The 57671-nt window shown below is 54.6% G+C and carries 54 protein-coding genes and 1 pseudogene (1 of these 55 running past the window's edge); 18 read left to right on the top strand and 37 right to left on the bottom strand.

The features are described from left to right. The 7 genes from hscA to trmJ all read right to left on the bottom strand — a co-directional run. Positions 1-836, bottom strand: partial view of a Fe-S protein assembly chaperone HscA gene (hscA, locus tag FDW97_RS09345; RefSeq protein ID WP_137347047.1) — the start only. The gene continues 1015 nt to the left of window position 1, outside the view; only the first 836 of its 1851 coding nucleotides appear in the window; the start codon lies at positions 834-836; the stop codon falls past the left edge of the window. A 15-nt stretch (positions 837-851) separates the two neighbouring features. Further along, positions 852-1367, bottom strand: coding sequence for a co-chaperone HscB (hscB, locus tag FDW97_RS09350; protein WP_137347046.1), 516 nt, complete (start codon positions 1365-1367; stop codon positions 852-854). A 74-nt stretch (positions 1368-1441) separates the two neighbouring features. Next, positions 1442-1765, bottom strand: coding sequence for an iron-sulfur cluster assembly protein IscA (iscA, locus tag FDW97_RS09355; protein WP_003037681.1), 324 nt, complete (start codon positions 1763-1765; stop codon positions 1442-1444). A gap of 20 nt (positions 1766-1785) precedes the next feature. Further along, positions 1786-2172, bottom strand: coding sequence for a Fe-S cluster assembly scaffold IscU (gene iscU, locus FDW97_RS09360; protein WP_002913991.1), 387 nt, complete (start codon positions 2170-2172; stop codon positions 1786-1788). Positions 2173-2198: 26 nt separating this feature from the next. Beyond that, positions 2199-3413, bottom strand: coding sequence for a cysteine desulfurase (iscS, locus tag FDW97_RS09365; RefSeq protein WP_038642631.1), 1215 nt, complete (start codon positions 3411-3413; stop codon positions 2199-2201). 112 nt (positions 3414-3525) lie between these two features. Beyond that, positions 3526-4017: a Fe-S cluster assembly transcriptional regulator IscR gene (iscR, locus tag FDW97_RS09370; RefSeq protein ID WP_003037674.1), complete on the bottom strand. Its 492-nt coding sequence runs from the start codon at positions 4015-4017 to the stop codon at positions 3526-3528. A gap of 173 nt (positions 4018-4190) precedes the next feature. Further along, the gene (gene trmJ / locus FDW97_RS09375; RefSeq protein WP_069324453.1) at positions 4191-4922 is read right to left on the bottom strand and encodes a tRNA (cytosine(32)/uridine(32)-2'-O)-methyltransferase TrmJ; all 732 of its coding nucleotides are present in this window, start codon (positions 4920-4922) and stop codon (positions 4191-4193) included. A gap of 118 nt (positions 4923-5040) precedes the next feature. On the opposite strand from trmJ, the gene suhB reads away from it, so the two are divergent. Continuing rightward, on the top strand, positions 5041-5844 hold the full coding sequence (gene suhB / locus FDW97_RS09380; protein WP_003835237.1) for an inositol-1-monophosphatase: 804 nt from the start codon (positions 5041-5043) through the stop codon (positions 5842-5844). Between the two features lie 104 nt (positions 5845-5948). On the opposite strand, the gene FDW97_RS09385 is transcribed toward suhB, so the two are convergent. Together FDW97_RS09385 and FDW97_RS09390 are read right to left on the bottom strand one after the other, a co-directional pair. Then, positions 5949-6929 carry a nickel/cobalt transporter gene (locus FDW97_RS09385; protein WP_137350949.1) on the bottom strand — a complete coding sequence of 327 codons (981 nt, stop codon included), beginning with the start codon at positions 6927-6929 and terminating at the stop codon, positions 5949-5951. Next, entirely contained in the window at positions 6920-7558 is a 639-nt protein-coding gene (locus tag FDW97_RS09390) for a DUF1007 family protein (protein ID WP_069324451.1), read from the bottom strand. Before FDW97_RS09390 ends, FDW97_RS09385 begins: the two co-directional genes overlap by 10 nt. 417 nt (positions 7559-7975) lie before the next feature. Between FDW97_RS09390 and FDW97_RS09395 the strand changes: the two genes are divergently transcribed. The 6 genes from FDW97_RS09395 to FDW97_RS09420 all read left to right on the top strand — a co-directional run bounded on the left by FDW97_RS09395 (position 7976) and on the right by FDW97_RS09420 (position 14759). Beyond that, positions 7976-8959, top strand: coding sequence for an autoinducer 2 ABC transporter substrate-binding protein (locus FDW97_RS09395; protein ID WP_038642638.1), 984 nt, complete (start codon positions 7976-7978; stop codon positions 8957-8959). Positions 8960-9062: 103 nt separating this feature from the next. Beyond that, entirely contained in the window at positions 9063-10571 is a 1509-nt protein-coding gene (locus FDW97_RS09400) for a sugar ABC transporter ATP-binding protein (RefSeq protein WP_069324450.1), read from the top strand. Then, positions 10564-11553 (top strand): ABC transporter permease, encoded by a 990-nt coding sequence (locus FDW97_RS09405; RefSeq protein WP_038642642.1) that lies wholly within the window; start codon positions 10564-10566, stop codon positions 11551-11553. The genes FDW97_RS09400 and FDW97_RS09405 overlap by 8 nt, the downstream gene beginning before the upstream one ends. 1 nt (position 11554) lies before the next feature. Then, positions 11555-12508, top strand: coding sequence for an ABC transporter permease (locus FDW97_RS09410; RefSeq protein ID WP_038642644.1), 954 nt, complete (start codon positions 11555-11557; stop codon positions 12506-12508). Positions 12509-12525: 17 nt separating this feature from the next. After that, complete coding sequence (locus FDW97_RS09415) at positions 12526-14163, top strand: FGGY-family carbohydrate kinase (protein WP_038642646.1); 1638 nt, start codon at positions 12526-12528, stop codon at positions 14161-14163. Continuing rightward, positions 14160-14759 (top strand): SIS domain-containing protein, encoded by a 600-nt coding sequence (locus FDW97_RS09420; protein WP_085049316.1) that lies wholly within the window; start codon positions 14160-14162, stop codon positions 14757-14759. The genes FDW97_RS09415 and FDW97_RS09420 overlap by 4 nt, the downstream gene beginning before the upstream one ends. 233 nt (positions 14760-14992) lie before the next feature. Here the strand turns inward: FDW97_RS09420 and FDW97_RS23415 are convergent, their stop codons facing one another. Then, positions 14993-15307 carry a hypothetical protein gene (locus FDW97_RS23415; protein WP_170973667.1) on the bottom strand — a complete coding sequence of 105 codons (315 nt, stop codon included), beginning with the start codon at positions 15305-15307 and terminating at the stop codon, positions 14993-14995. A 63-nt stretch (positions 15308-15370) separates the two neighbouring features. Here FDW97_RS23415 and csiE point away from each other — a divergent pair, with 63 nt between their 5' ends. Next, the gene (gene csiE / locus FDW97_RS09430; RefSeq protein WP_038642650.1) at positions 15371-16648 is read left to right on the top strand and encodes a stationary phase inducible protein CsiE; all 1278 of its coding nucleotides are present in this window, start codon (positions 15371-15373) and stop codon (positions 16646-16648) included. Here the strand turns inward: csiE and FDW97_RS09435 are convergent. From FDW97_RS09435 to FDW97_RS09450, 4 genes are all read right to left on the bottom strand, one after another. Next, positions 16643-17791 (bottom strand): 3-phenylpropionate MFS transporter, encoded by a 1149-nt coding sequence (locus FDW97_RS09435; protein ID WP_038642652.1) that lies wholly within the window; start codon positions 17789-17791, stop codon positions 16643-16645. The two genes, csiE and FDW97_RS09435, sit on opposite strands and share 6 nt — an antisense overlap. An 88-nt stretch (positions 17792-17879) precedes the next feature. After that, entirely contained in the window at positions 17880-18722 is an 843-nt protein-coding gene (locus FDW97_RS09440) for an aldose 1-epimerase (RefSeq protein WP_137350950.1), read from the bottom strand. Then, a complete protein-coding gene (locus FDW97_RS09445; protein WP_087856406.1) occupies positions 18722-20161 on the bottom strand; it encodes a sugar porter family MFS transporter in 1440 nt (479 codons plus the stop codon). Before FDW97_RS09445 ends, FDW97_RS09440 begins: the two co-directional genes overlap by 1 nt. A 72-nt stretch (positions 20162-20233) precedes the next feature. Continuing rightward, complete coding sequence (locus FDW97_RS09450) at positions 20234-23500, bottom strand: DUF5107 domain-containing protein (protein ID WP_137350951.1); 3267 nt, start codon at positions 23498-23500, stop codon at positions 20234-20236. A 114-nt stretch (positions 23501-23614) separates the two neighbouring features. Here FDW97_RS09450 and FDW97_RS09455 point away from each other — a divergent pair, with 114 nt between their 5' ends. Continuing rightward, positions 23615-24808 (top strand): ROK family transcriptional regulator, encoded by a 1194-nt coding sequence (locus tag FDW97_RS09455; protein WP_137350952.1) that lies wholly within the window; start codon positions 23615-23617, stop codon positions 24806-24808. A 3-nt stretch (positions 24809-24811) separates the two neighbouring features. On the opposite strand, the gene hcaR is transcribed toward FDW97_RS09455, so the two are convergent. After that, the gene (gene hcaR, locus FDW97_RS09460; RefSeq protein WP_137350953.1) at positions 24812-25705 is read right to left on the bottom strand and encodes a DNA-binding transcriptional regulator HcaR; all 894 of its coding nucleotides are present in this window, start codon (positions 25703-25705) and stop codon (positions 24812-24814) included. Positions 25706-25840: 135 nt separating this feature from the next. Here hcaR and hcaE point away from each other — a divergent pair, with 135 nt between their 5' ends. The 5 genes from hcaE to hcaD are packed head-to-tail and all read left to right on the top strand — an operon-like array spanning position 25841 to position 30034. Beyond that, positions 25841-27202 (top strand): 3-phenylpropionate/cinnamic acid dioxygenase subunit alpha, encoded by a 1362-nt coding sequence (gene hcaE, locus FDW97_RS09465; RefSeq protein ID WP_137350954.1) that lies wholly within the window; start codon positions 25841-25843, stop codon positions 27200-27202. Then, positions 27199-27717 (top strand): 3-phenylpropionate/cinnamic acid dioxygenase subunit beta, encoded by a 519-nt coding sequence (hcaF, locus tag FDW97_RS09470; RefSeq protein WP_087856403.1) that lies wholly within the window; start codon positions 27199-27201, stop codon positions 27715-27717. The genes hcaE and hcaF overlap by 4 nt, the downstream gene beginning before the upstream one ends. Beyond that, positions 27717-28037 carry a 3-phenylpropionate/cinnamic acid dioxygenase ferredoxin subunit gene (gene hcaC / locus FDW97_RS09475; protein WP_038642667.1) on the top strand — a complete coding sequence of 107 codons (321 nt, stop codon included), beginning with the start codon at positions 27717-27719 and terminating at the stop codon, positions 28035-28037. Before hcaF ends, hcaC begins: the two co-directional genes overlap by 1 nt. After that, positions 28034-28846, top strand: a complete 813-nt coding sequence (hcaB, locus tag FDW97_RS09480; protein ID WP_137350955.1) for a 3-phenylpropionate-dihydrodiol/cinnamic acid-dihydrodiol dehydrogenase — start codon at positions 28034-28036, stop codon at positions 28844-28846. Before hcaC ends, hcaB begins: the two co-directional genes overlap by 4 nt. Before the next feature lie 9 nt (positions 28847-28855). Continuing rightward, positions 28856-30034 carry a phenylpropionate dioxygenase ferredoxin reductase subunit gene (gene hcaD, locus FDW97_RS09485; RefSeq protein ID WP_137350956.1) on the top strand — a complete coding sequence of 393 codons (1179 nt, stop codon included), beginning with the start codon at positions 28856-28858 and terminating at the stop codon, positions 30032-30034. 78 nt (positions 30035-30112) lie between these two features. Here the strand turns inward: hcaD and glyA are convergent, their stop codons facing one another. After that, a complete protein-coding gene (gene glyA, locus FDW97_RS09490; RefSeq protein WP_032939458.1) occupies positions 30113-31366 on the bottom strand; it encodes a serine hydroxymethyltransferase in 1254 nt (417 codons plus the stop codon). Between the two features lie 326 nt (positions 31367-31692). Here glyA and hmpA point away from each other — a divergent pair, with 326 nt between their 5' ends. Next, positions 31693-32883, top strand: coding sequence for an NO-inducible flavohemoprotein (hmpA, locus tag FDW97_RS09495; RefSeq protein WP_069324438.1), 1191 nt, complete (start codon positions 31693-31695; stop codon positions 32881-32883). 101 nt (positions 32884-32984) lie between these two features. Here hmpA and glnB read toward each other — a convergent pair whose 3' ends face one another. The 5 genes from glnB to purL all read right to left on the bottom strand — a co-directional run bounded on the left by glnB (position 32985) and on the right by purL (position 41401). Continuing rightward, on the bottom strand, positions 32985-33323 hold the full coding sequence (gene glnB, locus FDW97_RS09500) for a nitrogen regulatory protein P-II (RefSeq protein ID WP_000717694.1): 339 nt from the start codon (positions 33321-33323) through the stop codon (positions 32985-32987). A gap of 60 nt (positions 33324-33383) precedes the next feature. Beyond that, the gene (gene glrR / locus FDW97_RS09505; RefSeq protein WP_304441077.1) at positions 33384-34718 is read right to left on the bottom strand and encodes a two-component system response regulator GlrR; all 1335 of its coding nucleotides are present in this window, start codon (positions 34716-34718) and stop codon (positions 33384-33386) included. Then, positions 34718-35461: a two-component system QseEF-associated lipoprotein QseG gene (gene qseG, locus FDW97_RS09510; RefSeq protein ID WP_085049306.1), complete on the bottom strand. Its 744-nt coding sequence runs from the start codon at positions 35459-35461 to the stop codon at positions 34718-34720. The genes glrR and qseG overlap by 1 nt, the downstream gene beginning before the upstream one ends. 22 nt (positions 35462-35483) lie before the next feature. Then, complete coding sequence (gene qseE / locus FDW97_RS09515; protein WP_137350969.1) at positions 35484-36914, bottom strand: two component system sensor histidine kinase QseE/GlrK; 1431 nt, start codon at positions 36912-36914, stop codon at positions 35484-35486. A gap of 599 nt (positions 36915-37513) precedes the next feature. Further along, the gene (gene purL / locus FDW97_RS09520) at positions 37514-41401 is read right to left on the bottom strand and encodes a phosphoribosylformylglycinamidine synthase (protein WP_137350957.1); all 3888 of its coding nucleotides are present in this window, start codon (positions 41399-41401) and stop codon (positions 37514-37516) included. 257 nt (positions 41402-41658) lie between these two features. Between purL and mltF the strand changes: the two genes are divergently transcribed. Further along, entirely contained in the window at positions 41659-43209 is a 1551-nt protein-coding gene (gene mltF, locus FDW97_RS09530) for a membrane-bound lytic murein transglycosylase MltF (RefSeq protein WP_137347036.1), read from the top strand. A 40-nt stretch (positions 43210-43249) separates the two neighbouring features. Here mltF and tadA read toward each other — a convergent pair whose 3' ends face one another. Genes tadA through murQ form a run of 4 tightly spaced genes read right to left on the bottom strand, consistent with a single transcriptional unit; the run spans position 43250 to position 46711 of the window. Beyond that, complete coding sequence (gene tadA, locus FDW97_RS09535) at positions 43250-43747, bottom strand: tRNA adenosine(34) deaminase TadA (protein WP_038642688.1); 498 nt, start codon at positions 43745-43747, stop codon at positions 43250-43252. 57 nt (positions 43748-43804) lie between these two features. Beyond that, a complete protein-coding gene (yfhb, locus tag FDW97_RS09540) occupies positions 43805-44440 on the bottom strand; it encodes a phosphatidylglycerophosphatase C (RefSeq protein WP_137350958.1) in 636 nt (211 codons plus the stop codon). A 3-nt stretch (positions 44441-44443) separates the two neighbouring features. Beyond that, a complete protein-coding gene (locus FDW97_RS09545; RefSeq protein WP_085049301.1) occupies positions 44444-45808 on the bottom strand; it encodes a PTS transporter subunit EIIC in 1365 nt (454 codons plus the stop codon). A gap of 9 nt (positions 45809-45817) precedes the next feature. Continuing rightward, positions 45818-46711 carry an N-acetylmuramic acid 6-phosphate etherase gene (gene murQ / locus FDW97_RS09550; RefSeq protein ID WP_085049329.1) on the bottom strand — a complete coding sequence of 298 codons (894 nt, stop codon included), beginning with the start codon at positions 46709-46711 and terminating at the stop codon, positions 45818-45820. 117 nt (positions 46712-46828) lie between these two features. Here murQ and FDW97_RS09555 point away from each other — a divergent pair, with 117 nt between their 5' ends. Together FDW97_RS09555 and FDW97_RS09560 are read left to right on the top strand one after the other, a co-directional pair. Next, a complete protein-coding gene (locus tag FDW97_RS09555; protein ID WP_085049300.1) occupies positions 46829-47677 on the top strand; it encodes a MurR/RpiR family transcriptional regulator in 849 nt (282 codons plus the stop codon). 55 nt (positions 47678-47732) lie between these two features. Beyond that, a complete protein-coding gene (locus FDW97_RS09560) occupies positions 47733-47993 on the top strand; it encodes a YfhL family 4Fe-4S dicluster ferredoxin (RefSeq protein ID WP_038642696.1) in 261 nt (86 codons plus the stop codon). Here the strand turns inward: FDW97_RS09560 and acpS are convergent. From acpS to rseD, 12 genes and pseudogenes are all read right to left on the bottom strand, one after another. Next, a complete protein-coding gene (acpS, locus tag FDW97_RS09565; protein ID WP_038642698.1) occupies positions 47990-48370 on the bottom strand; it encodes a holo-ACP synthase in 381 nt (126 codons plus the stop codon). The genes FDW97_RS09560 and acpS overlap by 4 nt on opposite strands. Then, a complete protein-coding gene (pdxJ, locus tag FDW97_RS09570; protein WP_003838383.1) occupies positions 48370-49101 on the bottom strand; it encodes a pyridoxine 5'-phosphate synthase in 732 nt (243 codons plus the stop codon). The genes acpS and pdxJ overlap by 1 nt, the downstream gene beginning before the upstream one ends. A gap of 11 nt (positions 49102-49112) precedes the next feature. Then, positions 49113-49841 carry a DNA repair protein RecO gene (gene recO / locus FDW97_RS09575; protein ID WP_038642700.1) on the bottom strand — a complete coding sequence of 243 codons (729 nt, stop codon included), beginning with the start codon at positions 49839-49841 and terminating at the stop codon, positions 49113-49115. An 11-nt stretch (positions 49842-49852) separates the two neighbouring features. After that, positions 49853-50758: a GTPase Era gene (gene era, locus FDW97_RS09580; protein ID WP_042306656.1), complete on the bottom strand. Its 906-nt coding sequence runs from the start codon at positions 50756-50758 to the stop codon at positions 49853-49855. Next, on the bottom strand, positions 50755-51435 hold the full coding sequence (gene rnc, locus FDW97_RS09585; protein ID WP_003037579.1) for a ribonuclease III: 681 nt from the start codon (positions 51433-51435) through the stop codon (positions 50755-50757). Before rnc ends, era begins: the two co-directional genes overlap by 4 nt. Before the next feature lie 269 nt (positions 51436-51704). Then, positions 51705-52679 carry a signal peptidase I gene (lepB, locus tag FDW97_RS09590; protein ID WP_085048974.1) on the bottom strand — a complete coding sequence of 325 codons (975 nt, stop codon included), beginning with the start codon at positions 52677-52679 and terminating at the stop codon, positions 51705-51707. Between the two features lie 15 nt (positions 52680-52694). Beyond that, positions 52695-54494 carry a translation elongation factor 4 gene (gene lepA, locus FDW97_RS09595; protein WP_038642706.1) on the bottom strand — a complete coding sequence of 600 codons (1800 nt, stop codon included), beginning with the start codon at positions 54492-54494 and terminating at the stop codon, positions 52695-52697. A gap of 270 nt (positions 54495-54764) precedes the next feature. Next, positions 54765-55229 (bottom strand): SoxR-reducing system protein RseC, encoded by a 465-nt coding sequence (gene rseC, locus FDW97_RS09600; RefSeq protein ID WP_137350959.1) that lies wholly within the window; start codon positions 55227-55229, stop codon positions 54765-54767. Next, a complete protein-coding gene (gene rseB / locus FDW97_RS09605; RefSeq protein ID WP_038642710.1) occupies positions 55226-56182 on the bottom strand; it encodes a sigma-E factor regulatory protein RseB in 957 nt (318 codons plus the stop codon). Before rseB ends, rseC begins: the two co-directional genes overlap by 4 nt. Beyond that, on the bottom strand, positions 56182-56832 hold the full coding sequence (gene rseA, locus FDW97_RS09610) for an anti-sigma-E factor RseA (RefSeq protein ID WP_008785497.1): 651 nt from the start codon (positions 56830-56832) through the stop codon (positions 56182-56184). Before rseA ends, rseB begins: the two co-directional genes overlap by 1 nt. Before the next feature lie 31 nt (positions 56833-56863). Beyond that, the gene (rpoE, locus tag FDW97_RS09615) at positions 56864-57439 is read right to left on the bottom strand and encodes an RNA polymerase sigma factor RpoE (RefSeq protein ID WP_003037573.1); all 576 of its coding nucleotides are present in this window, start codon (positions 57437-57439) and stop codon (positions 56864-56866) included. Then, positions 57436-57601: pseudogene (gene rseD / locus FDW97_RS09620) on the bottom strand (rpoE leader peptide RseD). Before rseD ends, rpoE begins: the two are co-directional and overlap by 4 nt. Positions 57602-57671: the final 70 nt, after the last annotated feature.

The raw sequence follows: 57671 nt of genomic DNA on the forward strand, positions 1-57671 counted from the left end.
CTGAGCGCAATTTTCGCCGCAATGGCGGCATCCAACAGTTCACGCTGTACGCGGTTGTCGCTGCGATCGGCAACCCCCGCCTGCTCGCGAATGTAATCGGCGAGCAGATGGTCAAAATCATCGCCGCCGAGCGCGGAATCACCGCCGGTCGCCAGCACTTCGAACACGCCGCGGCTCAGGCGCAGAATAGAAATATCAAAGGTACCGCCGCCAAGGTCATAGACTGCGATCACGCCTTCCTGACCGGAGTCCAGGCCATAAGCGATCGCCGCAGCGGTCGGCTCATTCAGCAGACGTAATACGTGCAGACCAGCCAGGCGCGCGGCGTCTTTGGTTCCCTGACGCTGTGCATCGTCAAAATATGCCGGAACGGTGATCACGACGCCGTCCAGTTCACCGGACAGCGATTCGGTTGCCCGCGCGGCCAGCGCTTTCAAAATGTCAGCAGATACGCGCACCGGATTAAGTAAACCGGCAGCGGTTTCAATCATCGGCAGGCCGTTTTCACTGGCCTGAAACGTATAAGGCTGATGCGGATAGCGCACCTGGATATCCGCCAGAGAGCGGCCCATCATGCGTTTTACCGAACTAACGGTATTGGTCGGGTCAAGCGCGGCATTGGCGCGGGCATCGTAACCGACAGAGTAGCCCTGCGGCTGATAGTGAACCACTGACGGCAACAGGTGGCGACCCTCATGGTCTGCCAGCGTTTCGGCCTGGCCGCTGCGTACGGTTGCAACCAGGGAGTTGGTAGTGCCTAAATCGATACCTACCGCCAGACGACGCTGGTGCGGCGCGGCGCTCAGACCAGGCTCACTAATTTGTAATAAGGCCATTTTCGCTTCCGGAAATTAAAAATCGAGCAGTTTTTCTTCGAGTTGTTCTGCACTGCTTCGCAGTTTATCGAGAAAACGCAGCTTACGCACGGTATCCGCCGCCGCGTCCCACATCTCGTTATCCAGCTGTTCAACCATCAGTTGATGGCGACTTTCAAACATTTTTTTCACGCGCTGGATAAAACTTTCCAGTCGCGATTCGTCTTTCGTCTGCCCGATCTCGTCAAGCTCTTCCCGCAGTTCCAGTTGCTCCATCAGGAACGCGGTATCACGCACCGTGTGCTGCTCATTGCGAATATCAAAACCGTGTAAAGACAATAAGTATTCGGCGCGCATCAAGGGATGACGCAGCGTTTGCCAGGCCTGGTTGATAGTGGCGGACTGCGAAACCGCAGCAAGTTGTTCCGCCTGAGAACCGCTGGCGAATTTATCAGGATGATACTGACGTTGTAGATCCTGAAAACGGATCGTCAGGGCCTGGAGATCAATAGGATATTGAGCGGGTAATCCGAAGAGAGTGAAGTAATCCATAACTATCTCTGGGGTAGCCTGTTAGAACAAACCCCACACGTAAAATCATGCGTGTGGGGTTATCGGTGAGCGCGTTATACGTGGAAGCTTTCGCCGCATCCACATTCGTCTTTCACATTCGGGTTAGTGAACTTAAACCCTTCGTTCAGACCTTCTTTGACGAAGTCTAACTGCGTACCGTCGAGAAATTGCAGGCTCTTACCGTCGACCACAACTTTAACGCCTTTGTCTTCAAACACGGTATCTTCAGCCGCCGGCTCGTCAACAAATTCCAGTACATAGGCCATACCTGAGCAGCCGGAGGTTCTCACGCCCAGACGCAGGCCAAACCCCTTACCGCGGTTAGCCAGGAAGGTATTTACACGCGCTGCTGCACTGTCGCTTAAGGTAATCGACATAATAAAACCTCAACTCTTAATTATTTTGCTTCACGTTTGCTTTTGTAATCCGCAATCGCGGCTTTAATCGCGTCTTCAGCCAGGATAGAGCAGTGAATTTTCACCGGTGGCAGTTCAAGCTCGTCGGCGATATCGGTGTTTTTAATCGCCTGTGCTTCGTCCAGAGATTTCCCTTTTACCCATTCGGTAACCAGAGAGCTGGAGGCAATAGCGGAACCGCAGCCGTAAGTCTTGAAACGCGCGTCTTCAATGATACCCTCATTGTTGACTTTGATCTGCAACTTCATCACGTCGCCACAGGCCGGTGCGCCGACCATGCCGCTACCCACGTTCTCGTCGCTGTTGTCAAAAGAGCCCACGTTACGTGGATTCTCGTAGTGATCGATAACTTTTTCGCTGTAAGCCATGTTGAATTCTCCTTATTGGTGCCGAATTAGTGATGTGACCATTCAATACTGTTCAAATCCACGCCCTGTTTGAACATTTCCCACAGTGGAGAAAGGTCGCGCAGACGGCCAATGGAGTTGCGAACCAGATTGATGGCGTAGTCAATCTCTTCTTCGGTAGTGAAACGACCTAAAGAGAAACGAATTGAGCTGTGTGCCAGCTCGTCGGTCATACCCAGCGCGCGCAGTACGTAGGATGGCTCCAGGCTTGCTGAAGTACATGCAGAACCGGAGGATACCGCCAGGTCTTTCAACGCCATAATCAGCGACTCGCCTTCAACAAAGTTGAAGCTGACGTTGAGAATGTTCGGTGCGCCCTGTTCGAGATCGCCGTTCAGGTACACTTCTTCCATGTCCTTCACGCCGTTCCACAGACGGTTACGCAGACTGCGCAGACGCGCCATCTCGGTTTCCATCTCTTCTTTCGCGATACGGTACGCTTCACCCATGCCAACGATCTGGTGGACAGGCAAAGTACCGGAACGCATGCCGCGCTCGTGACCGCCGCCGTGCATCTGCGCTTCGATACGAATACGCGGTTTACGACGCACGTACAGCGCGCCGATACCTTTCGGACCATAGATTTTGTGGCCGGAGAAGGACATCAGGTCAACTTTCAGTTGGCTCAGGTCGATAGGCAGTTTGCCCACGCTCTGAGTGGCGTCAACGTGATAGATGATGCCGCGCGCACGGCACATTTCACCGATAGTCGCGATATCCTGCACCACGCCAATTTCGTTGTTCACGTGCATGATGGACACGAGGATAGTGTCGTCACGCATTGCCGCTTCAAGTTCTTTCAGGTCGATAATACCGTTACGCTGTGGGGCGAGGTAAGTGACTTCAAACCCTTCGCGCTCCAACTGACGGCAGGTATCCAGCACGGCTTTGTGTTCGGTTTTGCTGGTGATGATGTGCTTGCCTTTTTTCTGATAAAAGTTGGCTGCACCTTTAATCGCCAGGTTATCGGATTCCGTCGCACCGGAGGTAAAGACGATTTCACGCGGATCGGCACCGACCAGATCAGCGATCTGATTACGGGCGATATCTACCGCCTCTTCAGCATGCCAGCCAAAACGGTGTGAACGGGAAGCTGGGTTACCAAAGTTTCCGTCCAGGGTCAGACACTGCATCATTTTCTCGGCAACACGCGGGTCCACCGGCGTGGTTGCGGAGTAATCGAGATAGATCGGTAATTTCATTGCTCTATAAACTCCGTACATCGCTTCAATGCAAGGAACCAGGCAACCGGCTGGATGTACGACCGAGTTAACGGGGCGTTTAACACCCCGGCCTGATTCTAAAATACTTTTATTATGCGCGTAACTTAACGTCGATCGCGTCTTGAGCACGATTAGTGCGTGGAGCGTCATGCGTGTGCTGGCGACCAGACACATCCAGGACTTCCTGATTATTCACCAGTTCGCCCAACGTAATGTTGTTGAGGAAACCGGTCAGACGATCGCTCAGATCGCGCCACAGCGCGTGGGTCAGGCATTTATCACCGCCCTGACAACCGCCTTTGCCCTGGCAACGGGTCGCATCTACAGACTCGTCGACAGCGCTAATGACTTCACCTACTGCGATGCTGCCGGCATCTTTACCCAGCAGATACCCGCCGCCTGGTCCACGTACGCTTGAAACCAGACCGTTTTTACGCAAACGGGAAAACAGCTGCTCCAGATATGACAGGGAAATTCCCTGACGTTCAGAAATATCAGCCAACGGTACCGGGCCCGTTTCTGAGTTGAGCGCAACGTCCAACATTGCGGTCACGGCATAACGCCCTTTTGATGTCAGTCTCATGTCTTACTTAGCCTCAAACTCGCCCCTGCCCGGGGTTTTTTATTGTAAAATGGGGGTATTGCATAGCAGGGGCAAGTCTGACATTCCCGACTAAATCAGTCAACTATTTACTTGACTAATTTAGTCAGGTATTTAACCTTCAGTGCCGTTTTCACTTGCAGGAGGCGTTTCGCTTACTTGCCTTTATTCTGCTGTTCGATAGATGCCAGAATCCCGCGCAGGATATTCAGCTCCTGACTCTCAGGACGCGCGCGCGTAAACAGACGGCGCAGCTTGTTCATCACTTGTCCCGGATGGCCTTCGCGAATAAACCCGGTCGACAGCAGCGTTTGTTCCAGATGACCGTAAAAACGCTCTAAATCATCCACCAGCGGATACTCAGCTTCTTCATATTCGACGCTCTTATCACCTTCCTGCGTCGCCAGCCAGGCCATGCGGACTTCATAAGAGATAACCTGCACCGCCATCGCCAGGTTGAGCGAACTGTATTCCGGGTTCGCGGCAATGGCGACGTGATAATGGCATTTTTGCAGTTCTTCGTTGGTCAGGCCAACGCGTTCACGACCAAATACCAGCGCCACCGGCGTATTCGCCGCTTCAGAGACGCTTTTTAAGCCGCATTCGCGCGGGTCCAGCATCGGCCACGGCAACGTACGGGAACGCGCGCTGGTGCCTACTACCAGACTACAACCCGCCAGCGCTTCATCGAGGGTATCGACGATCTGCGCGCTGCCGATCACATCGCTGGCGCCTGCCGCCAGGGCGATGGCCTGCGAGTCCGGTTTGACCAGTGGATTAACCAGCCACAGATTGGTTAAACCCATGGTTTTCATTGCGCGGGCCACAGAGCCCATGTTGCCAGTGTGAGAGGTTTCCACCAGCACAATTCGAATATTTTGCAGCATTGTATTTCTTCGGCTAAAGATTATTCGGGCATATTATCATAAAACGAAGACATATTCCGAACTCGCTGCTATACTCTGCGCCGTTTTCCCGTTCTTTAACATCCAGTGAGAGAGACCGATGCATCCGATGCTGACCATCGCCGTGCGCGCAGCGCGCAAGGCGGGTAATGTAATTGCCAAACACTACGAAACGCCAGACTCTGTAGAAACCAGCCAGAAAGGCAGCAATGATTTCGTGACTAACGTCGATAAAGCCGCCGAAGCGATTATTATCGAAACTATTCGCAAATCTTACCCACAGCACACCATCATCACCGAAGAAAGCGGTGAACATGTTGGTGAAGATTTGGATGTTCAATGGGTTATCGATCCACTGGATGGCACCACCAACTTCGTAAAACGCCTGCCGCACTTCGCGGTATCTATCGCAGTACGCATTAAAGGCCGTACTGAGGTTGCCGTTGTTTACGATCCAATGCGTAATGAACTGTTCACCGCAACCCGCGGTCAGGGCGCGCAGCTTAACGGTTACCGTCTGCGTGGCAGCACGGCTCGCGATCTGGACGGCACCATCATTGCCACCGGCTTCCCGTTCAAAGCGAAACAACACGCCGCTTCTTACATGAAAATCCTTGGCAACATGTTTACCGAATGCGCTGACTTCCGCCGTACCGGTTCTGCCGCGCTGGATCTGGCCTACGTTGCCGCAGCCCGCGTTGACGGTTATTTCGAAATTGGTCTGCGCCCGTGGGATTTCGCCGCAGGCGAGCTGATAGCGCGTGAAGCTGGCGCCCTGGTGTGCGACTTCACCGGCGGCCATAACTACATGGCGACCGGCAACATCGTTGCAGGTAACCCGCGCGTAGTGAAAGCCATGCTGGCTAACATGCGTGACGAACTGAGCGACGCGCTGAAGCGCTAATCGTTTGATGCCGGATGGCGGCTAGCGCCTTATCCGGCCTACCTGGGAAGTTCCCCGTAGGCCTGATAAGCGAAGCGCCATCAGGCATTCATCCTACAACAGTGCTAAAACGGTCTTATCCCTCGCCCCACCGGCACTGCGCTCATCCACATCACCACCGCTGCCGCAATTAATACCGTGCCCCCGGCTAACGCCAGCGTCGTCCAGCCAATCTGTCGCCACAGCACCGGCGCTTTATGCCCGCTAAGTCTCACCGCCAGCGTGCGGAAACTGTGTACCAATAAAGCCAGTGACGTAATCGTCAAAGAGGTGCCCGCCGCCATCGCCAGCGCCGACGCCATGCCCCAGTAAAAGACGCCAATCACTTTGCTGAACAGCAGTACCATGATGGCCCCGGAGCATGGGCGCATCCCCATAGACAGAATAATCATCAGCCGGGCGCGCCAGTCATCACCGCTTTGCACCTGTTCCGGCTGCGGTAAATGCTGATGCCCGCAGCCACAGCCGTCGTGATGCACATGGCGCGGCGTGAAGGCGGTAAACGTTGGCCGCTTTAGCAATAAGCGCAGTTTTTTCAGCGCCCGCCAGCACAGCAGCAGGCCTAACACGCCCACCAGCACATAGCTCCCTCTCTCCAGCCAGAAGCTGCTCATATGCAGTTGCCGCGCAGGCAACTGCAAGACGGTGAGCACGATAACGACCAGACCAATCGCGACCAGTCCTTGTAATAAAGACGACGCCAGCGTCAGGCCGATACTGGATTTGAGTTTTGACGGGTGCGTCGCAAGCCAGGTGGTAATCACCACTTTTCCATGTCCCGGCCCCAGCGCATGCAGAACGCCGTAGAGAAAACTAAACAGTAGCAGCGATCCCCCTGCCTGAGTCGGACTGGCAGCAACCGCTTTCAGCAATCCGCTCATCTGTTGGTTTACTTCGCGCTGCCAGACGATGCTTTTCATCATCACCTGCGGCCAGGCCAGCCATAGCCACAGTATGCCGCCTGCCGCCAGCAGCAAAAATAGCGCCAGCGGCCACAGCGTGAGCCAGCGACGTCCGGTGGGTCGTGGTTGATAAACTACTGACATTGCAGCGTTACCGTTTGTGCGAACTGTTTACCCAACTCCATATCCTCCGGCGGGGCGTCTTCTTTATCCAGCGACTGCGCAAAGATCAGCGTTTGTTCATTCGGCGTCGGGGTGTGTACTGAAATACGGCATTGCTGGCTGATCGCCTGCGACAGCCGGGCATCGCTATCCTGGTCATAGCTCATGTCCACATAGTAGGTCGGATCGAAGGTTGAAATGGTATATTTTTGACCACTCAGCGGCTGTGGTTCAGCTAAGGGTAGAACGAACGTCAGCACCGCCTGATGTTCCTCACGTTCCATGCCGTATTCCGTCGGCCTGTTTTTAAACTTTACCTTTTGCCCTTCATGCCACACTTCAGTGAAATAATGCTGCCCAAGCACATTCGCCATCACTTCCGCCGCCAGTTTTTTCCAGATCTCCGAGCCAGGTTTAGCATTCCCCGCATCGTAAAGCAGATCTGCCGAGGTGATTTCATCCATCGTCCAGCGCATTTTCAGCGCCACGAACTGATTATTCTCGCTCACTATCTCGGTTTTCAAATGGATAAAGCTGTGGGGATGCGCACCTGCGCCAAAGGACAGGACAGCAAGAAACAACGTTACAATGATGTGCTTAACACGCTGCATGACTTCTCCACGATAAAAATCCAGGCCGCCAGAAATAATGGTGTGTTTGGCGAAAGAGTGCTGAGGATAACATTGAACGAAAAAATGTTGAGCCCCCTTTTCCGGTATCGATTCAGTTCTCAATTTCGACAATTCTTTCTCCAGCAACACCCGTCTGAATCCCTTTTCGTCGCCACAACTTATGCAAAATGATAATAAATTGTTAATTAAAAGTTTTATTTTAATTATTTATTAACAATAATTTTGCTGGTATGGATATAAAACCCCATGAATTTAACCAATATTTAACCAATATTTTTCTTTAAATTTACAATAACGGACATAGATCACATTCACAGAACTTATGATTCATTCCCTCTTCCATTCGTAGTTAACTTCACCCCGTGACATGTCCTGCCCCCTACGAAAGGTACAACTATGAAATTCAAACTCGCATTACTCAGTGCAACCCTGGTTTCTGCATGCATGTTGTCCGGCACGTCCTTTGCGGCGGAAAAATATGAAATTGCTGTGGTTGCCAAAGTCACCGGGATTCCGTGGTTTAACCGGATGGAAACCGGCGTTAATGAAGCAGCAAAAAAACTGGATGTGAATGCTTACCAGACCGGGCCTTCCACGCCGGATCCGGCTCAACAGGTGAAAGTCATTGAGGATCTGATCGCCAAAAACGTTAACGCGATCATCGTGGTACCGAATGATGCCAAGGTCCTTGAGCCGGTGCTGAAAAAAGCGCGCGATAAAGGCATCGTGGTGCTGACGCACGAATCCCCGGACGAGCAGATTGGTCAATGGGATATTGAAACCATCGACAGTGAAAAATATGCGCAGGCTAACGTCGATGAATTAGCGAAAAGTATGGGCGGTAAAGGGGGTTATGCCATCTATGTCGGTTCGCTGACGGTACCGTTGCATAACGCGTGGGCCGATTTTGCGATTAAGTACCAAAAAGAAAAATATCCCGAAATGTTCGAGGTCACTTCACGTCTGCCGGTCGCGGAAAGCATCGATAAATCCTACGCCACCACGCTGGACCTGATGAAAACCTATCCGCAGATGAAGGGCATTATCGGCTTCGGCTCGCTGGGTCCAATCGGAGCGGGCCAGGCGGTGCAGAAAAAACGCGCCAAAGATAAAATCGCCGTCGTCGGGATCGCCATGCCAGCACAGGCTGCGCCGTACCTGATGCGCGGCGATATCAAAAAAGCGCTGCTGTGGGATCCAAAAGACGCGGGATACGCGCTGGTAACGGTGGCCGACCAGCTGTTGCAGGGTAAAGAAGTTAACGCCGATTTGAGTATTGATGGTTTAGGGAAAGCCGATATCGACACGGAGAAGAAAGTGATCCGCTTTAACAAGATCCTCGAAGTCACCAAAGACAACGCACAATCACTCGGTTTCTAAGGCTTTAGCCGACACCAGGGAACCTTAACGCCGACCGTCTGGTCGGCGCTATCAACCAAACTAACACTTAGCGTCCATGCGGACGTGCGCAGGGGTATTGTCCATGACAGACACCACCGCATTTATCACTCTTGAGAATATCAGCAAACAATTCCCGGGCGTGCTGGCGCTGGATAACGTGAATCTGACGCTGAGAAAAGGCGAAGTTCACTGTCTGGCGGGTCAAAACGGCTGTGGTAAAAGCACCATTATTAAAGTGATCTCTGGGGTGTATCATCCGGAAAAAGGCGCGCAGATTTTACTCGATGGTAAATTATTCCATCACCTGACGCCGCAGCTTTCTTCCCATTATGGTATTCAGGTTATTTATCAGGACCTGTCGTTATTCCCTAACTTTAGCGTCGCTGAAAATATCGCGGTCAACCGCTATCTGCCCGGTGGCGATATCTGGGTACGCCGTGGCGCGATGAAACAGCAGGCGCTGGCCGCCATGAAACGCATCGGCGTGAACATCGATCCCGATAAAAAAGTCGAAAAACTGTCGATTGCCGACCGGCAACTGGTCGCCATTTGCCGCGCTATTGCCGCCGATGCGCGTCTGGTGATTATGGATGAACCCACCGCTTCGTTAACCCGCCAGGAGGTCAATGGTCTGCTGCGGGTCGTCAACGAACTGAAAGCGGCCGGGATTTGCGTGGTGTTTGTCAGCCACCGTCTGGATGAAGTGATGGAAGTGGCGGACCGTATCAGCGTGATGCGCGACGGCAAACTGGTAGGAACATACCCAGCCAGCGAACTCGACAGTCACGAACTGGCCTTCCTGATGACCGGACAACGCTTCCACTACAGCCCGCTGCCGGAAAGACCCGCTATTGAGCAAGAGCCGCTGCTCGAGCTACGCAACCTCAGCCGCCGGGGGAAATATCAGAACATCAATTTATCGCTACATAGCGGTGAGATTGTCTCCATTGTCGGTCTGCTGGGTGCCGGTCGCACCGAGCTTTGCCTCAGTTTGTTCGGCATGACCCATCCGGAAAGCGGCGAAATGCGCATTAACGGTCAGCCGGTTACTCTGCGCAATAACCATGACGCCATCAAACACGGGATCGGCTATGTCTCAGAAGATCGCCTGACGCAGGGGTTGATCATGGAGCAGTCGATCTATGACAACACCATCGTCACGGTGTTTGACCAACTGCATACCGGCAGCGGTCTGCTCGATCATCGTAAAGCGCAAAAGCTGGTCGCCGATTTGATCCGTGAGTTGAACATTAAAGTCTCCGATCCGCATCTGCCGGTCAAAACGCTCTCCGGCGGTAATGCCCAACGCATTGCCATTGCCAAATGGGTGGCAACCCATCCGCGCATCCTGATCCTCGACTCCCCTACCGTCGGCGTGGATATCGCCAACAAAGAGGGGATTTACCAGATAGCCCGCGATCTGGCGGAACAGGGAATGGCGGTACTAATGATTTGCGATGAAATCCCGGAAGCGTATTACAACAGCCATCGTGTGCTGGTGATGCGCCGCGGCAAACTGGTGGCGGAATTTAATCCTCATCACTGCCGTGAAGAGGAGATTGCTGAAGTGGTCGAGGTAATCAATGAATAGTCTGCGTCTCTCCCGTTTAATCGGGCAACATGAATTCTGGCTGGGCCTGCTGGTCGTGGCGCTCGCCGTCGGGCTGAGCGTCAGTACCGATGAGTTCCTGTCGCTGGGCAATCTCACAGATGTCGCCACCAGTTACGCGATTCTCGGCATTCTCGCCTGCGGGCTGTTTGTGGTGCTGATTTCCGGCGGGATCGACATCTCATTTCCGGCGATGACCGCGATTGCCCAGTATGCGATGGCCAGTTGGGTGATCGCTCACGGCGGCAACTTCATATTGGCTTTAACCATCGCAATGGCGGTAGGTCTGCTGCTTGGGCTGATTAATGGCTTCCTGGTGTACTGGCTGCGCGTTCCGGCGATCATCATTACCATCGCCACGCTAAACGTCTACTACGGCCTGCTGGTTTATGCCACCAAGGGTACCTGGCTGTACGGCTTCCCGGACTGGTTTATGAACGGTATCAACTGGTTGTCGTTCACCGCGACAGACGGCTACGACTACGGTTTAACCCTGCCCCTGCTGTGCCTGGCGGCGGTGATCATCTTTACCGCCGTGCTGATGAACTATACCCGTCTTGGCCGTCAGGTTTACGCCATGGGCGGCAACCGCGACGCGGCCTCGCGCCTGGGGCTGAATTTGCTGAAGCTGCATTTCTACGTCTATGGCTATATGGGCATTCTGGCAGGCGTTGCCGCCGTGGTTCAGGCGCAAATCACCCAGTCTGTTGCCCCCAATTCCCTGCTCGGCTTTGAGTTAACGGTGCTGGCGGCGGTCGTGCTCGGCGGCACCAGCATGAGCGGCGGGCGCGGTACGTTAACCGGAACGCTACTGGGTGTTGTGCTGCTGGCGTTCTTGCAAAATGGTCTGACGCTGCTGAGCGTCTCCTCTTACTGGCACACCGTGTTCAGCGGCGCCATTATCCTGGTCAGCATTAGCGCCACGGCCTGGAACGAAAAACGTAAACTGGCAAGGGAGCTTTGAGATGAAAACAATCGCCAGATTTTTACCCGGTGATGCCATCATTCGTCTGCAATGCGTCATTATTGTGGTCGTCGCCCTGGTCTTCTCGGCCCTGCTCGGCAGCCGTTTTTTCAGCGTCGCTAACTTCCAGTCGATCGGCTCGCAGTTGCCAATCCTCGGCATGCTGGCCCTCGGGATGGGTATGACCATGCTGACCGGCGGCATTAACCTGTCGATTATTGCCGGTGCGAACGCCTGCTCGCTGGTGATGGCGGCGATTATCGTCACCCACCCGGATAACCCGCTGTTTCTGGCGCTGGCGTTGATTGCAGGCGCAGCGGTGGCGGTGGCTATCGGCACGCTCAACGGCGCTTTAATTGCCTGGGTCGGCGTCTCGCCTATTCTCGCCACCCTCGGCACGATGACGCTGATCTCCGGGCTGAATATTTTGCTCTCCAACGGGACGGTGATTTCCGGCTTCCCGACCGCCATTCAATACCTTGGTAACGCGACGATTGCCGGTATTCCGGTGGCACTGCTGCTCTTTTTCCTCGTGGCAATCCTGCTGTGGGTGCTGCTGGAGCACACCACGCTTGGGCGCAGCCTGTATCTCGTCGGTTCCAATGAGCAGGCTACCCGCTACAGCGGTGTGAATACCGTACGGGTACAAATTTCGGTGTACGTTATTTCTGCCCTGCTCGGCTGGGTCGCCGCCATTCTGATGATGGCGAAATTCAACTCGGCAAAAGCCGGATACGGTGAATCCTACCTGCTGGTCACCATCCTTGCCTCCGTGCTCGGCGGTATCAATCCGGACGGCGGCTTCGGACGCATTATCGGCCTGGTACTGGCGCTGATTGTGCTGCAAATGCTGGAAAGCGGCCTTAACTTGCTGGGGGTCAGCAGCTATCTGACGATGGCGCTGTGGGGCGCGGTGCTGATCCTCTTTATCGCATTACAGAATCGTAAAGCCTGATTTCAGGAGAAAAAATTATGGCAAGTTACTTTATTGGTGTGGATGTCGGAACCGGAAGCGCCCGCGCTGGCGTGTTTGATCTCAACGGCAGAATGGTCGGTCAGGCCAGTCGGGCCATCGAGATTTACCGTCCGCAGGCCGATTTTGTTGAGCAGTCTTCCGATAACATCTGGCAGGCTGTGTGTAACGCGGTACGCGATGCGATTAACCAGTCGGATATCAATCCTATCCAGGTGAAAGGTCTGGGCTTCGACGCCACCTGTTCACTGGTGGTGCTGGATAAAGAAGGCAACCCGCTGACCATCAGCCCTTCCGGGCGCAGTGAACAGAACATTATTGTGTGGATGGACCATCGCGCCATTACTCAGGCCGATCGCATTAACGCCCTGCATCATCGGGTGCTGGACTATGTGGGCGGTATTATCTCCCCGGAAATGCAAACGCCAAAACTGCTGTGGCTGAAGCAGCATATGCCCAATACCTGGGCTAACGCCGGTTACTACTTTGACCTGCCTGATTTCCTCACCTGGCGGGCAACGGGCGATGACACGCGCTCATTGTGCTCGACGGTGTGTAAATGGACCTATATGGGTCATGAAGATAAATGGGATGCCAGCTATTTCCGCCAGATTGGGTTGGAAGATTTGCTGGAGCACGATGCCGCCAAAATTGGCCGTTACGTGAAGACCATGGGCGAACCGCTCGGCCATGGGCTGTCAGCGCGCGCCGCCAGCGAAATGGGACTCATCCCCGGCACCGCGGTCAGCGTATCAATTATTGATGCCCACGCCGGTACGCTCGGCACACTCGGCGCCAGCGGCGTTTCTGGCGAGGTGCCGGATTTCGACCGTCGTATCGCACTGATTGGCGGCACCTCCACCGGACACATGGCGATTTCCAAAGAGCCGCGTTTTATCGGCGGCGTCTGGGGGCCTTACTACTCTGCCGTACTGCCGGAATACTGGCTCAACGAAGGCGGGCAGTCGGCTACGGGGGCGTTAATCGACCACGTAATTCAGTCGCATCCGTGCTACGACACCCTACTGGCGCAGGCTAAGTCCCAAGGGCAGACCATTTATGAAGTGCTGAATGCGTTGCTGCGTAAAATGGCCGGTGAGCCGGAAGATATCGCCTTCCTGACCCGCGATATGCATATCCTGCCCTATTTCCACGGCAACCGCTCGCCGCGCGCCAACCCAACGCTTACGGGTGCAATCACCGGACTTAAGCTGTCGCGCACGCCGGAAGATATGGCGCGACAGTATCTGGCGACCATCCAGGCCATTGCCCTCGGTACCCGGCATATTATTGAAACGATGAATCAAAGCGGCTACACCATCGATACGATTATGGCCAGCGGCGGCGGCACGAAAAACCCGATCTTCGTTCAGGAGCATGCCAACGCCACTGGCTGCGCGATGCTATTGCCGGAAGAGAGTGAAGCCATGCTGCTGGGCGGCGCCATGATGGGAACCATCGCCGCAGGCGTTTTTGACTCCTTCCCGGAAGCGATGTCGGCGATGAGCCGGATTGGTAAAACGGTCACCCCGCAAACCAACCGTATTAAGCAGTACTACGATCGCAAATATCGGGTATTCCACGAGATGTATCAGGATCATATGAAATATCGCCAGTTGATGCAGGAGGAGGCATGAGTAACTCATGGTCTCAAGCCACCGGCGTATTCCAGATCTACAGCGATGCCCTTGCGGGACTGGGACAGCATCTGACTGAGCCGGTCTGGCAGTCGCTGATGGCGGAACTGCGCGGGTGCCAGGGGAAAATCGTCGTTACCGGCGTCGGTACCTCCGGCATTGCGGCGCGTAAAGTCGCGCATATGCTCGCCTGCGTGGAGCGCCCGGCGATTTATCTCAATGCCACCGATGCGGCGCACGGCGATCTGGGTTTTTTACGCGCCGACGACCTGGTTATTATGCTGTCGCGCGGTGGCAATTCGGATGAACTTACCCGGCTGCTGCCTGGGCTGGCGGCGAGAAATGTGCCGATCCTGAGCGTGACGGAAAACGCCAATTCGGCCATCGCTAAAGCCTCGAGGCTGGTGATTTCCACCGGCGTACAGCGTGAGGCCGACCCGCTGAACATGCTGGCGACGACCTCAATTCTGCTGGTTCTGGCTATCTTTGACGCCGCCTGCGCCTGTCTGATGAGTGAAAGCGGCTACTCAAAGGAGACACTGCTGGCGGTGCATCCCGGCGGCGATGTGGGATTAACGCTGCGCCGTGGGCAGTAACGGCATCCGGTGTATTGTTACGTTCACCTTATGTTATTCACTTCTCTGAAACGATACTGCCTGTGAACGTGTTAAGGGTACTATCGCCGTACCCTTAACAATCCCGGCTCCCGGCGGGAAAATTGCCACTTCGTGGTTCCCTCCGCTTATTCCTCCAGGCTACCGGGCCGGGCGCGAGGTAGCGTCCTTGCAAAGCGCGCCCTGAGCCAGCATCCATGCTGGCTCTCCCGGCCTTACGGAAACACGTCGGCAATTTTCAGCCGGACCAGCCCACACCTGACCACCTGTATTTTTATTTGAAAATATCTGAACAGCAAAACGGATATAGCTAAAAGCAAGAGCGCTGAAGCGACACCCCGATCCGGAATCACATGTTCTCCATAATGTTTAACAGCCATGCAGTACATCTCTACCAGTTCTTTTATATGTAAACTAAAGATAAAACCGTGAAAAAGTGGGTTAACGCGCTGCGTTTCACTACCGCTATCTGTTCCGCACGTTAAAAATTCTGTGACGCTCCCCAGCATTCCTGGCGTAAAGCTTTCCATTCCGCAAATCTATGCGCAAACTTTAACTATTCTTATCAAACATACTCACGGGAGATTCTACAGATGATGTCAACGCTCGCCCCGCCATCTGTACTTTCCGCTCCCCAACGCCGTTGCCAGGTACTGCTGACGCTTTTTCTGCCGGGGCAGATTGCTACCGCGCAGACCTTCAGCAGTCTCAATGGCGTCGATGATGCCACCGTTCAGGAGGATATCATTGGCGCGGGGCTCGAAATCCAGCGCTATCATCGGCTCGCCATTACTTCCGCCCAGAATGGCGGCTATACGATCGAAGGCGCCCCGCTGAACCAGCGGCTGTGCCTGTTGCATTGGCTGCGCCGTGGCCTGCGGATCTGCCCGACGTTTATCACGCAACATTTCACACCCACATTGAAAATGGCGCTTAAACAGCAGGGCATAGCGCGCACGTTGTATGATGACACCAATCTGCATGCGCTGATTAACCTCTGCTCCCGACGCTTGCAAAAACCCTTTGAGTGCCGTGATATCCAGTTCCTGCGGCTGTTTTTACAATACTGCCTGCTGCAACATCACGCGGGGATCACCCCGGAGTTTAATCCGCTCCAGCAGCGCTGGGCGCAATCCTGCGCGGAGTACGCTCTGGCTGAGGAGATTGCCCGCCACTGGCAACGTCACGTCATGCAAAGTGCGCCGCCGGGCGAATCGCTGTTTATGGCATTGCTGTTCTCAATGATTCGCATCCCCGATCCCATCCGCGATAACCACCAGCAGGATCGCCGTTTGCGTCTGGCTATCGCGCGGCTGGTGTTGCGTTTTCGCGAGTATGGCAACGTTCGCTTCAGCGATGAACAAGGGCTGAACGACCAGTTGTATATCCACCTTGCCCAGGCCCTGAACCGCAGTTTGTTTGCCATTGGTATTGATAACACGCTGCCGGAGGAGTTCAGCCGACTTTATCCCCGGCTGGTTCGCACCACCCGCGAGGCGATACACGGATTCGAAGCGGAATACGAAGTGCAATTTTCAGAAGAAGAGATCGGTCTGGTAGCGGTGATTTTCGGTGCCTGGCTGATGCAGGAGAAGGATTTGCACGAAAAGCAGATTATCCTGCTGACCGGCAGTAATGAACAACTCGAAGCGCATATAGAACAGCAGCTACGCGAACTGACGCTACTGCCGCTCAACGTAAAACATATGCCAATGCAGGACTTTCAAAAAGAGGGTGCGCCGCGCGGCGTAACGCTGATCGTCACACCGTACACTACGCCGCTGCCGCTGTTTTCACCGCCGTTGATTCATGCGGATCTGGCGCTGACGTCTCACCAGCAGCAGCAGATCCGCAAAATCCTCGAATCATAACGTCGCAGGCTGCGCCACCACTTTCGGGCGCAGCACGATAGCCGGTAGCGCCACCAGCGCCATCACCCAGAATACGCCGCTGCCCAGGTTTTGGTACAGGTAGCCAGCGAAAACGGTCATGATGGCGATACTGCCGCCCATCGCTATCGCGGAATAGACCGCCTGTAAACGAATCACTTCGCTGCCCTGTCGCGCCGCGATATAGCGCATTGCCGCCAGGTGGCAGACGGTGAAGGTACCGCAGTGCAGGATCTGCACCACAATCAGCCACGGTAGTTCGGTGCTCCAGCCCATCAGCCCCCAACGCGCCACGCCGCAAACGGCGGAAAGCAACAGCAGATCGCGGGCGCTAAAGCGGCGGAACAGCTTGTGGCTAAGCGCGAAGATAATGACTTCCGCCACCACGCCCAATGACCATAAATAGCCCACCGCCGAAGCGGAATAACCAGCAGACTGCCAGTAAATGGCGCTAAAACCGTAATAGGCGGCATGCGCGCCCTGCAGCAGACTCACGCAGGCAAGAAAACGCCAGCTTTGCGTTATTAACGCGCGCCATGCGGGCCATCCCGCACTCTCCTGCTGACGGTTTTCACCAGCTGGCTGCACGCTCGGACGAATCATCATGCCCAGCAGCATTGAGGCGACGCCAAGCGACAGCAGAATAAGGATCACCCGATAGTCAAACAGGCTCACCAGCTTACCGGTCAGCGCAGAGCCAATCACAAAGGCCACGGATCCCCACAGTCGAACCCGCCCGTAATCCATGGTTATCTGTTTTTGCCAGGTGTTAGCCAGCGCGTCAGTCAGCGGCACCAACGGTGAGAAAAACAGGTTAAATCCGACCATCACCACCATCAGCCACGCCACGTTGGTCCCCGCCCAGAAGGCCAGCGCAAACACCAACGTCAACAGAGCCAGAATACGTAAAGCGGTAATCAGACGAGAGGGATCGCTCACGCGCGGCGCAATCAGCAAGCTACCGAGAAAACGGGCAATCAGCCCCGCGCCCAGCAGTAAACCAATGGTTTCCGGCGTCAGCCCCAACCCTTCGAGCCAGACGCTCCAGAAAGGCAGAAAAATACCGTAGCTAAAGAAATAGGTGAAATAACCGAGCGCCAGCCAGCGCGTGGAATGCAAAGCCATGAATCCCTCCCGTTTGGAGACGGTAGTCTGGCGATAAACTCTGGCTGGCGCAAGAGACCATTAACAGGCAGATAACATGATTTTCGCCCTATTCGACGCAAATTTGCATCGCAAAATGACAGCGTTCTCCCTGCGCTAAAACCTGCAATCCCGGCTGCCCCTGCATGTGGTGGGCATTCACCGGATGCGTCTGCGGCTCCAGGCACAGGAATGGTTCACCCGACATTCTGAACAGCATCAGCCACGGAGTTTGCGCTAAAATCGAGACTTTCATCACATCGCGCTGAATAACGGCCCGCCCGCTCCAGCCAGAATAACCCACATTCAACCAGGCATCTTCACCGTATTGCGCATGCATAAAATCCGCTGCGGGTGGAATATCACTTTGCCAGTCCAGTGGCAGATGCTGTTCCCCCTCCGGCCAGTAGCCGCTGGCAGTGAACTGGGCCGTACTGTACGTATCAAAGGCGAAAAACGGATGGAACCCGCAGCCATAGATCATCGGTCGTTCCCCGCAATGGGTGAGCGTCAATGAAGCATGCAGGCTCGACGCTTCCAGTTGGTAGCAAATCTGCGCCGTATAGTCGTAGCCACAGGGATGCCAACTGCGCAACTGTAGCAAACAACCGCTTGGTGTCGCGGTGATAACCCGCCAGCGCTGCAGCCAGCCGTCACCGTGCAGGAAGAAGTGTTCATCCGCCTCATGGTGCGGTAGCACAACCTCTTCCCCACGTAGCATAAAACGGTTGCCCGCCACCCGGTTTGCCACCGGCATCATCGGGAACAGGCCGCAATCACCGGGCTGCTGACCATGACCTTCACGTAATATTGCCCGTTGATGTTGTAACGAAACCAGACTCAATAGCGAACCGCCCTGCGGATCTACGCACATCCGTAGATGTGCGTTTTGAAGCATCAGCAGAGAATTCATTAGCGGGCGCTTCGTTGTTGGCTTGATGCGCCAACTTTCGTATGCTGCGCCGCCAGCTGTTCCTCCAGCGCTTCCAGCGTCACGCCTTTGGTTTCCGGCACATTACGCAGAATATAGATAAAGCCCATCGCGCAAATCACACCGTAGAGCAGGAAGCTTCCCGATGCGCCCAGACTCGCATTCAGCAGTGGGAAGGTATAGGTCAGCAGGAAGCAGGCAATCCACAACGCCAGCGTGCCGAACGACATCGCTAACCCGCGAACACGGTTGGGGAAAATTTCGGACAGCAGCACCCAGGTTACCGGGGCCAGCGTCAGGGCGTAAATGGCGATCGCCGCCAGCACCAGTACCAAAACCGGCCAGCCCAGAATGCCCAACCCGTATGCCCCGGCAATGAGTATGTAGATAACCGTCAGCCCTGATGCACCAAACAGCATCAGTTTACGACGCCCAATTTTGTCCACCAGCGGCAGAGCGGCAAGGGTAAAGACCAGATTGATGATCCCGGTCGCTACGATCGATTTTAACGTGCCGTTGATGTCGAATCCGGCAGAAGCAAATATCTCCTGCGCATAGTTGAAAATAACGTTGATCCCACACCACTGCTGGAACACTGCCAGCACCATGCCAATAATCACTATCGGTTTGATCTGCGGTTGTAACAGTGATGACCACGCGACCTTGTGGTTATCTTTTTGTAGCGTATGTTCAATCTCTTTCAGCGTTTGCCCGGCATATTCCGCCGAACCAATGCGCTGCAGCATGGTGCGCGCACGTTCGGCTTTTCCTGCCTTCACCAACCAGCGCGGCGATTCAGGGACAAAGAACATCAGCACCAGGAAAATTACCGCGGGCACTAATTCAGCGCCAAACATCCAGCGCCAGCCCGTCTGACCGTTCCAGCTTTCCACAATCGCCTGCTGCGTAGCGCCTGTAGCGACAGGCTCGGCAATCATCAGGTTGATAAGCTGCGCCGCCAGGACGCCAATGACGATGGTGAGTTGGTTAACGGCAACAAAGCGACCACGCTTTTCCGCCGGGCTGACCTCAGCGATATACAGCGGGCTTAGCGCGGATGCCAGACCAATCCCCACGCCGCCAACGATGCGATAGACAACAAACATGTCAAAATTGCTGGCAACTGCTGTTCCCCAGGCTGAAGCGCTAAAAAGGATTGCCGAGAGAATCAGCGGCATCTTTCGGCCAAACTTATCGGCGCACCAGCCGGAAATCAGCGCACCAAAGATACAACCAACCAGCGCCGAGCTCATCGCCCAGCCAGATTGCGCCGGATCGGTAATCGAAAAATAAGCTTCATAGAAGGGCTTTGCCCCGCCGATCACCACCCAGTCATAGCCAAACAGTAAACCACCGCAGGCGGCAACCAGGCAGATAGTCCAGACGTAACCAATCTTTAAATGTGTCTGCGCGTTATTCATTATGATTCCTCTTTCAGGGAAACGCAGGGGACAGAAGGTTTCGGGTGAGGTTGCCCCCACCCGTTTCGGGTATTACTGGAACAGCCTTACGTTAATGGCGTGACGCAGCAGTAACGCCTTGTCATGTGCCGGATTGAGTTGCAGAAGCTCATCAAGATCGCGCTGGCAAGCAGAACTATTTCCCAGCCCCAGATGCCCAAGCGCATTGATAAACAGGCAGTGTTGCTGGTGTTTTGCTTGTGCTGAGGTATCCAGCACCACCAGATCGGGCAGCGATACGGCAAAGAAATCGACATCCGGGACGTTGTCGCGATGCGACTCAACCCATTGCAGGAAGCTGTTGAACAGAGCGTCCGCCTGTGCATCATCGCCAAGTTTTCTCTGCGCCATACCCTGCCAGAAGAGATAGTCCACCGGCTGGTCGTTGTAGTAACGTCCGGCATCCAGTGAGCTACCGCCACGCGTGGCACGGGAGAAATAGCGCCGGGACTCCTCGAAATGCCCCTGCTGCTGGGCGCAATAACCCAGCAAATACCAGATGTCATTATCCGTTTGCCCAGGCAGGCGCCCCTCTCCAAGGTTTTGCGGGTAGTGCAGCGCCTGTTGCAGTTGCGTGATGGCGGTTTGCGGGTCGCCCGACTGAACGGCCTCCAGTGCGCGATGCATCTGATTCAGTAGATATTGCCCGGTGGCTTTGCCTTCTCCTCCCTCCCACGGATGAAATACACGCTCACGTAAGATTGCCGCGGCCTCGTCGTAGCGCCCCAATCCATTCCACAGACTAAGCAGTTCCACCGTCAGATCGTCACGATGGAAGACAATATCTTTGCTGGCTTCCAGTCGTTGCAAACGCTGTTCAGCCGGTTGCGCCATCAGCTTTTTGAGATAGTCGAGTTCGAACAGGAAACGGGCATTTTGCGGCTCCAGTGCTACGGCCTGCGACAGATACTGCATCGCCTGCTGTGCATCGTGCTGTTTGTTCCAGGCATAGATACCCAATAAGCGATGCACTGGGGCAAAATCCGGCTCCTGCGCAAGGGTAAAGTGCCAGCAGGAGACCGCCTCGTCATAGCAGCGTTTGCTGTACCAGAAACAGCCGAGCAAATAACGGGCAAAAGCGCTCTGCTCGAGGGTTTGCAGCATCTGTACTTCATCCAGCGTATTGGGAAAACGGACGCGATTTTGCAGACACTTACGCGCTCGTTCGATAAAAGGTTGCGGATTGTCGCTCAGCGAAGCGCGCCACAGCATCGGTAGCGTTTCCTGGCTGTCGAGCAGTTCCAGCACGCCACGGGCAGCATCTTTTTGCCCCAATGCGATCAACCAGCCAGCCAGTTCACACGCGTTGGTACCGCGCCGCCCGGTAATCGAGATTAGCGCCTGTGCCGTCGCTTCATCCTGACAAATAGCCCAGCGTGCATAGTGCAGGGTGTAACTCAGCGGATAATCAATCAGCTGTTGGCGAATGTATTCCAGCGCTTGCGCATTGCGATCAAGCTTAGCCAGCGCCAGCGCTTTCAGTCCCATCGCCAGGTTATTACTGCCGTTAAAACGCAGGCTCTGCTCGACTTTTTCCAACGCGCCGGCATAGTCCTGACGTTTCATCGCCAGGCGCGCTAACGACCAGAAAGCCGCATCCCGGCAGTTGCCGCTCCAGCTCGCCTTATAATAATTATCCCAGGCGCTTTCATCGTCGCCCTGGCGTTCCTGCGCGGCGGCCAGCAGCATACTCGCCTCGCCATCACGCGGATTCTTATTGAGCTTGTGCGCCCGTTCCAGCGCCTTGCCCGCGCAATGGGCTGCTAATGCCCAGTCCGCGCGGTTTAGCGCCAGCGTCCCCAGCGCCACATTATTGCGATAATCAAGCGGGTCGACCTCCAGCGCGCGGCGGTAATAGTCTTCGGCATAGCGGCTGGCGTGGTTGTACTGCTCCAGATGCTGACCAATAAAATAGAGTTCATCGGTATTAGCAATCGCTTCTGGCTGAGCTGGCGCGCTGGCCGCCGAGGGTAGTGGTAACTCTTGCGCCATGTGCTCTTCGTACTGTAAAAGCGTGGAGCCATCGGCGCGAGTGACGGTCATCGTTACCCGGGCATGGCCATTGTCAGACACATCGGCTAACCAGCTCTGCCCCGGCTCAAGGGTGAGTGTATTCTCAAAGAACGCCTCCCCGTGTGCCGCAAGCGTAACCTGAACATCGCGTAGCGGCGCTATCGCATAAACGCCCACTGAAAGTTGGCTTCCCTCACGCACCAGCCGAAGCGCCAGTTGCGTGCTGGCGTTTTGCACCATGCCAAGTTCGCTGTAGGGCAGGAAGTTTTGCACGAAAACTTTCTCTTCGTACGGCGCAAGCCAGGTGAAATCCGGTTGGTTATCGGTAAAGACCCCGGTCATCAGTTCGATATACGGACCGTTGTCATCAGTGAGATTACGATCCCAGGCAACGCCAAAGTCGCCGTATCCCCAGGTCCACTGTTTTTTCCCCGGCGAAACATGGTGGTCCGCCACGTGCAGTAATCCACCGCGTTCGCCGTGGTGCCAGGCGCCGACAAAGTCATAATCCGATTTTTCCGCCATATAAGAGGTCGGAACGGGTACGTTTTTGTAGCGAGAGATATCCACACCCGCCGAGTAATCCACTTTGTAGTAGGTGCCAGTAGCGACAGGAAACGCTGAAACATCGCGCTTGCCGTGGTCGAATACCGCGGTTACATCCGGCGGAAACACGCTCTGATGATCGTCGCCGCCTTTCACCGCCGGATTCGCCCACCACAGGAAGTGGCGCGGCGTGGCGTTACCGTTAAACACCTTCCCGGTTATTTCGATCAGCGCGCGATCTGGATACAGTGTGAATCCGGTCATCACCTGTAAACCACGCATGGGTTCGACCTCCCCCATCCACACGGTATATTCGCCCTGCTCGCCCTGCTGTTGCGTAAAATCAACCGGCATAAAGGTGGTTGGACGATGATGCTGCGGCCAGTTGAACTCAATGCCGCCAGAGATCCATGGCCCAAGCAGGCCAACCAACGCTGGTTTCACCACTTCGTTGTAGTAGACGAAATCACGTTGCTGCACTTTGTCATACGCACGATGGATACGTCCGCCTAATTCCGGCAGCAGCATGATGCGAATGAAGTCATTCTCCATCCACACCGCCTGATAGTCGCGCATTTCACGCTTGCCGGTCAGGGTATCAATCACGCCGTAGGGATAAACCGCACCAGAGGATCCCTGATATACCCTTTTCTCCAGAAACATCGGGTTAGCGTCTTCTTCACCCACCGTCCACGTTGGGAGGGTGATCGTTTCCTGCCAGACTTTAACTGAACCGTACATGCCGCTCTCCACTCAATAAACAAAAGTAAAAATTTAACCTGAGGCTATTCTGCGGCAGTTAAGTGGCGTTAAAATGCGCAATGCTCACGCAATATAGTAAAGGAAGTTAAGTGTATGCAGCGTTCGGGATTCAATAACGCCAGGGTACGTCAAGCAAATAAACAGATCTTTTTGTCGCATCTATGGCGGGAAAAACAGCTTAGCAAGTCGCAGTTGGCGCAGCTGACCAGTCTGTCGATCCCGGCGGTCAGCAATATTCTTGAAGAGCTGATGGATGAAGGGAGAATCAGCCATTCGCGAGAGACGTTAAGCCAGCGCGGTTTGAGTAGCGGCAGTTATCATTTGCCAGAAACAGGTGCCTGGACGCTCTGCATCAACGTCACCCCCACCAGCATCACCAGCCAACTGGCGGACGCGCGTCTGGTGGCCGTCGGTGACTGGCACCATGAGGTCATTAATCCTGATACGCCAAAAGCGCTACTGGCGGCATTGGCGACACACTGGCGAGAATACCGTCGGCAATTTCCAGAGGTTACGATTAATCTGGCGCTGGGCGTGCACGGCCAGGTTGATCCGATTACCGGCGCATCAAAAACCATGCCTCAGGCTCCGTGGAAAACACCGGTGGAAATAAAATACCTGCTTGAGGAGATGCTTGGTGTGCAGGTCCGGCTGGACAATGACTGCGTGATGCTGGCGCTGGCGGAAAAGTGGCAAAATCCGGCGGCTAACGGTGATTTTTGTGTGATTAACGTTGATTACGGCATTGGCTCATCGTTTGTCATTAACGATAACATCTGGCGGGGCAGTTTGTACGGCAGCGGTCAGATTGGCCATACAATAATTGATCCGGACGGGGTTGCCTGCGACTGTGGCCGTTATGGGTGTCTGGAAACGGTGGCGTCATTAAGCGCACTGAAAAAGCAGGCTCGCGTGTGGATGAAATCGCAACCGACATCCCTGTATGATCCCCAAACGCTGACGACCGACCAGCTTATTAATGCCTGGAGGCACGGAGATGTTCGCATTCAGGCGTGGGCCGAACATGCCGCCAGCGCCATTGGCCTGAGTCTGTACAATTTTCTAAATATATTAAATATTAATCAAATCTGGCTGTATGGTCGTAGCTGCGCCTTCGGCGAGAGCTGGCTCAATACGCTGGTGCAGCAAACCGGATTTAATCCGTTCGATCATGGCGATAACCCACGAGCCCGGGCAACGCAGATCGGTTTCGGTAAGCTTAATCGCGCTCAGCAACTGATGGGCATCGGCTATCTGTATGTCGAGTCGCAGCTTAGCGAGCTGTAGTCGTTAATCCACAACGCTCACGGCTAAACGTTCATGCACCGTGGCGATAAAGTCGGTCAGCGCCGGTTTCAGCGCCCCCTTTTTCCACGCCATCAGCAGCGCAATGGTTGGAACATCGCCAACAATAGGGCGAAAAACCACCTGCCCGGTATTAAAATTATTCATATAACCGGGTATCAAAGTCACCCCCAACCCCATGCTGACCAGGTTCATGGTCACCAGAATATTGGTCGCCACCTGCACGATATTGGGCTGGCTTTTTTGCTGCTGAAACCAGTTTTTGACAATCATCGCTAACGCGCCGGAATAGGCCGGATCGGTACTGACAAAATTGACGCCGTGCAGTTGCTGTGCCGATATCGCTTTCTCATTAGCGAGTGGATGATTCACCGGTAATACCACCACCAGCGGCTCATGAATCAGCTCCAGATAATCCAGTTCCGGGCTGTAAACCGGATGACGCATTAAGCCAACGTCCAGCTCTCCGCGCAGGATCTTCTCCTCCTGCTCAGTGGTGATCAAACTGACCAGTTCAATATGCATATCCGGTTGTTTTAAACGAAACAAAGGCAGCACTTTGGGCAACAGATTTACCTCTGCGGAAGGGACAAAGCCGATGGCGAAATGGTTATCTTCCTGCACCGTTTTACGGGCGCGAACTTTGGCATTTTCCGCCTGCGCGAGGATAACCAACGCATCCTGTAAAAAACATTCACCTGCTGCCGTTAACGCAACTTTGCGCTTGTCCCGCACCAGCAAGGGAACCCCCACACAGGTCTCCAGATCGCGGATCTGACTGCTTAACGAGGGCTGAGAGGTATGCAGTTTTTCTGCCGCCCGGGTGAAATTCAGCGCCTGCGCCACCGCCACAAAATAGCGTAAGTGCCTCAGTTCCATGCCCTTCTCCTTGTTATCGAAAAAATGTCTCAACTGGTAGAAATTTACTATTTCACAGATTGATAACTAACCAGCAACATCCTTAGGGTACAAAAAAAGAAGGTCAATACATCTTAGCTTTCAGGATTAAAAAATATGACCATACCCTCAAATTTAGACATCTACCGACTGATCGACACGCAAAACGGTCGCGTAACCCCACGTATTTATACCGACCCTGAAATTTACCAACTGGAGCTGGAACGCATCTTCGGACGCTGCTGGCTGTTTCTCGCCCACGAAAGCCAAATCCCCAAACCGGGCGATTTCTTTAACACTTATATGGGCGAAGACGCCGTGGTGGTGGTGCGCCAGAAGGACGGCAGCATCAAAGCGTTTCTCAACCAGTGCCGCCACCGCGCGATGCGCGTGAGTTATGCCGACTGCGGTAACACCCGCGCCTTCACCTGCCCGTATCACGGCTGGTCATACGGCATTAACGGCGAGCTGATCGACGTGCCGCTGGAGCCGCGCGCCTACCCACAAGGGTTGTGCAAATCCCACTGGGGGCTGAACGAAGTGCCATGCGTCGAGAGCTACAAAGGGCTGATTTTCGGTAACTGGGATACCACCGCGCCGAATCTTCGCGATTATCTCGGCGACATCGCCTGGTATCTCGACGGCGTGCTGGATCGCCGTGAAGGCGGCACTGAAATCGTCGGCGGCGTACAGAAGTGGACCATCGACTGTAACTGGAAATTCCCCGCCGAACAGTTCGCCAGTGACCAGTATCACGCGTTGTTCAGCCACGCCTCTGCCGTACAGGTATTGGGCGCGAAAGACGACGGCAGCGACAAACGCCTGGGAGACGGTCAAACCGCCCGCCCGGTGTGGGAAACCGCCAAAGACGCGCTACAGTTCGGCCAGGATGGACACGGCAGCGGCTTCTTCTTTACCGAGAAACCGGACGCCAACGTCTGGGTCGACGGCGAAGTCTCCAGCTACTATCGCGATACCTATGAAGAGGCCGAGCGGCGTCTGGGTAAGGTACGCGCGCTGCGTCTCGCCGGTCACAACAATATTTTCCCCACGCTCTCCTGGCTGAACGGTACCGCCACGCTGCGCGTCTGGCATCCGCGCGGGCCGGACAAAGTCGAAGTATGGGCGTTCTGCATCGCCGATAAAGCCGCCTCTGATGACGTCAAAGCCGCTTTTGAAAACAGCGCCACCCGCGCCTTCGGCCCGGCAGGGTTCCTTGAGCAGGACGACTCGGAAAACTGGTGTGAGATTCAAAAACTGCTCAAAGGCCACCGGGCACGCAACACCAACCTGTGCCTGGAGATGGGTCTCGGCCAGGAAAAACGTCGTGAAGACGGCATTCCGGGGATCACTAACTACATCTTCTCGGAAACCGCTGCCCGCGGCATGTATCAGCGTTGGGCCGATTTATTAAGCAGCGAAAGCTGGCAGGAAGTGCAGGAAAAAACCGCCGCATACCAGCAGGAGGTGATGAAATGAGCGCGTTAGTCTCCCCTGAGCTGCATCACCGCATCAGTCAGTTCCTGTATGAAGAAGCGCGTCTGCTGGACGACTGGCAGTTCCGCGGCTGGCTGGCGCAACTGGATGACGACATACGTTACACCATGCGCACCACGGTGAATGCCCAGACGCGCGACCGCCGTAAAGGCGTACAGCCGCCGACCACCTGGATTTTCAACGACAATAAAGACCAGCTTGAACGCCGTATCGCGCGGCTGGAAACCGGCATGGCGTGGGCCGAAGAGCCACCTTCCCGCACCCGCCACATGATCAGCAACCTGCAGGTGAGCGAAACCGACCAGCCGGACGTGTTCGCCGTGCGCCTGAACTATCTGCTGTACCGCGCACAAAAAGAGCGTGACGAGACGTTCTACGTCGGCACGCGCATGGATAAGGTCCGTCGTCTGCCGGGCGACGAATGGCGCTTACTGGAGCGTGAGATCGTGCTCGATCAGGCGGTGATCACCTCCCACAACCTGAGTGTACTGTTCTGATGAGCCGCATATTTGCCTGCTCCGCCACGGAGCTGCCGGAGGGGGAAGCCCTCCGGCTGGAAACCTCTCCCGTCATCGCGCTGTTTCACGTTGGCGGTGAGTTTTATGCCATTAACGATCGCTGTAGCCACGGTAACGCCTCGATGTCGGAGGGTTATCTGGAAGACGACGCCACGGTGGAGTGCCCGCTGCACGCCGCCAGCTTCTGCCTGAAAACCGGCAAAGCGTTGTGCCTGCCCGCCACCGATCCGCTCACCACCTATGCGGTGCATGTGGAAGGCGGCGAGGTGTTTATTGATTTACCCGAGGAGGCCAGATGAGCGATTTACGCGATAACGTTGTGTTTATTACTGGCGGCGGCTCCGGGCTGGGGCTGGCGCTGGTAGAACGCTTTATTGAAGAAGGTGCTAAAGTCGCCACGCTCGAGCTGTCCGCAGCGAAGATTGCCAGCCTGCGCCAGCGCTTTGGTGAACACGTACTGGCGGTGGAAGGCAACGTGACCTGCTATGCCGACTACCAGCGCGCGGTGGATCGGCTCCTCACCACCTTCGGCAAGCTGGACTGTTTTATCGGCAACGCGGGTATATGGGATCACAACGCTTCGCTGGTCAATACGCCCGCCGAGGCGCTGGAAAGCGGCTTCCACGAGCTGTTTAACGTTAACGTGCTGGGCTATCTGCTGGGCGCCAAAGCCTGCGCCCAGGCATTAATCGCCAGCGAAGGCAGCATCATCTTTACCCTGTCTAACGCCGCATGGTATCCCGGCGGCGGCGGGCCCCTGTATACCGCCAGCAAGCACGCGGCCACCGGGTTGATTCGCCAACTGGCCTACGAACTCGCCCCCAAAGTGCGGGTGAACGGTGTCGGCCCATGCGGCATGGCGACCGATCTGCGCGGCCCGCAGGCGCTCGGTCAGAACGATACCTCGATTATGCAGTCGCTGACGCCGGAGAAAATTGCCGCCATTCTGCCGCTGCAGTTCTTCCCGGAACCGGCTGACTTCACCGGCCCGTACGTGATGCTGGCTTCACGCCGCAACAACCGTACGCTAAGCGGCGTGATGATCAATGCCGACGCCGGTCTGGGGATCCGTGGGATCCGGCACGTCGCAGCTGGTCTGGATCTGTAAGGAGTCATCATGAACGAACAGATTATTGCCATCATCGGCGGCGGCCAGGCGGGAGCGATGGCCTTTAGCGGGCCGCTGCATCTTTTCTCCAACGAAATGCATTTACCTTACGAGCGCCCACCGCTCTCGAAGGCCATGCTGCTGGACGATAACCCGCAGCTTCAGCCGGTTCTGCCCGCCAGCTGGTGGCAGGAACACAACGTGCAGTTGCATCTGGGCGTTACGCTACGCGAGATTGATCGCGCCTCGCGTACGTTAACGCTCGCCGATGGGCAAACCTACCGCTGGACTCAGCTGCTGCTGGCTACCGGGGCCGCCGCCAGACCGCTACCGCTGCTGGATGCGCTGGGCGAGCGCTGTTTTACCCTACGTCATGCGGGAGATGCCGAGCGTCTCCGGGCTGCGCTACAGCCAGGAAAATCGCTCGTGATTGTCGGCGCGGGCACCATTGGCCTGGAGCTGGCGGCCAGCGCCACCCTGCGCGGCTGCCGGGTGACGGTAGTCGAACTGGCATCAACGGTGATGGGCCGCAATGCGCCTGCGCCGGTGCGCGACTATCTGTTAGCCCGCCATCAGCAGGCCGGGGTGAGAATGCTGCTCAATAGCGCCATTGAGCACGCTGAAGCGGGAGAATTTCTCACGCTCACGCTGCAAAACGGCGAAATACTGAAGGCCGATGCGGTCGTTTACGGCATCGGCATCGTGGCGAACGATACGCAGGCCCGCGACGCGGGGCTGGAAACGGCCAATGGTATTATTGTCGATAGCGCCTGCACCACCTCCGACCCGGTCATTTTCGCCGCCGGTGATGTGGCGCTCACTCGCCAGCCGGACGGTTCGTTAAGGCGCATCGAAAGCTGGGAAAATGCCAACTGCCAGGCGCAAGTTGCCGCTGCTGCTATGCTCGGTTTACCCCTGCCAGAAGCCACGCCGGGCTGGTTCTGGACCGATCAATACAGTGATAACCTGCAATTTGTTGGTGAAATGCAGGGAGAAAGTTGGCTCGTACGTGGCGATCCTGATGCGCAGAAAGCAATATGGTTTAGTTTGCAGAATGACGTCGTTGTCGGCGCAGTGACGTTGAACCAGGGCCGGGAAATGCGCTTATTGCGGAAATGGATTCAGGCTAAGAAAAAGCCGCCAGTGGCGGCTTTAGTCGATGAAACAATCTTGCTTAAGTCACTATAACTGGCGGATGTCTCTTCGTTTATCCGGCCTACAGGTGAGTTACCTGTAGGCCGGATAAGGTCCAGCAATCAATATGACTTACGCGTAAACCGGGAAGCGCGCGCAGATATCCAGCACTTTACCTTTGATGCGCTCAATTACCGCTTCATCATTGATATTGTCCAGAACATCACACATCCAGCCAGCCAGTTCTTTCACTTCCGCTTCTTTAAAGCCGCGACGAGTGACAGCCGGGGAACCGATACGGATACCGGAAGTCACAAACGGGCTCTTCGGATCGTTCGGTACGCTGTTTTTGTTGACGGTGATGTTAGCACGACCCAGTGCAGCGTCGGCTTCTTTACCGGTCAGGTTTTTATCAACCAGATCCAGCAGGAACAGGTGGTTTTCAGTCCCACCGGAAACCACTTTGTAGCCGCGGTTCAGGAACACTTCCACCATCGCTTTGGCGTTTTTCGCAACCTGCTGCTGGTAAACTTTGAACTCTGGCTCCATCGCTTCTTTCAGCGCCACGGCTTTCGCCGCAATCACGTGCATCAGCGGGCCGCCCTGCGCGCTTGGGAACACGGCGGAGTTCAGTTTTTTGTACAGCTCTTCATCACCGCCTTTCGCCAGGATCAGGCCGCCGCGCGGACCCGCCAGGGTTTTGTGGGTGGTGGTGGTCACAACGTGAGCGTGCGGAACCGGGTTCGGGTAAACGCCGGCGGCAATCAGACCGGCAACGTGCGCCATGTCGACGAACAGGTATGCGCCGATGCTGTCAGCGATTTCACGCATTTTTGCCCAGTCAACCACGCCGGAGTAGGCAGAGAAGCCACCGATAATCATTTTCGGTTTGTGCTCTTTGGCCTGCTTAGCCATGTCTTCGTAGTCAATTTTACCGGACTCATCAATGCCGTAAGGAATGATGTTGTACAGTTTGCCGGAGAAGTTAACCGGGGAGCCGTGAGTCAGGTGGCCGCCCTGCGCCAGGTTCATACCCAGCACGGTATCGCCCGGCTGCAGCAGCGCGGTGTAGACAGCGAAGTTAGCCTGAGAGCCAGAGTGCGGCTGTACGTTAGCGTAGTCAGCGCCAAACAGCTCTTTAGCGCGATCGATAGCCAGTTGCTCAACGATATCAACGTACTCGCAACCGCCGTAGTAGCGCTTGCCCGGATAACCTTCAGCGTATTTGTTGGTCAGCTGAGAACCCTGCGCCTGCATTACACGCGGGCTGGTATAGTTTTCGGAGGCGATCAGTTCGATGTGCTCTTCCTGACGTACTTTTTCCTGCTCCATAGCCTGCCACAGTTCGGCATCATAATCGGCAATGTTCATTTCACGCTTTAACATCCGCATCTCCTGACTCAGCTAACAAGTAAATTTTGGCCTGAAAAGGCAGTCTTCCAGGACTTCGGCCAACAGTATAACCGAATCATTCTTCGATAACAGGTCTTGACAAAGGATTTTACGCAAACGATTACCTTCACGGCACACAAGGCTTTGGAGAACAAAGGTCTGCTGAATTTCAACGGATTTCTTTTCAGGTTTGTGATGCAGATTTTTCACGATGTAACCTTTACAACGCAAAGTTACAAAGAACCATTTACAATGCAGGGGTATTTTTTATAAGATGCATTTGACATACATCATTAAAGTTTCAGATAAAGGAAGACCGTATGCTTGACGCACAAACCATCGCTACAGTGAAAGCCACCATTCCCCTGCTGGTTGAAACAGGTCCGAAGCTGACCGCCCATTTCTACGATCGCATGTTTACGCATAACCCAGAGCTGAAAGAAATTTTCAACATGAGTAACCAGCGCAATGGCGACCAACGTGAAGCGCTGTTTAACGCCATTGCCGCGTATGCCAGCAACATCGACAACCTGCCAGCGCTGTTGCCAGCCGTTGAGAAAATCGCCCAGAAACATACCAGCTTCCAGATTAAACCAGAGCAGTACAACATCGTAGGAAGTCACCTGCTGGCCACGTTGGACGAAATGTTCAGCCCGGGCCAGGAAGTGCTGGATGCGTGGGGCAAAGCATACGGCGTGCTGGCGGGCGTGTTTATTAACCGTGAAGCGCAAATCTACAGCGAAAACGCCAGCAAAACCGGCGGTTGGGAAGGTACGCGTCCTTTCCGTATCGTGGCGAAAACGCCGCAAAGCCGCGCGATTACCAGCTTTGAGTTTGAACCCGTCGATGGCGGTGCAGTGGCGGAATACCATCCGGGTCAATACCTGGGCGTCTGGCTGAAGCCGGAAGGTTTCCCGCATCAGGAAATCCGTCAGTATTCGCTGACCCGTAAGCCAGATGGCAAAGGCTACCGTATTGCCGTGAAGCGCGAGGACGGTGGTCAGGTTTCAACCTGGCTACATAACCACGCTAATGTCGGTGATGTAGTTCACCTGGCCGCGCCAGCAGGGGATTTCTTTATGGACGTCGCGACCGATACGCCGGTGTCGCTGATTTCCGCAGGCGTGGGCCAAACGCCGATGCTGGCGATGCTGGATACGCTGGCGAAAGCTCATCATACGGCGCAGGTTAACTGGTTCCACGCGGCGGAAAATGGCGATGTACATGCTTTCGCCGATGAAGTAAAAGAACTCGGCAAAACGCTGCCACGCTTTAGCGCACATACCTGGTATCGTGAGCCAAACGAAGCCGATCGCGCGAAAGGTGCGTTTGATAGCATTGGTCTGATGGATCTGAACAAACTGGAAGGGGCAATCAGCGATCCGGCGATGCAGTTTTATCTGTGCGGCCCGGTCGGCTTTATGCAGTTCGCCGCGAAGCAACTGGTCGGTCTGGGCGTGAAAAACGAGAACATTCATTACGAATGCTTCGGCCCGCATAAAGTATTGTAATGTATTACGCGAGTAGGCCGGATAAGGCGTTTACGCCGACATCCGGCAATCACTCTGCCTGATGCGCTACGCTTATCAGGCCTACAAATTAACGGCGCGGCTTAGATTGCCGCGTCGTCTTCTTCACCGGTACGAATACGAATAACGCGCGCCACGTCGAAAACAAAAATCTTACCGTCACCGATTTTACCGGTCTGTGCGGTACGAATAATGGTGTCAACGCAGGTATCGACGATGTCGTCGGGAACCACAATTTCAATTTTTACCTTCGGCAGAAAATCCACCATGTATTCCGCACCACGGTATAACTCGGTATGGCCTTTCTGACGGCCAAACCCTTTCACTTCTGTCACAGTCATACCGGTAATGCCGACTTCAGCCAGCGCTTCACGGACGTCGTCCAGCTTGAAAGGTTTAATAATCGCATCAATCTTTTTCATGCTATTCCTTGAAAAGGTCGCCTGTCTTTTGATCGAATAAAGCTAACATAATCCGCAGATTTATTCTTTGAAATCGTTTGCATCCAGCTCATGGCGAGAAAGCAACTTGTAGAACTCGGTGCGATTGCGCCCCGCCATTCGCGCCGCGTGGGTCACATTGCCTTTTGTGATTTGCAATAGTTTGCGCAGGTAGTTAAGTTCAAACTGATTGCGCGCTTCAACAAAAGTCGGCAGCGCGGTGTTCTCCCCTTCCAGGGCCTGCTCCACCAGCGCATCGCTGATAACCGGCGAAGAGGTCAAGGCCACGCACTGCTCAATCACGTTGACCAACTGGCGTACGTTGCCCGGCCAACTGGCGGTCATCAAACGCTTCATGGCATCGGTCGAGAAGGCACGCACGAAGGGTTTGTGCCGTTCAGCAGACTGTCGCAGCAGGTGGTTTGCCAGCAGCGGAATATCTTCCGTTCGCTCGGCAAGCGCTGGGATCTTCAGACTAACCACGTTGAGGCGATAGTACAAATCTTCACGGAACTCGCCCCGCGCCATCGCTTTAGGCAGGTCGCGGTGGGTAGCCGATATAATGCGCACATCAATGTCTATATCGCGGTTACTGCCCAGCGGCCTGACCTTGCGTTCCTGTAAAACGCGCAGCAATTTGACCTGTAACGGCGCGGGCATATCGCCAATCTCATCAAGGAACAGCGTCCCGCCTTCCGCCGCCTGAAACAGGCCCTCGCGATTGCTTACCGCACCGGTAAAGGCGCCGCGCGCATGACCAAACAGTTCGGATTCCAGCAGCTGTTCCGGTAACGCGCCGCAGTTAATAGCAATGAATGGCTTGTGGCTGCGCGGGCTGGCGTTATGAATCGCCTGGGCAAACACCTCTTTCCCGGTTCCGCTTTGACCGTTAATCAATACGCTCACATCCGATTGCGCTACCATCCGCGCCTGTTCTAACAGACGCAGCATCAGCGGGCTGCGGGTGACGATAGACTCACGCCAGCTGTCATCAGTGGCTGGCGCAGACTGTTCCAATGCGCCATCAATCGCGTGGTATAACGCGTCTTTATCAACCGGCTTGGTGAGAAAACTGAATACCCCTTGCTGCGTCGCGGCAACGGCGTCAGGGATGGAACCGTGAGCAGTGAGGATGATAACCGGCATTCCAGGTTGTACTTTCTGAATTTCAGTAAACAGCTGCATGCCGTCCATTTCATCCATACGCAGATCGCTGATAACCAGATCCACTTTTTCGCGGTTCAGCACCCGTAACCCTTCCTGCCCACTTTCGGCGGTTACGACGCTGTAACCTTCGCTGGTCAGTCGCATACCGAGCAATTTCAACAGGCCCGGATCGTCATCCACCAGCAGCAGATGTGCGGGCTTACGGCTTATCATGGTGTGACCTCATCGGCAGATGGCGCAGTGCCATCCTCGTTATCAGGCGTGGTGAGTTTATCATTCCCGTGCGGCGCGTCAGGATTGTAGCTGCCGGCAGGTTTGCGCGTGGAAAGCTGACGTTCTATATCGGTCAGATTCTCCAGCTTACGGGTTGTGAGATCGAGCTGGGACTGCAAATGCTGCTGCTGTTGACGCAGCGTGTCCAGATCGCTGTCCGATGTTTGCTGGAGTTTACTGTAGCGCATACGCTCTTCGGCAAGCTGCAGTTGTAGCGTTTGGCTGCTGAGCCAGACCTGATACAGCGGTCTGACTTGCGGCGGAATTTGCGGACTTAATACCTCGAGGCGCGTAACAGCCTCCCGCCTTTCAGGTGGCGTAATGTTAGCGTTATCAAGCAGAATCCCGCGTCTGAAAGCCCCCTGCCAGGTATCTGGCATCATCATACTGGCTTCACTGCGCGCCTGTACCGGCATCAGGCGATTGGCGCAATCCATAGCCCGCAGCCAGTACAGTGGGTTTGTCTCTGTAGGCTGGCTCGTCAGGGACCAGATATCCGTACACTCGGTTGCAAGATAGTCCGCCAGTTGGTAAGGCGGGATTTTCTCCTGAGAGGGATCGCCAGTAACATGATTCACCGCGTTCGGCACACACCCGGCCAGCGCCAGACACGGCAGGCTCATAAGCAAGACTCGACGGAAAAAATGTCGTTTAAGCATTCGGAAAACAACGTGTGGCATACTCACCAGACTTAGGTTTATTTTAGTGATTTTTTGCAGCAGATAGGGGCAATTCTATGCGAAAACAAACGCTTTGCGCATGGTCATCAACCAGATACAGTTTGCCTCGCATACGGCGGATGCAATCTCTGGCAATGCTCAGCCCCAACCCGCTTCCTTTTACCGCCCCTTTTCGCTGATGGCTACCCTGGAAAAAAGGCTCGAAGATCATGGTCTGTTCTGCTTCTGGAATCGGTGTGCCTGTATTCGTTATATCGATGTATACCGTTGAGCCATGCAAACTGCTGCGAATCCAAATGTTACCGGATTCAGCGCCATAGTGCACCGCATTGGAATAAAGATTGTCCAGCACGCTCATCAACAGCATCGGTTCCGCCAGGCAGGTGTTCGCCTCAAGCGCTACCTCAGTATGTATCATTTTGCCGCGAGCAGGCAGGCTATGTGCAGAAACAACGCTTTCAACCAGCGGCGCGATGTCCACACTCTCAAGCTCAACCACGTCATCCGCCAGTTTGCGGTTGTAATCAAGAAGCTGCTCAATCAGCTTTTGCAGGTTACGGCTGCTGTCATCCAGAATACCGACCACCTCTTTTTGCTCCGGCGTAAGCGGTCCAACAACCTGATCGGCCAGCAACTCCGTCCCTTCACGCATGCTCGCCAGCGGCGTTTTCAGCTCATGGGAAAGATGACGTAAAAACTGATGCCGTTGCGACTCAAGCCAGGAAAGACGTTCGCTCAACCAGATAATGCGCTGACCGACAGACCTCAGCTCACGCGGCCCGGTAAATAATACGCTGTCGCCCAGCGAGCGCCCTTCCCCCAGCCGATTGATCATCCTTTCTATGCCCTTCACCGGGCCGATAATCATACGAGTGAACAGCAGTACCATCGCCAGGCTGACGAGAAACAGCACCAGCGCCTGCCAGCCGAAGAACTGCCCACGTTCAGCAATTTCCTGCTGTAGCTGCTGGCCACGAGAAAAGACCACGGTGCGCGTCGCCTGTACCATCTCGGTATTGGCATTCGCGAACGCTTCCAGCCGGGCTGCCGCTACGCTATCTGGACCGCTGTTATTGCACTGTAATTGCGCGAGGTCGTTGAGATCCTGACGTAACGCCTGATAAAGCTTGGTATCCGGCAACACGCCCGCATGCGCATCCAGCATGTCGCTATAGCGCTTACGCTGACTCTGGTAGACCTTTGCCAACGTTGAGTCATCAAGCACACAATACTGCCGGTAGCTACGCTCCATCTCCAGCGCGGCGTTGGTCATCGCCTCACTGCGTCTGGCGTCAATCAGCGTGGTGCGGTTGGTCAGCGCCGCCTGCGCGCTCAAGGCATTCAGGCTTTGCCACGCCTGCCAGGCCAGAACTAACAACGGCAGCAGAATCAGCAAGAAGGCCAACATAACCAATTGACGTAAAGATCGGGGGAAAACTGACCAGCGCTTCAAGGCGTTACTCTCAATGGACAGGAATAGCTTGATGCTAACTGAGGGGAACGCCAGATACAACAAAGCCGGGATTAACCCGGCTTTGTTGTGGAATAAGGCGGTGCCTAACTCGACGTTTCGCCCGGAGGTTGATATGAGCCATGCTAATATCAGATGTTGGACGGCAGGCACCTTGTTGTGCGTCATTCGAAGTTTATGTAGCGCTTCCCGAAGGGGCTGACATAAGAAGGTGAATGAGCCACTGGTTAATATTATGCAGCATCTGTGCCAATATTCAAAACGCTTTGTTAACACAATGATAGATATGAAGAATATCGTTGTTCATGCAAAAAATGGTTCTGCCGGTTTTTTGCACTTTCTGTCGCCAATCAGCAACAGCTGTAGCACTTAAAAACAAAACCATTATAAATCATATAATTAAATGTCTCTTTTTGACGACATCATCACCCCACCCATGTCGGGATTTCCCGACACTTTAATTTTGCGGCATAAGCACTGAGTTTATTGCCGGATGGCGGCGTAAACGCCTTATCCGGCCTACAAAGAGACAGGCAAAAAAAAAGCCCCTCGCAGGAGGGGCTTAATGGCTATCGGGCTAATTAACCGAGCTGTTTGCGCGCGTTGCGGAAAATACGCATCCACGGGCTGTCTTCGCCCCAGTTTTCCGGGTGCCAGGAGTTAGCCACGGTGCGGAACACACGTTCCGGGTGCGGCATCATAATGGTGACGCGACCATTTTCAGTGGTAACGGCAGTAATACCGTTCGGCGAACCGTTCGGGTTCGCCGGGTAGGTTTCGGTCACCTTACCGAAGTTATCAACGTAGCGCAGCGCCACCAGGCCTTTGCTCTCAAGCTGAGCCAAATGCGCGTCGTCACGCACTTCCACACGGCCTTCACCGTGAGAAACGGCAATCGGCATCATCGAACCAACCATGTCGGAGAGCAGTAAAGACGGGCTTTGCGTCACTTCGACCAGGCTGAAGCGGGCTTCAAAACGATCGGAGTGGTTACGCACAAAGCGCGGCCACAGGTCGCTTCCCGGGATCAGTTCGCGCAGGTTAGACATCATCTGACAACCGTTACACACGCCCAGCGCCAGCGTTTGCGGGCGATGGAAGAAGGTTTCAAACTCATCACGGACGCGGTTGTTGAACAGAATCGACTTCGCCCAGCCCTCCCCGGCGCCGAGCACATCACCGTAAGAGAAGCCGCCACAGGCTACCAGCGCCTGGAAATTCCCCAGACCGATACGTCCGCCCAGCAGATCGCTCATGTGCACGTCGATAGCATCGAAGCCCGCACGATGGAAAGCGGCCGCCATCTCGACGTGGGAGTTAACGCCCTGCTCACGCAGTACAGCGACTTTAGGACGTGCGCCGGTAGCGATGTACGGGGCAGCAACATCTTCGTTGATATCGAACGTCAGTTTAACGTTGAGGCCAGGATCGGCGTCGTTGGTTTTAGCGTCGTGTTCCTGATCGGCGCACTCCGGGTTGTCGCGCAGACGCTGCATCTGCCAGGTGGTTTCTGCCCACCACATACGTAGGGTAGTACGGCTTTCGCTGAACACCGACTGTCCGTTAGCGGAGAGAGTGAAGCGGTCGCCTTCCACGGCTTTGCCGAGGTAGTGTACGCTGTCTGCCAGACCGTTGGCCGCCAGAATGGCTTCCACCGCGTCACGGTCAGCGGCGCGAACCTGGATCACCGCGCCCAGTTCTTCGTTAAACAGCGCTGCCAGACGATCGTCGCCCAGCGTGCTGATATCAGCCTCAATACCACAGTGCCCGGTGAAAGCCATTTCCGCCAGCGTCACCAGCAAGCCGCCGTCGGAGCGATCGTGGTAAGCCAGCAGCTTGCGCTGTGCGACCAGCGCCTGCATGGCGTCGTAGAAGCCTTTCAACTGCGCCACATCACGTACGTCGGCCGGTTTGTCGCCCAATTGGCGGTAAACCTGCGCCAGCGCGGTCGCGCCGAGTGCGTTGTGGCCCAGACCAAGGTCAATTAACAGCAGGGCATTATCTTCAGTAGAGAGCTGCGGAGTAATGGTGTGGCGCACGTCTTCCACGCGGGCAAAAGCGGTGATCACCAGTGACAACGGCGAGGTCATTTCGCGCTGTTCGTTGCCTTCCTGCCAGCGGGTCTTCATCGACATGGAGTCTTTACCCACCGGAATGGTCAGGCCAAGCGCCGGACATAATTCTTCCCCGACGGCTTTTACCGCTTCGTATAACCCGGCATCTTCACCCGGGTGACCCGCAGCCGCCATCCAGTTTGCGGAGAGTTTAATGCGTTTGATGTCGCCAATCTGTGTTGCCGCAATGTTAGTCAGCGCTTCACCTACCGCCAGACGGGCAGAAGCGGCGAAGTCCAGCAGAGCGACTGGCGCACGTTCGCCGATAGACATCGCTTCACCATAGTAGCTATCAAGACTGGCGGTGGTCACCGCACAGTTAGCCACCGGGATCTGCCACGGCCCGACCATCTGGTCACGCGCCACCATACCGGTAACGGTACGGTCGCCGATGGTTACGAGGAAGGTTTTTTCCGCGACGGTCGGCAGATGCAGTACGCGGTTCACCGCATCGGCAATCGAGATTTCGCCACGATTCAGGGCATCACCCTTCGCTTTCAGCGTCTGCACGTCGCGGGTCATCTTCGGCGTTTTGCCCAGCAACACGTCCAGCGGCATATCGATCGGCTGGTTGTCGAAGTGGCTGTCGCTCAGGGTCAGATGCTGCTCTTCGGTGGCTTCGCCAATCACCGCGTACGGCGCGCGCTCACGCTTACACAGCTCGTCAAACAACGGCAACTGGTCAGCGGCCACCGCCAGCACGTAACGTTCCTGAGATTCGTTACACCAGATTTCCAGCGGGCTCATACCCGGCTCGTCGCTCAGGATATCGCGCAACTGGAATTTACCGCCGCGACCGCCATCGCTTACCAGCTCCGGCATGGCGTTGGACAGACCGCCCGCGCCGACGTCGTGAATAAACAGAATCGGGTTGGCATCGCCCATCTGCCAGCAGCGGTCGATAACTTCCTGACAGCGGCGTTCCATTTCCGGGTTATCGCGTTGTACGGAGGCGAAGTCGAGATCGGCATCAGACTGACCGGAAGCCATAGAGGATGCAGCGCCACCGCCGAGGCCGATGTTCATCGCCGGACCGCCGAGGACAATCAGCTTCGCGCCGACGACGATCTCGCCTTTCTGCACGTGATCGGCGCGGATGTTGCCGATCCCGCCCGCCAGCATGATCGGCTTGTGGTAGCCGCGCAGCTCTTCACCGTTGTGGCTGTTAACCTTCTCTTCGTAAGTTCGGAAGTAGCCGGTCAGCGCCGGGCGACCAAATTCATTATTAAACGCCGCGCCGCCTAATGGCCCTTCGGTCATGATATCCAGCGCGGTAACGATACGGTCCGGCTTACCAAAGTCTTCTTCCCATGGCTGTTCAAAGCCCGGAATACGCAGGTTGGAAACGGAGAAGCCCACCAGCCCGGCTTTCGGCTTCGCGCCGCGCCCGGTGGCGCCTTCATCACGAATTTCACCGCCGGATCCGGTTGCCGCCCCCGGCCACGGAGAGATGGCGGTCGGGTGGTTGTGAGTTTCTACCTTCATCAGGATATGGGCTGGCTCCTGATGGAAATCGTAGCGACCGGTTTTGTGGTCGGCAAAGTAGCGCCCCACGTCAGAACCTTCCATCACCGCGGCGTTGTCTTTATAGGCGGACAGCACGTGGTCCGGCGTGGTTTCAAAGGTATTTTTGATCATCTTAAACAGCGACTTCGGCTGCTGTTTACCGTCGATAACCCAGTCGGCGTTAAAAATCTTGTGGCGACAGTGCTCAGAGTTGGCCTGCGCGAACATGTACAGTTCGATGTCGTTCGGGTTGCGCCCCAGTTTGCTGAACGCGTCCTGCAGATAGTCGATTTCATCCTCCGCCAATGCCAGGCCGAGACGCACGTTGGCGTCAATCAGCGCCTGACGGCCCTCACCCAGCAGATCGACGCTGGAGACCGGCGCAGGCTGGTGATGCGCAAAGAGTTTTTCGGCATCGTTTAGCGCAGAGAAAACCGTTTCCATCATGCGGTCGTGCAGTACGTCGGCAACCTCCTGCCACTGCTCCGCAGTCAGCGTAGACGCTTCGACATAGTAAGCAACGCCACGTTCCAGACGGCTAATCTGTTGTAGGCCGCAATTGTGGGCAATATCAGTCGCTTTAGAAGACCACGGGGAGATGGTGCCCGGACGAGGGGTGACCAGCAGTAATTTGCCCTCAGGAGCGTGGCTGTGAAGAGCAGGACCATATTTCAGCAGGCGTGCAAGCTGCACGTGCTCATCTTTATTCAACGGTGCGTTCAGATCGGCAAAATGGACGTACTCGGCGTAAATATTGTGGACCTGGAGGTTGGCAGCCTGAAAACGTGCCAGCAGTTTGTTAATACGGAATGCAGACAGTGCAGGTGAACCACGCAGAATTTCCATCATAAGTCTCTCGTCTTCTAAGCTTTCGGTGTGCCCAAGTGGGGGAAACGGGCGGTATTATAAAGAATCTACCGCGTCGACGAAACCGTTTGCGTCGAAATAAAATCGCGGCCTCGTCTTATCATCAAATGCGGTCTGCTTTCTGAATAAGTTGCCAACTGACGCAAGTTTAAGCAAAATGCCGCTCATTAATGACGACTTCACTTCTTAAACAACACTACAGCAGGCAGAGACAACGTACGGTTCAGAGAATTAACTAATTGAAAAAATTAAAGATTAATTATCTGTTCATCGGCATATTAACGCTGTTGTTGGCAGCGGCCCTCTGGCCATCTATTCCCTGGTTCGGTAAAGCCGAAAATCGTATCGCCGCCATTCAGTCGCGGGGAGAACTGCGCGTCAGTACCATTGACTCGCCATTAACTTATGCGACCCTCAACGGCAAAAAATTCGGTCTGGATTATGAACTGGCCCAGGCGTTCGCCAACTATTTAGGCGTGAAATTAAAAATCACCGTGCGCCAGAACATCAGCCAGCTGTTTGACGACCTGGATAACGGGGATGCCGATCTGTTAGCCGCAGGTCTGGTGTATAACAGCGAGCGGGTGAAAAATTACCAGCCCGGCCCGACCTATTACTCGGTGTCACAACAGTTGGTGTATCGGGTTGGGCAATATCGCCCTCGAACCCTGGCTAGCGTGAATGAAAATCAGTTGACTATCGCCCCGGGACATGTGGTGGTTAACGATCTCCAGCAGCTAAAAGAGAAAAAATTTCCCGACCTGAGCTGGAAAGTGGATGACAAAAAGGGCACCACTGAACTACTTGATGATGTCATCGCCGGTAAGCTGGATTACACCATTGCCGATTCCGTCGCCATCAGCCTGTACCAACGCGTACACCCTGAGCTGGCCGTCGCGCTGGACGTCTCCGACGAACAGCCGGTGACCTGGTTTAGTCGTCTGGACGATGACAATACGCTGGCCGCTGCCCTGTTGGATTTCTTTAATTCCATGAACGAAGAGGGTTCCCTGGCAAGACTGGAAGAGAAATATCTTGGGCATGGCGATGATTTTGACTATGTCGACACCCGCACCTTTTTGCGCGCCGTAGACAGCGTGTTGCCAGACCTCAAGCCGCTGTTTGAGAAGTATGCGCAGGAAATAGACTGGCGACTGCTTGCCGCGATCTCTTATCAGGAGTCGCACTGGGACGCGCAGGCCACTTCTCCGACCGGCGTACGCGGACTGATGATGTTGACCAAAAATACCGCCCAGAGTCTCGGGCTGACTGACCGTACCGATGCCGAACAGAGCATCAGCGGCGGCGCGCGTTATTTGCAGGATATGATGAGTAAAGTGCCGGATACCGTCCCGGAAGGAGAACGGATCTGGTTTGCGCTTGCCGCCTACAATATGGGTTATGCGCATATGCTGGACGCGCGGGCGCTGACGGTCAAAACCAAAGGCAATCCGAATAGCTGGTCCGATGTAAAACAGCGGCTACCGCTGCTCAGCCAAAAGCCGTATTACAACAAGCTGACCTATGGCTATGCGCGTGGTCATGAAGCCTACGCCTATGTGGAAAATATCCGTAAATACCAGATAAGCCTGGTGGGATATCTGCAAGAAAAAGAAAAGCAGGCGCAGGAAACGCAGCAACTGGCGCAGGATTACCCGGCGGTGTCGCCCGCGGAGTTATTAGGTAAAGAGAAATTCCCGCTTTCCGCGTTTCTGTCTCAGACGTCGTCAAACTACCTGACGCACTCCCCTTCCCTGCTGTTTTCAGCGCAAAAGAAAGAGGAAAAGTAGTCTTATCGGCCTGATAAACATCAGACAATCAGACCAGCATTTACGCATTGGCGGATTTTTTCAGGGCTTTGATTTCCTGACGACGCATACGAAAGAAATCGCTGAGCAGCGTGGCACATTCATCCCGCAGGACTCCCTCTGTCACTTCAACCCGATGATTCATTCCAGGGTGATGTAGCACGTCAATTAATGAACCCGCCGCCCCCGTTTTCGCATCGCGCGCGCCAAAAACCACCCGGCCGATACGGCTGTGCACCATCGCGCCGGCGCACATCACGCACGGCTCCAGCGTGACGTACAACGTGGCATCCAACAGACGGTAATTTTGCAGCACCAGGCCGCCCTGACGCAGCGCCATAATTTCAGCGTGGGCCGTGGGATCATGGTGACCAATCGGCCGGTTCCAGCCTTCGCCAATGACGCGGTTATTATGCACTAATACTGCGCCCACCGGGACTTCACGCTCATCCCAGGCGCGCTTAGCCAGCGTTAAAGCATGACGCATCCAGTATTCGTGGCTAAATTCAACTTCAGACAAAGGGGGTAACTCCAGTAATCAAAGCGGGCGCATTATACACAGACGCTATCGTTTACTCTATTCGAGTTGTTGCAGTTCCCCACGCGGCGTGACGCGCCAGCGATGCTGGCAAAAAGAGAGCAGCGGGTTGTCCTGCTTACTGTCGCTATAACCACTATAAAGTTGCAGCGGCGCGCCAATCTGACGTTCCAGCTGTGTCACTTTCTCATGCCCCAGACAACGCAGAGGCAGCACCCAGCCACCATATCCTCGCGCCATTTTACTGGCGATCAGATTGACGCGCGGTAGCCACGGGGTATCAAAGTAAACCAGCTCCACCAGCGACTGTGGGGAGCCGGTGATAAGCCAGATGTCGGCGTCAGAACTTAACAGATAAGTGGTCAGCCGCTGCTGTACGAGCGGAAACGCCGTCACGTTATCGCGAAACCAACGTACAAAATCGGCCTGGTGCGCTTTCAGACGCGCCTCGCTACGACCAAAAGTGCATCCCCACAACAGCAGGCTCATTGGCCAGCGGGCCGCGCGTCCTTTTATCAACAACGCCAGCGCAATCACCGGTAACAGAGGCAGCACAAGCAGCACGTTCAGCGGCTGACGACGCAGCAGATAACGTATAAAACTCCCGAACATATCCTGCTGATGTAACGTGCCATCCAAATCAAAAAAGACAACGCGGCGCTGGTGATTGGTCAAACTTTATTCCTCTGGATCGTTGAACCCCAATAGCCAGGTAAACAGAAACCCGGCAATAACTGCTACCAGATAGCCTAACAGATAGAACATCACTTTTCCGGCAACAATCGTTAATGCCAGAGGTAATCCTGAGATACCAAAGGTGATAACCGTCGCCACTTTCCAGTAGCTTATCAGCGCCCCGCCTACCGCTCCGCCAAGACAGGCACCGATAAACGGCTTACCCAACGGCAGCGTAACGCCAAAAATCAGCGGTTCGCCAATCCCCAACAATCCAACCGGCAACGCCCCTTTGATCACCTTTTTTAGTCGTGCGTTGCGGGTTTTCATCAGCACCGCAATCGCAGCACCGATTTGCCCAACACCCGCCATTGCAAGGATTGGGAAGAGCGCGTTATAACCATGCGCCTGCACCAGTTCGACGTGGATAGGCACTAACCCCTGATGAAGTCCGGTGAGCACCAGCGGCAGGAAGGTTCCCGCCAGTATAGCGCCGACCAGAAAACCGCCGCGATCGATAGCCCAGGATGCGCCGTGAGCGATAGATTCGGAAATCCAACCGCCCAACGGTTGCAGCGCCACTATCGCAATAGCCCCGGTAATAATGGTGGTCAGCAGTGGGTTAAGGATCAGTTCCAGTGATTCCGGCAGCAGTTCACGGAATTTGCGTTCGATCCAGCACATCAACGCTACCACCAACAGCACGGCGATTACCCCGCCGCGCCCCGGCTGCAGCGTTTCGCCAAACAGGGTAATTTGCGCCAATTGCGGACTGGAGAGGATCCCCGCCATCACTCCGCCCATCGCCAGAGAACCGCCAAAGACTTTAGCGGTATTCACCCCGACCAGAATATTCATAATGGCAAACACGGCGCTGCCAAATATGCCCATCAGTCCAAGTAAATTCGGATAGTGGGTCGCAAAATCCCCGACGATATCCGGTCGCTTAAGGATGTTAATAATGCCGGTAATTAAACCGGAGGCGATAAACGCCGGAATAAGAGGGATAAAGACGTTCGCCAGCTTACGCAGCGCATCGCTCATCGGCGCTTTGTATTTCGCTTTAGCCGCTGACTTCGTGCGCTCGATATCATGCGCATCGGTGCGCTCGCCGCCATCGGCAATCAGGGCGCGCATCGCATCCACCACCCTGGCGGCTTTACCGGGACCGACGATGATCTGGTGCTGCGCGCCCTGCTTCACGTAGCCGCTGACGCCGGACAGTTGCTTGAGTCGGGATACATCGAGCTGAGCCTCATCCCGGACTTCCACCCTGACACGGGTCATACAGTTTTCCAGGCGCAGAATATTTTTCTCTCCGCCAACGCCCAGCAGAATGTCGCTGGCCAGCACCGCCGTCTTATCCATATACACCTCTTAGTGTTCTAACGCCGCGCGTAAAAAACCCTGGTGAGCGGCAAGCTTTTCGCGGGCGGCAGCGGCGTCCAGGCCGGTGAGCGCCATTAAAATGGCGGGTTTAACCTCAAAGTCAGTCTGCTTTAACAGCGCTTGCGCCTGCTCACGCGCAATGCCAGTGGCCTCAACCACCATGCGACACGCCCGATCGACCAGTTTGACGTTGGTTGCCTGCATATCCACCATCAGGTTCTGATACACCTTGCCAAACTTCACCATCGCACCGGTGGAGATCATATTGAGCACCAGTTTTTGCGCAGTGCCGGATTTCAGTCGTGTTGACCCCGTCAGGGCCTCCGGCCCTACCACAGGGGAGATGGCAATATCCGCTTCATGAGCAATAGGAGAGTCCGGATTGCAGGAAATTGCCACCGTCGTACAGCCTACCGTCCGGGCATATTTCAGCCCACCAATCACATATGGCGTACGACCTGACGCCGCCAGACCAACCACCAGATCCTCTGGGGTAAGGTTGAGCGTACGCAGATCGTCTTCACCTAACTGCGGGTTATCTTCCGCGCCTTCAACCGCCTTCAGCAACGCGCCCGGTCCTCCGGCTATCAGGCCAACCACCAGACCGTGCGGTACGCCAAAAGTCGGTGGGCATTCAGAGGCATCCAGCACGCCAAGACGCCCGCTGGTACCCGCGCCCATGTATATAATGCGTCCGCCCGCTTTAAGCGCATCCGCCGCCGCATCGACCGCTCGCGCAACTTCAGGAAGAGTGGCTTTTACTGCTTGTGCTACCAGCGTATCCTGTTGATTAAAACGATGAACCAACTCCAGCGTGGAGAGCGCATCAAGATCCATGGTCTGAGGGTTACGGGTTTCTGAAACTAATGCACCGAGATTCATTTTTTGGTCCTTAGGAATTTTTAATTCATAATAATCTGTCATAATGGAATATTATATTCATCCAGGCGAGGGAAATTTTGTTTTGTAATCGCCATCACGTTTTCGCCAGGAGACAGCATGAACTGTTTAATTCGCATTCGTCAGCGTTACCCGGATCTCGCGCAAAGCGATAAAAAACTTGCGGATTATCTCCTTGCTCAACCAGATACCGCGCGTCATCTCAGCTCACAGCAGTTGGCCTTCGAAGCGGGCGTCAGCCAGTCCAGCGTGGTGAAGTTCGCGCAAAAATTGGGTTTTAAAGGATTTCCGGCACTGAAACTGGCGATTAGCGAAGCGCTGGCCAGTAATCCCAACCCCCATTCTGTTCCGGTGCATAACCAGATTCGGGGTGATGACCCGATGCGTCTGGTGGGCGAAAAGCTGATTCAGGAGAACGTGGCGGCGATGCATGCAACGCTGGATATTAACAGCGAAGAAAAACTGTTGGAGAGCGTCACGATGTTGCGCTCTGCCCGACGTATTATTCTGACCGGTATTGGCGCATCGGGTCTGGTCGCGCAGAACTTTGCCTGGAAGCTGTTGAAGATAGGTTTTAACGCGGTAGTCGAACGTGATATGCACGCCCTGCTGGCGACGGTGCAGGCGCTTTCACCAGGCGATTTGTTGCTGGCTATTTCGTACACCGGTGAGCGCCGCGAACTTAATCTGGCGGCAGATGAAACGCTGCGTACCGGGGCCAAAATTCTCGCCATCACCGGATTTACGCCCAATGCCCTGCAGCAACGTGCAAGTCATTGTCTGTATACGATTGCCGAGGAACAGGCTACGCGCAGCGCCGCGATCTCCTCCACCCACGCGCAAATGATGCTCACCGATTTACTGTTTATGGCGCTGGTGCAGCAGGATCTGGAGCATGCCCCGGAACGCATTCGTCACAGCGAAGCGCTGGTAAAAAAACTGGTCTGAGCAAAGAATGCGCGTATAATGCCCGCCCGATTTGTGATGTTTTGAGAGTTTCCTGATGGCCCTGTTAATCACTAAAAAGTGTATCAATTGCGATATGTGCGAACCTGAATGCCCGAATGAGGCGATTTCGATGGGTGACAGCATTTACGAGATTAACAGCGACAAATGTACGGAATGCGTAGGCCATTACGACACGCCAACCTGCCAGAAGGTGTGCCCGATCCCCAATACTATTTTGAAAGATCCGGCACATTTAGAGAGTGAAGAGCAGTTGTGGGATAAATTCGTCCAGATGCATCACGCGGACAAAATCTAACTCTCAATAATCACCGTGGCGCAGGCGTAGTGACGTTCATCGGCCAGCGTCACATGCATATGGGCGACGCCGAGTTTTTCCGCCAGGTTTAACGCCTCCCCCCATAACCGCAGACGCGGCTTACCGAGCTCGTCGTTGAAAACCTCAAACTGGTTGAATGCCAGGCCGTTGCGGATACCCGTACCAAAGGCTTTTGCTGCCGCTTCTTTAACCGCAAAACGCTTCGCCAGAAAACGCACCGGCTGCTGATGCGTCTCCCAGATTGCCCATTCGTTGTCGCTGAGCACGCGTCTTGCCAGACGGTCACCGGAGCGGGAGATCACCGCTTCAATGCGGGCAATCTCCACGATATCCGTACCTAATCCCAAAATCGCCATTAGCCACGCGCTTCCAGCATCAGGCGTTTCATTTCTACTACCGCGTCTTTCAGACCGCTCATCACTGCGCGTCCGATAATGGCATGACCGATGTTCAGTTCGTGCATTTCAGGGATCCGCGCGATGGCTTTAACGTTGTGGTACGTCAGGCCGTGACCCGCATTCACCTTCAGGCCAAGGCTTGCGGCAAAGGTCGCCGCTTTGGCGATACGCGCCAGTTCGCTGGCCTGTTCCGCGTCAGTTTTCGCATCAGCGTAACAGCCGGTGTGAATTTCAATAAACGGCGCGCCAACTTCAGCAGCGGCTTTAATCTGTTCTTCGTCGGCATCGATGAACAGCGAAACCAGAATGCCAGCATCCGCCAGGCGTTTACAGGCGTCGCGCATTTTGTCGCGTTGACCGGCGACGTCCAGACCACCTTCGGTGGTAACTTCCTGGCGTTTTTCCGGCACCAGGCAGCAAAAATGCGGCTTCGTCTCAACGGCAATGGCCAGCATCTCTTCGGTTACCGCCATTTCCAGATTCATACGGGTATCCAGCGTCTGGCGCAGAATACGCACGTCTCTGTCGGTAATATGGCGACGGTCTTCACGCAGATGTACGGTAATGCCGTCTGCGCCCGCCTGTTCAACGATAAACGCCGCCTGAACCGGGTCCGGGTATGCGGTGCCGCGTGCATTACGTAAAGTGGCAATGTGGTCAATGTTGACGCCTAACAGTAATTCAGCCATGACAATCCTCGTTAATCATTTTTAATTTTTACTGCGCGTTTTGGCATAAATTGCCGGAACAGTTCCCGGCTTTTTAACGGCTTACCACCAAGATACGGCTTTAACGCCATGCGGGTAAAGCGTTTCGCAGCGCGAAGCGTATCAGCATCCGGAAATTCACGCGACTCAAGCGCTTTCAGATGGCGTCCGGTAAAGGTGGCGTTATCAATCACTACACTTGCGATAAATCCTTTCTCTTCCCGATAGCGATAGGTCATGGTGTCATCTACCGGCTCACCGCTACCCGCGCAGTGGGTAAAATCCACGCCATAACCCAGATGACCGAGTAAAGCCAGTTCAAAGCGACGCAAGGCAGGCTCTGGCGAACCCGTCGCGCCTGCCAGCGCCTGAATACAGTTCAGGTAGTCGAAAAAGAGTTCAGAAAAGCGGGTCTCGTATTCAAGCACGCGTGAGATAAGCTCGTTGATATACAGACCGCTATACAACGTAATACCGCTTAGAGGGAGTGCCAAAGAGACGGCTTCGGCGCTACGCAAGGTTTTGACCTCACCACGTCCACCAAAGCGAAGCAGTAACGGCGTAAAAGGCTGGAGGGCGCCTTTAAGATTGGAACGTTTGGAACGCGCGCCTTTGGCTACAAGGCGCACGCGGCCCGATTCTTCCGTGAAGACGTCCAGTACGAGGCTGGTTTCGCTCCACGGGCGGCTGTGCAGGACAAAAGCGCGTTGCCAGCCCTCCATCGGGGTTATTCTCAGAGATCGTCGCCGTAACCGAGGCTGCGCAGCGCGCGTTCGTCATCGGCCCAGCCGGATTTCACTTTCACCCACAGTTCAAGGTGAACAGGCGCTTCGAACATCTCCTGCATGTCTTTACGCGCTTCAATACCGATGGTTTTAATTTTGGCCCCTTTGTTGCCAATCACCATCTTCTTCTGCCCTTCACGTTCGACAAGGATCAGACCGTTGATATCGTAGCCGCCGCGCTCGTTAGAGATAAAACGCTCAATCTCAACGGTGACGGAATACGGCAGTTCAGCGCCCAGAAAACGCATCAGCTTTTCACGGATGATTTCAGAGGCCATAAAGCGCTGAGAACGATCGGTGATGTAATCTTCCGGGAAGTGATGAATTGCTTCCGGCAGATGCTTACGTACGATACCCGCAATGGTATCAACATTCAGACCGGTCTCGGCAGAGATCGGCACGATGTCGAGAAAGTTCATCTGGCTGGCCAGGAACTGCAGGTGCGGCAGCAGATCGGCTTTTTCCTGAACGTTATCGACTTTGTTCACCGCCAGAATTACCGGGGCTTTACCATCACGCAGCTTGTTGAGCACCATTTCGTCGTCCGGCGTCCAGCGAGTGCCTTCCACAACGAAAATCACCAGCTCAACATCACCAATCGAGCTGCTCGCCGCCTTGTTCATCAAGCGGTTAATGGCTCGTTTTTCTTCCATATGCAGGCCCGGGGTATCAACATAAATCGCCTGATACGCGCCTTCGGTATGGATGCCAACAATACGGTGACGAGTTGTCTGAGCCTTACGAGAGGTAATAGAAATCTTCTGCCCAAGCAGATTATTCAACAAGGTGGATTTGCCAACGTTCGGGCGGCCGACGATGGCAATAAATCCGCAGTAAGTTTTATCGATGCTCATTCCAGCTCCAGTTTTTTCAACGCCTGTTCGGCGGCAGCCTGCTCAGCCTTACGACGGCTCGAACCTGTGCCAACCACCGGTTCACTCAGGCCGCTGACCTGGCAGTGGATAGTAAATTCTTGATCGTGAGCTTCACCACGGACCTGCACCACCAGGTAGGACGGCAGCGGCAGGTGGCGACCCTGCAAATATTCCTGCAGGCGCGTTTTCGGATCTTTTTGTTTGTCGCCTGGGCTAATTTCATCCAGACGGGTTTGATACCAATTCAGGATCAGTTGTTCAACGGTTTGAATATCGCTGTCGAGGAAGACGCCGCCGATCAAAGCTTCAACGGTGTCCGCCAGGATCGATTCACGACGGAAACCGCCGCTTTTCAGCTCGCCTGGCCCCAAACGTAAACATTCACCGAGGTCAAACTCACGGGCTAATTCTGCCAGCGTATTACCGCGAACCAGCGTCGCGCGCATGCGGCTCATATCACCTTCATCCACACGCGGGAAACGGTGATATAACGCATTAGCGATGACAAAGCTCAAAATAGAGTCGCCTAAAAATTCTAAACGCTCGTTATGTTTGCTGCTGGCGCTACGGTGAGTTAATGCCTGCTGCAACAGCTCCTGATGATTAAAAGTGTAGCCCAGCTTCCGTTGAAGCCGATTAATTACGATGGGGTTCATGCGATACCAATAAATGAATGCGTCAACAATTCAGCACACGAAACAGACCTGATATACGCCATTCACTTAGCCATCTGGCATCGTCTGAATGCTTTTGTATACAAACCAACGCTGTTTCGTGTGCCGTGGCAACCTGTCGGTGCCAACCTAAAACTTCGGGGGAATATTCTATACACAACGACAAGGGATGTCGTTAGTCTGCGGGAATTTATCCGAGAAATAATTCACGTTGTCGCCATAATGACGACAACGTGAACGATTATTAGCAATTAATGAATACCACCAATACGGCTTAAACGCACGCCGGTCGGCCATTCACCCTCTTGCTTGTCGAAACTCATCCAGATTGCAGTCGCTTTACCCACCAGATTCGCTTCCGGCACAAATCCCCAGTAACGGCTGTCCGCGCTATTGTCACGGTTATCACCCATCATGAAGTAGTGTCCCGGTGGGACGATCCAGGTCGCTAGCTGCTGGCCAGGCTGACGGTAGTACATCCCTACCTGATCCTGCGCGATTGGCACGGTCAGAATGCGGTGCGTTACCTCACCGAGCGTTTCTTTACGTTCGGTGAGGCGAATACCGTTCTCTTTCGTTTCGTTCAACGGAACTTCAAAGAAACCGCTGGTCGCTTCCCCGCCGTTGCGACGAGCAAAGGTCTGCACAAAATCACTTGGCTGAACATCAGAGTAGGTTACCGGCAGCGCATTTTCACACGCCTGACCGGAGCTGCAACCAGGCTGAATAGTCACCTCTTTCGCCACCGGATCGTACGTCACTTTGTCTCCCGGTAAACCGACAGCGCGTTTGATGTAGTCCAGACGTGGATCTTCCGGGTATTTAAACACCACGATATCACCGCGTTTCGGATGGCCGGTTTCGATCAACGTTTTCTGGTAAATCGGATCTTTAATCCCGTAGGCGAATTTCTCCACCAGAATAAAGTCGCCAATCAACAGCGTCGGCATCATCGAACCTGACGGGATCTGGAACGGTTCATAAATAAACGAACGCACCACCAGCACGATAGCTAATACCGGGAAAACGGATGCGCCAGTTTCCAGCCAGCCCGGCTTAGGGGCCACTTTTTTCAGCGTTGCTTTATCCAGTGAATCACCTGCAGCAGCTTGTGCTGCTGTCTGACGCTCCCGGCGTTTTGGCGCGAAAATGAATTTATCTACGCACCATAAAATGCCCGTCACTAGTGTGGCAATCACCAGAATCAGGGCAAACATGTTCGCCATGCCAACTCCTTAAGATTATTTGCTGTCTTTACCGACATGCAGAATGGCGAGGAACGCTTCCTGCGGCAGTTCGACGTTACCGATCTGCTTCATGCGCTTTTTACCCTCTTTCTGTTTTTGCAGCAGCTTTTTCTTACGGCTGATGTCGCCACCGTAGCATTTCGCCAGAACGTTTTTACGCAGTTGCTTCACCGTTGAACGCGCGATGATGTGCGTGCCGATGGCCGCCTGGATCGCGATATCAAACTGCTGGCGCGGGATCAGATCTTTCATCTTCTCGACCAGCTCACGGCCACGGCTCTGGGAGTTGTCGCGGTGAGTGATCAGCGCCAGCGCATCGACACGTTCGTTATTGATGAGGACATCAACACGCACCATGTCAGACGCCTGGAAGCGTTTGAAGTTATAGTCCAGCGACGCATAGCCGCGGGAGGTCGACTTCAGGCGGTCGAAGAAGTCGAGTACCACTTCCGCCATCGGAATTTCATAGGTCAGCGCGACCTGGTTACCGTGATAAACCATGTTGGTTTGTACGCCACGTTTCTCGATACACAGCGTGATGACGTTACCAAGGTAAGCCTGCGGCAGCAGCATGTGACACTCGGCGATCGGCTCGCGCAGTTCGTAGATGTTGTTCAGCGGCGGCAGCTTGGACGGGCTATCGACGTAGATTGTCTCCTTCGCCGTGGTTTCCACTTCGTAAACTACGGTCGGCGCGGTAGTGATCAGATCCAGATCGTATTCACGTTCCAGACGTTCCTGAATGATCTCCATGTGCAACAGGCCGAGGAAGCCACAGCGGAAGCCAAAGCCCAGCGCGGTTGAGCTTTCCGGCTCATAGAACAAGGAAGCGTCGTTCAGGCTCAGCTTGCCGAGCGCATCACGGAAGTTTTCGTAATCGTCAGAGCTGACCGGGAACAGACCGGCATAAACCTGCGGTTTCACCTTCTTGAAACCTGGTAGCGCTTTCTCTGCCGGGTTACGCGCAGACGTTAAGGTATCACCCACCGGGGCGCCAAGGATGTCTTTAATCGCACAAACCAACCAACCTACCTCGCCGCATTTCAGCTCGGTACGGTCAACCTGTTTCGGCGTGAAGATACCCAGACGGTCGGCGTTATAAACCTGACCGGTGCTCATCACTTTAATCTTGTCGCCTTTACGCATGGTGCCGTTTTTAATACGCACCAGCGAAACCACGCCCAGGTAGTTATCGAACCAGGAGTCGATGATCAGCGCCTGCAATGGGCCTTCCGGATCGCCTTCCGGCGGCGGAATGTCGCGCACCAGACGTTCCAGCACGTCGGTCACGCCCACGCCGGTTTTCGCCGAGCAGCGTACTGCGTCGGTGGCGTCGATGCCGACGATATCTTCAATTTCTTCCGCTACACGCTCAGGGTCAGCGGCTGGCAGGTCAATCTTGTTCAGTACCGGCACCACTTCCAGATCCATTTCCATGGCGGTGTAGCAGTTGGCCAGCGTTTGCGCTTCTACACCCTGCCCGGCGTCAACCACCAGCAGTGCGCCTTCACAGGCGGCAAGCGAGCGGGAAACTTCATATGAGAAGTCGACGTGGCCCGGGGTGTCGATAAAGTTAAGCTGATAGGTTTCACCATCAGATGCTTTGAAATCGAGCGTCACGCTCTGCGCTTTGATAGTAATACCGCGCTCACGCTCAAGATCCATCGAGTCGAGAACCTGCGCTTCCATTTCACGGTCAGACAGGCCACCGCAGATCTGGATAATACGGTCAGACAGCGTCGATTTACCGTGGTCGATGTGAGCAATGATTGAAAAGTTACGTATGTTCTTCATATAGAGTAATTATTGTGCCTTACGCCCGCCTGAGCAGGCTCTGAGAAGTCGCTGATCTGAGCTTAACGTCTGTTTAAGTGAAACGCCGCATTCTACACTACAACGCTGAGGCGAGGAAACGTTCATAGAGCAAGGATAGCGGGAACTGGAAACAACCTTACAAAGTCGGTGAAACTTTTGCCGGATGGCAGCATAAACGCCTTATCCGGCCTACGCCTGCATCTGAAAACGCGGTAGGCCTGATAAGCGCAGCGCCATCAGGCAAAGATATCACTGCTGGGTTTCAACGCGAATAAGATCGGGCGGGAGGGCAACGTTCAGAATGACCGGCTGCCAGGCTTCACGTTCAGCAAGCTTATGGGAATATCCGCGGGCGATCAGGAATCCGCCCACGCCACCCAGTACAGCCCCGCTTAAAGCTGCCAGGTCGGAGCCAAACAGCACCTGGAACAGCGCCGCGAAAAGAAAGAGCCCCGCCAGCGGAGACATATAAACCAGCATCGCCGATCCCAACAGGCTCCTCTCGGCAATGCCCAGCTCAACTTTTTGACCAGGGGCCAATGGCTCATCGCTGGGTACCACAATAGTGTGCGTGGTCTGCGGTCCAAGTTTATTCAGCACGCGGCTCCCGCATCCGGCCCGGGAAGCACAGCTGCTACATGACGCTTTCACATCACAGCTGACCGTCGCCAGACCATTTTGCCAGGAAACGACTGTCGCCCACTCTTTGATCATTGTGCGGCCCTGAACTTAATATTGTCCGCGATACGCTTCGCCGTTTGTGGCGGCAGTTCGCCCACTATCGTAATTTCCGCGTTATCACGCACGCTGGTGCTGACCGTTCTACGCCCGGTTCGCAGCAGTTGATCGGTGCTGTTTTGCGTCGCACGGTTTACGTTCACGGAGAAACTGAACAGGCCATCCGAATAAAGGCGTGATTCAATCGGCATGTTATCCATGGTCGGCAGCGGACGTCGACTGCTGGAGACTTCACTAAAGCCTTGCGGCACCCATGACGGACTCCAGTTGAAGTTGGTTTTTTCACCCGCAGGAACCGACAGCAACGGCGGTAGATTGGCTTTCGCCAGCGTCTGCATGCTGTCGCTAACGCCGTTGTTTACGGTAAAGGCGATGACGCGGAACTGTTCCAGCGTTTCGCCATCACGATCGAGAAGATCGACACGCATCGGTAGCTTGGTTTCGGTGTCCATCCAGACGATATAGCTGTAACGCGTGCCGTCACGAGCGACAACGCGGATCACTTCACAGAGCCGATCGGCAATGCGAGTGCGGCCTACTGAAATAAAATCATAGTAGGGTGCAAGGCGTTTGAAGTCGGTATAAATCAGGGATGGCAATGAATCAACGATATAGTCGCCGTTCAGCGTGAACGGTTCGAGCCCAGGCTCGAAATAGCTAATTTCATTGCCGCGTTGCACCACTTCCCGGCGCGGTCCATCCAATTGCAACAACTGCGCTAACGGACGGTTATCCTGGCGGGCATGGCGATAACGTAGGGATTCAACACCCTGTTTATTGATGCTGACAAATGACAGCTCATAGGTTAGCGACTGGCTGGCCAGATTCATCTGCTGCAACAACGCCCCGGACGCAGGATTGGCCGAGGCGTTTACAGAGAAGAACAGGCTACCAGCCACAAGTGACATGGCAAACCAAAGTTGCTTCATTACTGCGATTGCGTTCCTAAAGTTTGAATTCCTGGCACCTGCACAGCGGCTTGCTGTGTTTGCGCCTGCTCAAACTGAAGCTGTTCAGAGTGCAGTCGACGTTGCAGTTCGTAATCCTGCAACATGGCATTAATACGACGACGCTGCTCCTGTACCTGCTGCTGCTGACCGCCGCTGGCTGTCGCGTCAGAAGGTACACCCAAGCTTACCGGACTGGCTTTACCCATCATCGGTAATGTATTAAATACCGGCGTTTCGGGCTGCTGGGACGTTTCAGATTGACCGTTATAGTGCTGGACGCCAACAATAACTGCAAGTGATACACACGCGGCCACCCCCATTTGGGTAAGCTGCGCGGCCCACGGACGCATTTTCTTCCAGAATGGCATTTTCTGCCACTGGTGCGGAGCTGGCTGGGCCTCAGGAATCAATGGCGCCGTCTGACGTACTGGCTCATCCTGGATGGCAGCCATTACGCGGGCGGAAATATCGAAATGGAGAACGTCGGCGGTATCACCTCGCATGGAATCGCGAATAAGGTGATAACTCTCCCAGGTTTTTTGCATTTCCGGGTCGTGAGTCAGCTCTTTAAGCAACTCAGTATCCAGCGTTTCGCCATCCATTAAAGCGGAAAGTTTTTCTTTCTGCATGCCTAATACCTTTTCCAGTATCCCGCTATCGTCAACGCCTGATAAGCGGTTGAACTTTATTATCAATAGCTTCCCTCGCTCGGAAGATACGTGAACGCACCGTACCTACCGGACAATCCATGATAGCGGCTATCTCTTCATAGCTCAGGCCATCCAGCTCCCGCAAGGTTATTGCCATGCGTAAATCTTCCGGGAGGGACTCAATAGTTCGGAAAACTATCTGTCTCAGTTCTTCTGACAACATTAAGTTCTCAGGGTTCGAAATTTCTTTCAGTGCACCGCCACTTTCGTAGTTTTCTGCTTCAATCGCATCTATATCACTGGAAGGTGGACGACGCCCCTGAGCGACCAGGTAATTCTTCGCTGTATTGACTGCGATACGATACAGCCAGGTATAAAAAGCACTATCCCCCCGGAACGAGTCCAGCGCACGATAGGCCTTGATAAATGCTTCTTGTACTACATCGGGTACATCGCCCGACGGTACATAGCGAGAAACCAGACTCGCCACCTTATGCTGATAGCGGACTACCAGTAGGTTAAAGGCTTTCTGATCTCCCTTCTGGACCCGTTCTACCAGGACCTGGTCCGTTAACTGCTCGCTCATCCGAGGTAAAGTCTCCCCAAACCAAATTTCCACGCGCTGTCGAAACGCCACTCCATAAGCTTCACTATGAGCAAGCAAATGCTTAGAGTGCTCAAGTTTCGTAAAGTTCCGTTACGCATTTGTTTTTTGTTTGTCATGTTGTAGACAGGTCTTATCTCTCATTATAAGTCTACATAACCCGATCAACGCACTATCTGTAAGAAATGCCCATTTCACCGCTTGCAGAGTAACC

This window comes from Citrobacter sp. wls708 (assembly GCF_005281255.1).
GTDB lineage: Bacteria > Pseudomonadota > Gammaproteobacteria > Enterobacterales > Enterobacteriaceae > Citrobacter > Citrobacter werkmanii.

What these genes read in the sequence shown, in the direction of transcription:
- hscB (WP_137347046.1), bottom strand. Translation starts at nt 1,367, where the DNA reads ATGGATTACTTCACTCTCTTCGGATTACCCGCTCAATATCCTATTGAT.
- iscA (WP_003037681.1), bottom strand. Translation starts at nt 1,765, where the DNA reads ATGTCGATTACCTTAAGCGACAGTGCAGCAGCGCGTGTAAATACCTTC.
- iscU (WP_002913991.1), bottom strand. Translation starts at nt 2,172, where the DNA reads ATGGCTTACAGCGAAAAAGTTATCGATCACTACGAGAATCCACGTAAC.
- iscS (WP_038642631.1), bottom strand. Translation starts at nt 3,413, where the DNA reads ATGAAATTACCGATCTATCTCGATTACTCCGCAACCACGCCGGTGGAC.
- iscR (WP_003037674.1), bottom strand. Translation starts at nt 4,017, where the DNA reads ATGAGACTGACATCAAAAGGGCGTTATGCCGTGACCGCAATGTTGGAC.
- trmJ (WP_069324453.1), bottom strand. Translation starts at nt 4,922, where the DNA reads ATGCTGCAAAATATTCGAATTGTGCTGGTGGAAACCTCTCACACTGGC.
- suhB (WP_003835237.1), top strand. Translation starts at nt 5,041, where the DNA reads ATGCATCCGATGCTGACCATCGCCGTGCGCGCAGCGCGCAAGGCGGGT.
- FDW97_RS09385 (WP_137350949.1), bottom strand. Translation starts at nt 6,929, where the DNA reads ATGTCAGTAGTTTATCAACCACGACCCACCGGACGTCGCTGGCTCACG.
- FDW97_RS09390 (WP_069324451.1), bottom strand. Translation starts at nt 7,558, where the DNA reads ATGCAGCGTGTTAAGCACATCATTGTAACGTTGTTTCTTGCTGTCCTG.
- FDW97_RS09395 (WP_038642638.1), top strand. Translation starts at nt 7,976, where the DNA reads ATGAAATTCAAACTCGCATTACTCAGTGCAACCCTGGTTTCTGCATGC.
- FDW97_RS09400 (WP_069324450.1), top strand. Translation starts at nt 9,063, where the DNA reads ATGACAGACACCACCGCATTTATCACTCTTGAGAATATCAGCAAACAA.
- FDW97_RS09405 (WP_038642642.1), top strand. Translation starts at nt 10,564, where the DNA reads ATGAATAGTCTGCGTCTCTCCCGTTTAATCGGGCAACATGAATTCTGG.
- FDW97_RS09410 (WP_038642644.1), top strand. Translation starts at nt 11,555, where the DNA reads ATGAAAACAATCGCCAGATTTTTACCCGGTGATGCCATCATTCGTCTG.
- FDW97_RS09415 (WP_038642646.1), top strand. Translation starts at nt 12,526, where the DNA reads ATGGCAAGTTACTTTATTGGTGTGGATGTCGGAACCGGAAGCGCCCGC.
- FDW97_RS09420 (WP_085049316.1), top strand. Translation starts at nt 14,160, where the DNA reads ATGAGTAACTCATGGTCTCAAGCCACCGGCGTATTCCAGATCTACAGC.
- FDW97_RS23415 (WP_170973667.1), bottom strand. Translation starts at nt 15,307, where the DNA reads ATGGAAAGCTTTACGCCAGGAATGCTGGGGAGCGTCACAGAATTTTTA.
- csiE (WP_038642650.1), top strand. Translation starts at nt 15,371, where the DNA reads ATGATGTCAACGCTCGCCCCGCCATCTGTACTTTCCGCTCCCCAACGC.
- FDW97_RS09435 (WP_038642652.1), bottom strand. Translation starts at nt 17,791, where the DNA reads ATGGCTTTGCATTCCACGCGCTGGCTGGCGCTCGGTTATTTCACCTAT.
- FDW97_RS09440 (WP_137350950.1), bottom strand. Translation starts at nt 18,722, where the DNA reads ATGAATTCTCTGCTGATGCTTCAAAACGCACATCTACGGATGTGCGTA.
- FDW97_RS09445 (WP_087856406.1), bottom strand. Translation starts at nt 20,161, where the DNA reads ATGAATAACGCGCAGACACATTTAAAGATTGGTTACGTCTGGACTATC.
- FDW97_RS09450 (WP_137350951.1), bottom strand. Translation starts at nt 23,500, where the DNA reads ATGTACGGTTCAGTTAAAGTCTGGCAGGAAACGATCACCCTCCCAACG.
- FDW97_RS09455 (WP_137350952.1), top strand. Translation starts at nt 23,615, where the DNA reads ATGCAGCGTTCGGGATTCAATAACGCCAGGGTACGTCAAGCAAATAAA.
- hcaR (WP_137350953.1), bottom strand. Translation starts at nt 25,705, where the DNA reads ATGGAACTGAGGCACTTACGCTATTTTGTGGCGGTGGCGCAGGCGCTG.
- hcaE (WP_137350954.1), top strand. Translation starts at nt 25,841, where the DNA reads ATGACCATACCCTCAAATTTAGACATCTACCGACTGATCGACACGCAA.
- hcaF (WP_087856403.1), top strand. Translation starts at nt 27,199, where the DNA reads ATGAGCGCGTTAGTCTCCCCTGAGCTGCATCACCGCATCAGTCAGTTC.
- hcaC (WP_038642667.1), top strand. Translation starts at nt 27,717, where the DNA reads ATGAGCCGCATATTTGCCTGCTCCGCCACGGAGCTGCCGGAGGGGGAA.
- hcaB (WP_137350955.1), top strand. Translation starts at nt 28,034, where the DNA reads ATGAGCGATTTACGCGATAACGTTGTGTTTATTACTGGCGGCGGCTCC.
- hcaD (WP_137350956.1), top strand. Translation starts at nt 28,856, where the DNA reads ATGAACGAACAGATTATTGCCATCATCGGCGGCGGCCAGGCGGGAGCG.
- glyA (WP_032939458.1), bottom strand. Translation starts at nt 31,366, where the DNA reads ATGTTAAAGCGTGAAATGAACATTGCCGATTATGATGCCGAACTGTGG.
- hmpA (WP_069324438.1), top strand. Translation starts at nt 31,693, where the DNA reads ATGCTTGACGCACAAACCATCGCTACAGTGAAAGCCACCATTCCCCTG.
- glnB (WP_000717694.1), bottom strand. Translation starts at nt 33,323, where the DNA reads ATGAAAAAGATTGATGCGATTATTAAACCTTTCAAGCTGGACGACGTC.
- qseG (WP_085049306.1), bottom strand. Translation starts at nt 35,461, where the DNA reads ATGCCACACGTTGTTTTCCGAATGCTTAAACGACATTTTTTCCGTCGA.
- purL (WP_137350957.1), bottom strand. Translation starts at nt 41,401, where the DNA reads ATGATGGAAATTCTGCGTGGTTCACCTGCACTGTCTGCATTCCGTATT.
- FDW97_RS09545 (WP_085049301.1), bottom strand. Translation starts at nt 45,808, where the DNA reads ATGGATAAGACGGCGGTGCTGGCCAGCGACATTCTGCTGGGCGTTGGC.
- murQ (WP_085049329.1), bottom strand. Translation starts at nt 46,711, where the DNA reads ATGAATCTCGGTGCATTAGTTTCAGAAACCCGTAACCCTCAGACCATG.
- FDW97_RS09555 (WP_085049300.1), top strand. Translation starts at nt 46,829, where the DNA reads ATGAACTGTTTAATTCGCATTCGTCAGCGTTACCCGGATCTCGCGCAA.
- FDW97_RS09560 (WP_038642696.1), top strand. Translation starts at nt 47,733, where the DNA reads ATGGCCCTGTTAATCACTAAAAAGTGTATCAATTGCGATATGTGCGAA.
- acpS (WP_038642698.1), bottom strand. Translation starts at nt 48,370, where the DNA reads ATGGCGATTTTGGGATTAGGTACGGATATCGTGGAGATTGCCCGCATT.
- pdxJ (WP_003838383.1), bottom strand. Translation starts at nt 49,101, where the DNA reads ATGGCTGAATTACTGTTAGGCGTCAACATTGACCACATTGCCACTTTA.
- recO (WP_038642700.1), bottom strand. Translation starts at nt 49,841, where the DNA reads ATGGAGGGCTGGCAACGCGCTTTTGTCCTGCACAGCCGCCCGTGGAGC.
- era (WP_042306656.1), bottom strand. Translation starts at nt 50,758, where the DNA reads ATGAGCATCGATAAAACTTACTGCGGATTTATTGCCATCGTCGGCCGC.
- rnc (WP_003037579.1), bottom strand. Translation starts at nt 51,435, where the DNA reads ATGAACCCCATCGTAATTAATCGGCTTCAACGGAAGCTGGGCTACACT.
- lepB (WP_085048974.1), bottom strand. Translation starts at nt 52,679, where the DNA reads ATGGCGAACATGTTTGCCCTGATTCTGGTGATTGCCACACTAGTGACG.
- lepA (WP_038642706.1), bottom strand. Translation starts at nt 54,494, where the DNA reads ATGAAGAACATACGTAACTTTTCAATCATTGCTCACATCGACCACGGT.
- rseC (WP_137350959.1), bottom strand. Translation starts at nt 55,229, where the DNA reads ATGATCAAAGAGTGGGCGACAGTCGTTTCCTGGCAAAATGGTCTGGCG.
- rseB (WP_038642710.1), bottom strand. Translation starts at nt 56,182, where the DNA reads ATGAAGCAACTTTGGTTTGCCATGTCACTTGTGGCTGGTAGCCTGTTC.
- rseA (WP_008785497.1), bottom strand. Translation starts at nt 56,832, where the DNA reads ATGCAGAAAGAAAAACTTTCCGCTTTAATGGATGGCGAAACGCTGGAT.
- rpoE (WP_003037573.1), bottom strand. Translation starts at nt 57,439, where the DNA reads ATGAGCGAGCAGTTAACGGACCAGGTCCTGGTAGAACGGGTCCAGAAG.